Annotated in this window: 45 protein-coding genes; 15 read left to right on the forward strand and 30 right to left on the reverse strand. The window is 46.1% G+C overall.

Translation table 11 applies throughout. The features are described from left to right. The first annotated feature begins 191 nt into the window (after window positions 1-191). Window positions 192-3,464, forward strand: coding sequence for a S8 family serine peptidase (locus Q0372_RS01140; protein ID WP_298101549.1), 3,273 nt, complete (start codon window positions 192-194; stop codon window positions 3,462-3,464). A gap of 369 nt (window positions 3,465-3,833) precedes the next feature. Continuing rightward, window positions 3,834-4,049 (forward strand): hypothetical protein, encoded by a 216-nt coding sequence (locus tag Q0372_RS01145; RefSeq protein ID WP_298101551.1) that lies wholly within the window; start codon window positions 3,834-3,836, stop codon window positions 4,047-4,049. Between the two features lie 84 nt (window positions 4,050-4,133). Here Q0372_RS01145 and Q0372_RS01150 read toward each other — a convergent pair whose 3' ends face one another. From Q0372_RS01150 to Q0372_RS01205, 12 genes are read right to left on the reverse strand one after another with little or no spacing between them, the layout of a single operon-like run. Then, a complete protein-coding gene (locus tag Q0372_RS01150) occupies window positions 4,134-4,643 on the reverse strand; it encodes a hypothetical protein (protein WP_005870878.1) in 510 nt (169 codons plus the stop codon). Then, window positions 4,640-5,593, reverse strand: a complete 954-nt coding sequence (locus tag Q0372_RS01155; RefSeq protein WP_298101554.1) for a hypothetical protein — start codon at window positions 5,591-5,593, stop codon at window positions 4,640-4,642. The genes Q0372_RS01150 and Q0372_RS01155 overlap by 4 nt, the downstream gene beginning before the upstream one ends. Then, complete coding sequence (locus Q0372_RS01160) at window positions 5,590-6,267, reverse strand: ABC transporter ATP-binding protein (RefSeq protein ID WP_298101556.1); 678 nt, start codon at window positions 6,265-6,267, stop codon at window positions 5,590-5,592. Before Q0372_RS01160 ends, Q0372_RS01155 begins: the two co-directional genes overlap by 4 nt. Next, a complete protein-coding gene (locus tag Q0372_RS01165; RefSeq protein ID WP_298101558.1) occupies window positions 6,264-7,373 on the reverse strand; it encodes an FtsX-like permease family protein in 1,110 nt (369 codons plus the stop codon). Before Q0372_RS01165 ends, Q0372_RS01160 begins: the two co-directional genes overlap by 4 nt. Further along, complete coding sequence (locus Q0372_RS01170; protein ID WP_298101560.1) at window positions 7,363-7,530, reverse strand: hypothetical protein; 168 nt, start codon at window positions 7,528-7,530, stop codon at window positions 7,363-7,365. Before Q0372_RS01170 ends, Q0372_RS01165 begins: the two co-directional genes overlap by 11 nt. Before the next feature lie 17 nt (window positions 7,531-7,547). Beyond that, entirely contained in the window at window positions 7,548-8,669 is a 1,122-nt protein-coding gene (locus Q0372_RS01175) for a nitrous oxide reductase accessory protein NosL (protein WP_298101561.1), read from the reverse strand. 31 nt (window positions 8,670-8,700) lie between these two features. Further along, window positions 8,701-9,534: a tetratricopeptide repeat protein gene (locus Q0372_RS01180; protein WP_298101562.1), complete on the reverse strand. Its 834-nt coding sequence runs from the start codon at window positions 9,532-9,534 to the stop codon at window positions 8,701-8,703. 10 nt (window positions 9,535-9,544) lie between these two features. Then, window positions 9,545-12,235, reverse strand: a complete 2,691-nt coding sequence (ccsA, locus tag Q0372_RS01185; protein WP_298101563.1) for a cytochrome c biogenesis protein CcsA — start codon at window positions 12,233-12,235, stop codon at window positions 9,545-9,547. 15 nt (window positions 12,236-12,250) lie between these two features. Further along, window positions 12,251-13,222: an NrfD/PsrC family molybdoenzyme membrane anchor subunit gene (nrfD, locus tag Q0372_RS01190; protein WP_297881596.1), complete on the reverse strand. Its 972-nt coding sequence runs from the start codon at window positions 13,220-13,222 to the stop codon at window positions 12,251-12,253. A gap of 1 nt (window position 13,223) precedes the next feature. Beyond that, window positions 13,224-13,931 carry a 4Fe-4S dicluster domain-containing protein gene (locus tag Q0372_RS01195; protein ID WP_297881598.1) on the reverse strand — a complete coding sequence of 236 codons (708 nt, stop codon included), beginning with the start codon at window positions 13,929-13,931 and terminating at the stop codon, window positions 13,224-13,226. 28 nt (window positions 13,932-13,959) lie between these two features. Next, window positions 13,960-14,733 carry an FKBP-type peptidyl-prolyl cis-trans isomerase N-terminal domain-containing protein gene (locus Q0372_RS01200; RefSeq protein ID WP_298101564.1) on the reverse strand — a complete coding sequence of 258 codons (774 nt, stop codon included), beginning with the start codon at window positions 14,731-14,733 and terminating at the stop codon, window positions 13,960-13,962. 51 nt (window positions 14,734-14,784) lie between these two features. Continuing rightward, window positions 14,785-16,860: a cytochrome C gene (locus Q0372_RS01205; protein WP_291940175.1), complete on the reverse strand. Its 2,076-nt coding sequence runs from the start codon at window positions 16,858-16,860 to the stop codon at window positions 14,785-14,787. Between the two features lie 281 nt (window positions 16,861-17,141). Here Q0372_RS01205 and Q0372_RS01210 point away from each other — a divergent pair, with 281 nt between their 5' ends. Genes Q0372_RS01210 through Q0372_RS01220 form a run of 3 tightly spaced genes read left to right on the forward strand, consistent with a single transcriptional unit; the run spans window position 17,142 to window position 19,953 of the window. Beyond that, window positions 17,142-18,224: an ABC transporter substrate-binding protein gene (locus tag Q0372_RS01210; RefSeq protein ID WP_298101565.1), complete on the forward strand. Its 1,083-nt coding sequence runs from the start codon at window positions 17,142-17,144 to the stop codon at window positions 18,222-18,224. After that, complete coding sequence (locus Q0372_RS01215; RefSeq protein WP_297945284.1) at window positions 18,224-19,234, forward strand: iron ABC transporter permease; 1,011 nt, start codon at window positions 18,224-18,226, stop codon at window positions 19,232-19,234. Before Q0372_RS01210 ends, Q0372_RS01215 begins: the two co-directional genes overlap by 1 nt. Continuing rightward, window positions 19,231-19,953: an ABC transporter ATP-binding protein gene (locus tag Q0372_RS01220; protein ID WP_298101567.1), complete on the forward strand. Its 723-nt coding sequence runs from the start codon at window positions 19,231-19,233 to the stop codon at window positions 19,951-19,953. Before Q0372_RS01215 ends, Q0372_RS01220 begins: the two co-directional genes overlap by 4 nt. Window positions 19,954-19,978: 25 nt before the next feature. On the opposite strand, the gene Q0372_RS01225 is transcribed toward Q0372_RS01220, so the two are convergent. The 3 genes from Q0372_RS01225 to Q0372_RS01235 all read right to left on the reverse strand — a co-directional run bounded on the left by Q0372_RS01225 (window position 19,979) and on the right by Q0372_RS01235 (window position 23,072). Beyond that, the gene (locus Q0372_RS01225) at window positions 19,979-21,397 is read right to left on the reverse strand and encodes a DUF3365 domain-containing protein (RefSeq protein WP_298101569.1); all 1,419 of its coding nucleotides are present in this window, start codon (window positions 21,395-21,397) and stop codon (window positions 19,979-19,981) included. Next, window positions 21,387-22,076: a response regulator transcription factor gene (locus tag Q0372_RS01230; RefSeq protein ID WP_298101571.1), complete on the reverse strand. Its 690-nt coding sequence runs from the start codon at window positions 22,074-22,076 to the stop codon at window positions 21,387-21,389. Before Q0372_RS01230 ends, Q0372_RS01225 begins: the two co-directional genes overlap by 11 nt. 390 nt (window positions 22,077-22,466) lie before the next feature. Next, window positions 22,467-23,072 (reverse strand): DUF6803 family protein, encoded by a 606-nt coding sequence (locus tag Q0372_RS01235; RefSeq protein ID WP_298101573.1) that lies wholly within the window; start codon window positions 23,070-23,072, stop codon window positions 22,467-22,469. Window positions 23,073-23,382: 310 nt separating this feature from the next. Here Q0372_RS01235 and Q0372_RS01240 point away from each other — a divergent pair, with 310 nt between their 5' ends. Continuing rightward, entirely contained in the window at window positions 23,383-23,601 is a 219-nt protein-coding gene (locus Q0372_RS01240) for a hypothetical protein (protein WP_298101574.1), read from the forward strand. A 1,252-nt stretch (window positions 23,602-24,853) separates the two neighbouring features. Here Q0372_RS01240 and Q0372_RS01245 read toward each other — a convergent pair. The 3 genes from Q0372_RS01245 to Q0372_RS01255 form a co-directional block, all read right to left on the reverse strand. Further along, the gene (locus tag Q0372_RS01245) at window positions 24,854-25,270 is read right to left on the reverse strand and encodes a hypothetical protein (protein ID WP_005870906.1); all 417 of its coding nucleotides are present in this window, start codon (window positions 25,268-25,270) and stop codon (window positions 24,854-24,856) included. Between the two features lie 278 nt (window positions 25,271-25,548). Continuing rightward, entirely contained in the window at window positions 25,549-26,949 is a 1,401-nt protein-coding gene (locus Q0372_RS01250; protein WP_298101575.1) for a multiheme c-type cytochrome, read from the reverse strand. Between the two features lie 10 nt (window positions 26,950-26,959). Beyond that, window positions 26,960-27,517, reverse strand: a complete 558-nt coding sequence (locus Q0372_RS01255; RefSeq protein ID WP_291940163.1) for a NapC/NirT family cytochrome c — start codon at window positions 27,515-27,517, stop codon at window positions 26,960-26,962. 199 nt (window positions 27,518-27,716) lie between these two features. Between Q0372_RS01255 and Q0372_RS01260 the strand changes: the two genes are divergently transcribed. The 3 genes from Q0372_RS01260 (at window position 27,717) to Q0372_RS01270 (ending at window position 30,542) form a co-directional block, all read left to right on the forward strand. Next, window positions 27,717-28,562 carry a fumarate hydratase gene (locus Q0372_RS01260; RefSeq protein WP_297902263.1) on the forward strand — a complete coding sequence of 282 codons (846 nt, stop codon included), beginning with the start codon at window positions 27,717-27,719 and terminating at the stop codon, window positions 28,560-28,562. Window positions 28,563-28,572: 10 nt separating this feature from the next. Continuing rightward, complete coding sequence (locus Q0372_RS01265) at window positions 28,573-29,133, forward strand: Fe-S-containing hydro-lyase (RefSeq protein ID WP_298101576.1); 561 nt, start codon at window positions 28,573-28,575, stop codon at window positions 29,131-29,133. A 380-nt stretch (window positions 29,134-29,513) separates the two neighbouring features. Next, window positions 29,514-30,542, forward strand: a complete 1,029-nt coding sequence (locus Q0372_RS01270) for a DUF3137 domain-containing protein (RefSeq protein WP_298101578.1) — start codon at window positions 29,514-29,516, stop codon at window positions 30,540-30,542. A 340-nt stretch (window positions 30,543-30,882) separates the two neighbouring features. On the opposite strand, the gene Q0372_RS01275 is transcribed toward Q0372_RS01270, so the two are convergent. From Q0372_RS01275 to Q0372_RS01290, 4 genes are all read right to left on the reverse strand, one after another. Next, on the reverse strand, window positions 30,883-31,884 hold the full coding sequence (locus tag Q0372_RS01275) for a hypothetical protein (protein WP_298101579.1): 1,002 nt from the start codon (window positions 31,882-31,884) through the stop codon (window positions 30,883-30,885). Between the two features lie 195 nt (window positions 31,885-32,079). Then, window positions 32,080-32,211: a hypothetical protein gene (locus Q0372_RS01280; protein WP_298101581.1), complete on the reverse strand. Its 132-nt coding sequence runs from the start codon at window positions 32,209-32,211 to the stop codon at window positions 32,080-32,082. Next, window positions 32,196-33,392, reverse strand: coding sequence for a hypothetical protein (locus Q0372_RS01285; protein ID WP_298101583.1), 1,197 nt, complete (start codon window positions 33,390-33,392; stop codon window positions 32,196-32,198). Before Q0372_RS01285 ends, Q0372_RS01280 begins: the two co-directional genes overlap by 16 nt. Window positions 33,393-33,564: 172 nt before the next feature. Beyond that, window positions 33,565-34,284: a TerC family protein gene (locus tag Q0372_RS01290; RefSeq protein ID WP_297960997.1), complete on the reverse strand. Its 720-nt coding sequence runs from the start codon at window positions 34,282-34,284 to the stop codon at window positions 33,565-33,567. 322 nt (window positions 34,285-34,606) lie between these two features. Here Q0372_RS01290 and Q0372_RS01295 point away from each other — a divergent pair, with 322 nt between their 5' ends. Continuing rightward, window positions 34,607-35,359, forward strand: a complete 753-nt coding sequence (locus Q0372_RS01295) for a hypothetical protein (RefSeq protein ID WP_298101587.1) — start codon at window positions 34,607-34,609, stop codon at window positions 35,357-35,359. Between the two features lie 531 nt (window positions 35,360-35,890). Here the strand turns inward: Q0372_RS01295 and Q0372_RS01300 are convergent. The 6 genes from Q0372_RS01300 to Q0372_RS01325 all read right to left on the reverse strand — a co-directional run bounded on the left by Q0372_RS01300 (window position 35,891) and on the right by Q0372_RS01325 (window position 39,566). Beyond that, complete coding sequence (locus Q0372_RS01300) at window positions 35,891-36,454, reverse strand: ribonuclease HII (RefSeq protein ID WP_298101589.1); 564 nt, start codon at window positions 36,452-36,454, stop codon at window positions 35,891-35,893. Further along, window positions 36,451-36,876: an RDD family protein gene (locus tag Q0372_RS01305; RefSeq protein WP_298101591.1), complete on the reverse strand. Its 426-nt coding sequence runs from the start codon at window positions 36,874-36,876 to the stop codon at window positions 36,451-36,453. Before Q0372_RS01305 ends, Q0372_RS01300 begins: the two co-directional genes overlap by 4 nt. Before the next feature lie 103 nt (window positions 36,877-36,979). Then, a complete protein-coding gene (gene pyrE, locus Q0372_RS01310; protein WP_298101593.1) occupies window positions 36,980-37,591 on the reverse strand; it encodes an orotate phosphoribosyltransferase in 612 nt (203 codons plus the stop codon). Between the two features lie 3 nt (window positions 37,592-37,594). Next, window positions 37,595-38,152 carry a ribosome recycling factor gene (gene frr, locus Q0372_RS01315; protein ID WP_297945615.1) on the reverse strand — a complete coding sequence of 186 codons (558 nt, stop codon included), beginning with the start codon at window positions 38,150-38,152 and terminating at the stop codon, window positions 37,595-37,597. Window positions 38,153-38,253: 101 nt separating this feature from the next. After that, a complete protein-coding gene (secG, locus tag Q0372_RS01320) occupies window positions 38,254-38,775 on the reverse strand; it encodes a preprotein translocase subunit SecG (protein WP_298101596.1) in 522 nt (173 codons plus the stop codon). A 95-nt stretch (window positions 38,776-38,870) separates the two neighbouring features. Then, window positions 38,871-39,566: a Bax inhibitor-1/YccA family protein gene (locus tag Q0372_RS01325; protein WP_298101601.1), complete on the reverse strand. Its 696-nt coding sequence runs from the start codon at window positions 39,564-39,566 to the stop codon at window positions 38,871-38,873. A gap of 130 nt (window positions 39,567-39,696) precedes the next feature. On the opposite strand from Q0372_RS01325, the gene Q0372_RS01330 reads away from it, so the two are divergent. From Q0372_RS01330 to Q0372_RS01345, 4 genes are read left to right on the forward strand one after another with little or no spacing between them, the layout of a single operon-like run. Next, window positions 39,697-40,365, forward strand: a complete 669-nt coding sequence (locus tag Q0372_RS01330) for a carbonic anhydrase (protein ID WP_297882777.1) — start codon at window positions 39,697-39,699, stop codon at window positions 40,363-40,365. Further along, window positions 40,331-42,445, forward strand: a complete 2,115-nt coding sequence (locus Q0372_RS01335; protein ID WP_298053864.1) for a mechanosensitive ion channel family protein — start codon at window positions 40,331-40,333, stop codon at window positions 42,443-42,445. The genes Q0372_RS01330 and Q0372_RS01335 overlap by 35 nt, the downstream gene beginning before the upstream one ends. Then, window positions 42,438-42,611: a hypothetical protein gene (locus Q0372_RS01340; protein ID WP_005870938.1), complete on the forward strand. Its 174-nt coding sequence runs from the start codon at window positions 42,438-42,440 to the stop codon at window positions 42,609-42,611. Before Q0372_RS01335 ends, Q0372_RS01340 begins: the two co-directional genes overlap by 8 nt. Then, window positions 42,611-43,342, forward strand: a complete 732-nt coding sequence (locus Q0372_RS01345; RefSeq protein WP_297883355.1) for a superoxide dismutase — start codon at window positions 42,611-42,613, stop codon at window positions 43,340-43,342. The genes Q0372_RS01340 and Q0372_RS01345 overlap by 1 nt, the downstream gene beginning before the upstream one ends. Window positions 43,343-44,779: 1,437 nt before the next feature. On the opposite strand, the gene Q0372_RS01350 is transcribed toward Q0372_RS01345, so the two are convergent. Continuing rightward, on the reverse strand, window positions 44,780-45,991 hold the full coding sequence (locus Q0372_RS01350; RefSeq protein ID WP_298101606.1) for a toxin-antitoxin system YwqK family antitoxin: 1,212 nt from the start codon (window positions 45,989-45,991) through the stop codon (window positions 44,780-44,782). Window positions 45,992-46,154: 163 nt separating this feature from the next. Further along, window positions 46,155-46,673, reverse strand: a complete 519-nt coding sequence (locus tag Q0372_RS01355; RefSeq protein ID WP_297883357.1) for a DNA-deoxyinosine glycosylase — start codon at window positions 46,671-46,673, stop codon at window positions 46,155-46,157. A 335-nt stretch (window positions 46,674-47,008) separates the two neighbouring features. Here Q0372_RS01355 and glmU point away from each other — a divergent pair, with 335 nt between their 5' ends. Beyond that, window positions 47,009-48,328 carry a bifunctional UDP-N-acetylglucosamine diphosphorylase/glucosamine-1-phosphate N-acetyltransferase GlmU gene (glmU, locus tag Q0372_RS01360; RefSeq protein WP_298101610.1) on the forward strand — a complete coding sequence of 440 codons (1,320 nt, stop codon included), beginning with the start codon at window positions 47,009-47,011 and terminating at the stop codon, window positions 48,326-48,328. Window positions 48,329-48,479 lie beyond the last annotated feature (151 nt).

The raw sequence follows: 48,479 nt of genomic DNA on the forward strand, positions 1-48,479 counted from the left end.
ACAATTAGTCCAGTATTTGCACTGATAATGTATTTTACAACATTTAGAGCCATATATAAAAAGTTTAACTTACGCAAGCTCATTCCTTCTGGTATTATCTAAAATTTGTAATTGAAATTTCTTATTTATAATAATTAATATTTAATTTTAAGCAATGTATAATTAAATAAATTTTTTACGAAAGGATATCTATGAATTACGATCTAACATCGAAATTTACAAATTTGCACTGCAAAGAGCGCTTAAACCTACCTACGCTATCCATAGCGGCATGTTTGCTGCTGTCGGGTACTTGTCTAGGCGCCTATACCGAAACGGGAATGCTCGGTAATACGAGTAGTTGGGAGAGTGACGAATATAAAAAAGATTGGGGTTTAACCTCAATGAATGCTTCTACGGCTTATGCGCTAGGCTTTGACGGTAGCGGCGTAAAAATCGGCGTTATGGACTCGGGCGTACTGCTTAGCCACCCAGAATTTGGAGGCGGAAGGATAAATATTGTAAAAAGCAGTGGCGTATACGATAAAGACGGAATGAGGTATCCCGATACTAAATATGGCAATTCACCCTTTAAGGCAGGTTCAAGCAGTGAATACGACGAGACAAATAAAGGTGAGTTTAAAAAGGGCGAAAAATTCGACATCGATGGCTCGTGGCAAGCAGGCGTAAATGATAGCCACGGTACGCATGTGAGCGGTACTATGGCTGCAAGCAGGGATGGTAACGGAATGCACGGCGTAGCGTATAAGTCAAATTTATACTCCGCAAATACAGGTGGCAACGATGGTATGACTTACGGACCGAATCAGGATTACAATTTTTTTCTAAAAGGTTACAACGCGCTTGCCGATGCAGGCGTCAGGGTAATCAACAATAGTTGGGGGTCAAATAGAAAGGTAAATTCCGCCTACTCGGGCGCTACGGGCTATAAACCATCCTCCGGCTTAAGGCATATAAACGAATACAATACGAACATCAGAGATACTATCAGTGTTACTGAAACTAACAACGCTAAAGATCATATGTATCTAAAAGACTTAAACGCAGCTAAAAAAGCTTACTATCAGTTTGTTACTAAAGGCGAGAAAAGCTTCATAGATGCCGCATACGAAGTAGCGGTCAAAAGACAGGTCATTCAGGTTTTTACGGCAGGAAATAGAAGCCTTATGGCGGAGTCTTTTACTCGTGCAGCCCTGCCGTATTTTAGGCCTGATGCAGAAAAATACTGGGTAAATGTCACGGGACAAAATGGTACTTGGGGCTATCCTAACGGCAGTAACGCAAACGGCGAAGTAAGTGATGCACAGAGATTTAATCTCGCAGGAAATTCCAAATGGTGGACGATCGCCGCACCCGCTGCAGATATTTACTCCTCCACCGTAAATCTAAAAACTAAAAAGGCTTCATACGCTAGCTGGGGTGGTACCTCTATGGCGGCTCCACACGTAAGCGGTGCGTTAGGTGTCATATTCCAGCGCTATCCATATATGAATGCGGCACAGGTCCGCGATACGATGCTTACTACCGCAAGACAAACTACGCTTAGAGCAGGTCACGAAGGGCAACCCTTGGAGCGCTGGGGCAGTGATGGGCTCGGCGTACCAAGCAAAGTCTGGGGCTGGGGTATCTTAGACCTTGGCAAAGCAATGTTTGGTCCTGGGCAATTTTTAGGAAATTTCGACATTACTATGGATCAAGACGATATATGGAGCAACGATATATCTGATAAAGCTATCAAATTTAGAAAAATCGAGGATCAAAACGAAGCAGCCGTTTGGGCAGCAAGAAAAGCCATCCTTGCTTCAAAACAAAATTTAAGCCCAGAGGAAAAAGCTGAGCTTACTTTTGAGACCGCAAGAGAGAAGGCGAGAGCCGAGCGGGCCGCACAGGGCTATGAGGGTGCGCTCATCAAAAGAGGCAACGGTACCTTAACACTTACGGGCAACAACACTTTCACCGGGGTTACCACTATCTATGGTGGTAAAATTTCGGCACTCAATCAATCAATCGGTAAAAGCAAACATATCGATGTACAAAATGGCGGCGAACTTGAAATCTTGCACTCTGCAGTATATAGGATACCTGAAAGGAACGGCTGGCGAAGCGTGAGCAAGGCAAGCGATGCAACCACCGTAAAAGCAACAATCAATAGCGGTGGCGCATTCGTAGTAAATGATGGCGTGAATAATTTAAATTTGAGCTTTAAGCAAGGCTCATTACTAAGAGCAGGGCAAGTTAATACTAGCGATCTTCAAAACCTCGTCGACAACCCCGGCTCTAAGAAAATTTTAACCGCCACGGGCACATTTAGCGGTGCAAATTTAGCAAGCACTCAGGATAGCTATGCGTTTTTCAAAACGAGCAAAGAGGAGGCGAGTGGCTCAAATTTACGCCTTTCGATCCAAAGTGGAACGAGTATGCAAGATTTTGCACTAAGCTCTTCGCAAAGAGCGTTCGCAGATCTACTCGTCGCCAATCGCAGCAGCGGAATTTATACGCAAATTTTAGGCTCAAACCATGCTCAAGCGCGAGAGTATTATAGCGCGTTCGCAAATGATGCTGAATTCGCTGCGGTAAATAATTCCGCGATAAATTCCATAATGATGGCAAGCATCGTTAAAAACCGAGGTGGCGCGAATGCTGTAAATATTGATAAAGACACTAGATTTTGGATCTTTTCGGGCACAAATCGAATTAAATCCGATAAAGATACCGGTATTGGTAAATTGCATTCCGATTCGTTCGTAAATTTAATCGGTATTGACTCTTTAATCGGCGATAGTTCAAGCGTCGGTGTATTTGTAGGCGCAGGGCGTACGGACGATAAAATAAGCGGCACCAAGGAAGTCAAAAGCAAGGATTTTCATAGCGGAATTTATTCCGACATCGGTTTTGAACCTGTTAAATTTAGCTTCGGTGCGATATATTCGAAATATGATCGAGATAGAAAGCTAATCTCATCGGTTTCGCCTATAGTTTACGAATATGTAGGTTCAAATGCCTCTAGTTTAAGTGCATTCGCACAGGTTTCTTATATGGGTTTTAGCAACGCGGACAGCTTTAGTGTAGAACCCTATGCTGGTGTTTCGCATACTCGCACGAAAATAGACGATGTCAGCAACTCTTTGATTCGCATTGAAAACAAAACGCGAAATTTACAAGCCGTAAGCGTTGGTATAAAACCTAGCGTTCCGTTTAGAATCGGCGGAGTAGGTTTAAGAGCAAGTGCAGACGTGGCATATAATCGCTTCTTTTCGGATAAGCAGCCGCAGGCTTATTTATACGTAAACGGGCTAGGTGGTACGCAGCTAAAAGGTGAGAAGTTACAAAACCTAACGACCGCCGAAGCAGGAATCGAGGCGTCTCTTTCAAGCCGCGCTACGCTTAAGCTCTCCTACGTCGGAGCATATGGAAGCGATGTTAAATCTAACGGCATAGGACTAAGATTTAGACTGGAATTTTAGTAGAAAGGTAATGATATCGGTGGCACCGAATTTTGAGCCAAGCGTTTTAATTTGGATCGAATTAGACATTTTTTAATTCTACGGCAAGACGGCGTATGAGGTGTAAATTTCGCATTTTAAAGGCGATATTTTCGCGCCTCATGCCGAAAGCCGTATAAAATTAACGAGCGAGTGCGGCCTGGAATTTTAACGCGGACGAAGCGGCCGATACAAGCAAGCGGTGCTGGCGAGTCAAATTTAAACGAGCAAGACGATGCGAGCAGGCAAATACGAGCTAAATTCCATAAGAGCGGACGAGCAAGAGTTTGGATATAGACGGGTAAATTTAACAATGGTAAGCCGATACAGGCTGAATTTTAGGCTAGCTTAATGAGCGAATGCGGGATAAATTTTAATGAATACGAATGGGCGCGAGCTCGGGCAAATACGAGCAAATTTAATAATTGCGAGCAAACGCAAACTCGGACGCGAGCTAAATTTAACGAAAGCGGCAGCGGCGGGCAAAATTTAATAAAAGGTGCGGGCGCGGATAAAATTCAAACGACGAGCCGCATCTACGACAAGCCGCGCCCGCTGCGGAGTTAAATTTTATTTCCTACCTGACGCACGGCTAAATTTTATTTCCGATCCATCGCAGGACTAAATTTCATTTCCCGATCCGCTGCGAGGCTAAATTTTATTTTCAGATAGCAGGATGTTGATGAGCGGATTTAGCAGCGTCTCGCCGCGCGCGGCGCACAGCACGATCTCGTCGTAGTAGTAGTCGCTCCTGCCGTAGTTGTGAAACTCATACGCGCCAAAGCCATATCCCATCGGCGTGATCTCGACGCGCGAGTACCAGGCGTCCTTGGCGATGATGTATTTTTCGGTGTCTTGCGAATAAACCCACACTACGATCTCGTCCTTATTTTTTTGCCGCATCAGCCACATGAAGACGTTTGCGATGTCGTTGAAAAAATATGTATCTCCGTTTGGCATAACGGCCTGAGCGGTGTTGTACAGATCGTTTATCACCGTGCCGCTCTCGTGACATAGATATTTGCCAAATTCTATCTGCAGCGGCTGCTTATCCGTGTTGCCGTGGCGCACGGAAATTTTGGATTCCGCTATATCCATGGACGATATAAGCAGCCCCATCACGCAGGCGAGTAAAACCGCGGCAAAAATTTTCTTAATCATAGCAGCGCGCCCCGCACGAAGTAGTATTTGACGACGTAGGCGCTGCAGATGAGCGCGTTTAGAATGAGCCAGAACGAGGAGTATTTAAGCAGATGGGTGTAGGCGCGCTTAGTGATGAGCTCCGTTAAAAAGGGCACGATGCCGAAAAATATACCCAAAAACAGCGAGCCCCAAATCGCATAGCCGACGAAGTAATAATCCTTCAAAAGCATGCAATACGGGCATTTGTGATTGGGCTGCTCGTAAACGTAAAGCCCGAAAAAATAGGTGATCGCATAGTATGCGACGAACAAAAAGAGCAAATTCAGAGCAAAGCTCGCCATCGACTGCTTTAAGAAATTTAAGATCAATATGGCGCCCAATATCGCGTAGAAAAAGGTCGCCAAAAGCGCCTGCGTGTATCCAAACGGAAGCTTCGGCGCGCGAAATACGACCGAGCAGCAAAACACCGGCACGCGCAGCGGGATATTGGTAAAAAATAGAATTTCTAAAATAAACTCCGCCAAAACGCCCATAAAAAGGATGGTAAAGATCAGGTATTTGCGCTTTAGATAGGGAAATTTGCCCGCTTTAAGATCGAGGCTGTTTAAAATGAGCCAGAGCCCAAAGCCGAAGATCAGTAAAATTTTTAAAAGCAGCAAAATGTTGCCGTAGCGGTTCGAGCCCACGACGCCCGCGGAGCACATCGCGCCGGGCACGACCGAAGAGAGCTCGTTCAGGCAGAGCGCGAAAAATATAAACAAAATGATCTTACACGCTATCGTGAAGAACAAAATGGTGTTGATGAGATAGTTTCTTTTCTCCAGGGCGTATTGTAAATTTGAGGTGGCGTTAAAGTCCCAGTAGCGCATGATCCGCACGATGTGAAACTGCGAGATCGCCATCAGCGCTATTACGATCAGTTCTACGGCCAAAAACGCGATCACGCTACCCGATAAAAATACGCTCATGCTGAAATTTCTCCGTCTTTTAAAAAGACGTATCGATCCACGAAGCTTAGCTCGTCGAAGAGTATGTCGTGCGTCGCGATCAAAACGGTTTTTTTAAGCTCTTTGAGCTTTGAAAGCATTTCGATAAAGCCGAGCGAGTTTTGTTTGTCCAAATTTGCCGTCGGCTCGTCGGCCAAGATGATCTGCGGATTCATCACGAGCGCCCTAGCGATAGCGCAGCGCTGCTTCTCGCCGCCGCTAAGGCTGGAGACGATCTGATCTTTTTTATGCGCGATATTAGCGATCTGCATCGATTCGTCTATGCGCGCACTAAGCTCATCTCTGTTCAGCCGCTCAAGGCTAAGCGGCGCAAGGACGTTTTTATAGACGCTAAGCGCCTCAAGCAGATTGAATGACTGAAAGATAAAGCCGATTTTTTTATGGCGATACGCGGAGCTTTCGATATCGGCGAGCTTAGAGACGTTTGCGCCGTCCACTAAAACCTCGCCGCTGCTAGGCTTAGCAAGCGCGCCTATGATGGATAGAAGCGTGCTTTTGCCGCTGCCGCTGACCCCTTTTAAGATTACGATCTGCCCTTCCTCGACGCTTAAGCTTATGTTTTTTAAAGCGCGAAATTCATTCGCCCTGCCCTCGTTGTAAATTTTGCAAAGCTGCTTAATCTCTATCTTACTCATTTGACCGCCTCGCTCATATCGCCTATAGCGATGCGCCAGGATGGGATGATGACGAACGCTAAAAACGGGATCACGCTAAAGACGAAGATCAAAAAGAGCATATTGAAATTTACCACTGGCGTGAAGGTGATGAAATTTCGCAGCTCGCCGCCTAAGAATATATCGCGCAAAAGCGGCGCATCCAGGATAAAAACATAAGCATAAGCGCCCGCGACGCCGAGTAGATACGCGCTTAGCGAGACGATGAAATTTTGAATAAATTTCATCGCGATGATGTCTTTTATACAAAAGCCGATGCTACGCAAGATCGCGATCTCCTTTTTCTTCTCGCCGTATGCGAGCGAAATTTGATTTTTCAGTAAGATGAAAAATGAGATCATCGCCACGGCGTAAAGCACCATAAAAATTCCGCCCTTGTAATAATACAGATGCCTCACTTCAGCTACCGCGTCCTCGGCGCTGAGAGCTTGCGTGTTGGGGTATAAATTTACGATCTTAAGCGCCACTTCGCTTACTTCGTTGGGGTTGGGCACGCTTACGTAGAGCTTGGTGTATTCGCCCTCCTTCAGGCTTAGCACTTCGCGCGCGGTAACGGGGTTTAGATAGATCACGTCGTTTGAGACGATGCTGCTTTCATGCGGCGAAATTTTATTTATCTTAATCGCAATTAGGCGCTGTTCGGTTAAGAAGTGAAACTCGTCCTCGTAGTACCACTCGCCCATCGCCGCCTTTACCCCCTCGCCTACGATCATTTCATTTTCATTCAAATTTTCGTCGCCCACGATATGAAACCAAACGCGCTTTTGAGCGAAGTAATACATCCCGTCCACGGCGCCCTGCACTTCGCTGACGCCCGCGATTTTGGAGATGTCGTAGATATAGCCGTCGTGCATCAGATCGCGTTTGCCCGCGCGTAGAGCCTCTACTACGATGTCGGGTCTGAGCTTGATGACCTTTTCAAGATCGTTTTGAATGGAGCCCGAGATGAAAAGCACCGAGCTTAAAATAAAAACGATAAATGCAAAGATCGCGAAGCTAAAGGCGTGATCGGCCCTGTCTTTTCGCAGCAGAGTTACGGAGTAGTCGATAAAATTTTTACTTATCATAGACGAACTCCGCGTATGCTTTGCTCTTAAAGCTGCTTGAGAGCCGCACGTCCTTTATCTCGCGCGCTAGCTTTTGCAGACACTGCTCGCTCTTTGCGCGATCAAAGCTTACATAATGCACCGCAATGAGCGCGTAAAGGGCGGCAAAAAAGATCATTAAAGCGCAAATGAGCCTCATAGCCCTTCTATTACGCTCTCTTGAATTTCGTCAAATTTAAGCATCTTGCCTCCGTGATCTTTGGCGAAGGTCTTAGCCGCGCTCTCGCTCTCAAACGGAATAAGCTCGTCGCCCATCGGCCCTAAGACATTGGAGCCGAGCACGAAAAAGGCGCTTTTAGCGTCGATCTTATGTAGCCTGTAGTAATCGGTTACGAAAATTTTATCAAAGCCCTTGCCCTTTTGGAAGTAGTACTTCATCAGGTCTTTTACGCCGTCAAAATACAGGTTCTCGCCGCCCTGAACCTCTATCATCGCCGCCCAGTTAGGGTTTTTACCCACTAGCATACCGCAGACCGGGCATTTAGCGCCTTGCGGCACGACGATCTTTTCAGGCTTTTTCGCTTTTGTATCTTTACCGCTGCTGCCTAAATTTGCCGGCGCGTCCCATAGATACAGCGCCGCGGCTTGCAGGTGTTTGTCGTACTCAGGCTCCTTGCTCGCGCCTTTTGCGTCGCAAACATTTTTGAGATGAGCTTTAAGCTCGGAGATGGCTTTAAAGCTTTTCGCTTCAGTTTTAGCGCAGTTTGCTTCGTAAAATTCTTTACCGTGCGCGTAAACGCCGCCCTCACGCTTGGCTTTAATCATCTTATTATCGCCCGCGAAGTCCTGCCCCGCAATCTCGTAGGCCTTGGCAAAGTTCACTATCTCGCCGCCGTTTTCGGCTTGAAATTCCTTCGCATCGGCTTCGGTTGAGAAGGCGTATTTGCTATTGCGGCTCATCGTGCCTTTGACCTTGCTGCCCACGACGTAAAAGGCTTTATTTACGTCGATCAAATTTAGATTTTTCGTATCGACGACCTGCGCATCGCTTGGAATTTTTCCCTCCGTTAGCTCGTACAGGCAGTGTAGAGAAGCTACTTGCTTGCCGTTTACAACATGGTTAGTTTTATAAAATTTAACCAGGCTCATTCCGCAAACGGCGCAGTATTCTTTGCCCTCTCCGCTTCCTACAAGCGTAGCCTTGCTGGGATCCACGCTTTGAAACATAGGATTTGCCGACTTATTAGCCCCATCCATGGAGGCGCCGCAAACGAGCGCAACAAGCGTAGCCGAAGCCAAAAACGAACGTAAAATCATACTATCTCCTTAAAAATTTGATGTTTTAAATCTACTTACTAATCGAATTTAAAAATTCCAAATTCTCGCATCCCATCTTGATGCCGCCGTCGCAGCTTTTTTTGAAAAACTCTTTTGCTTTGGCATTATCGGACTTCACGCCCTTACCCTCGGCATACATTATGGCTAAATTATTGCAACCGTCGAAGTGGCCGAGATTGCACGCCTTTTCATACTGCTGCTTTGCTTGCTTATAATCCTGGCCCACCCCCTGCCCGAAGGCGTATAGATAGCCAAGGTTGTTGCAGCCGATGCCGATGTCGCCGCCGCAAGCCTTTTCGTAAAAAATTTTAGCCTTTGCGAAGCTTTGCTGCACGCCTTCGCCCTTTAGATACAGATAGCCCAGGTTGTTGCAGCCCATCATATCGCCGTAGGTGCAGGCCTTCTCATAAAGGCTCGCCGCCTTGGCGACGTCCTTTGCAAGCCCCGCGCCGTTTGCGTATAAAAGCCCGAGCGAGGTGCAGCCTTCGTTATCTTTGCAGGCTTTTTCGTAATAAGCCGCGGCTTTGGTAAAATTTTGATCCACGCCGTTGCCGCTTTCGTAGATATAGCCTAGATTGTTGCACGCAAGCGCAAATTTAGCGCTGCACGCTTTTTCATAGAGGCTGATCGCTTTTTCGAAATTTTTCTCTACGTTGCCGGTACCCTCAAAATACAAAACGGCTAGATTATAGCATCCCGAAGCTTTATTTTCCAAACCGCACGCTCGCTCGTAAATTTCTGCGAGTTTTTTATGATCGCCGCTTTGCTGAGCTTGAATGCCCTCGCTGATAAAGCCCGCATTTGCCGCGGCAGCCAAGGCTAACGCTATTAGAAATTTTTTCAAATTTACTCCTTTATATCGTTTTTACGTCCCTACCTCTGAAAGCAAGAGCGATTATTAAAAAGACCGCCGCTATTATACAATAAAACGGCGCGGGTATCTGCGGCGCATCGCCTGCGGCGTAAGAGTGCATGCCGGTAAGGTAGAAATTTACGCCGAAATAGGTCATTATGATCGAGCTATACGCAAGCGTCGAGCTCACGCAATAAACATAGATCGAGCCGAGCTTCGGGATAAGCTTTAGATGCAGCACGATCGCATAGACGATGATCGAGACATACGACCAAGTCTCTTTGCTATCCCAGCCCCAGTATCGCCCCCAGCTCTCATTCGCCCACACACCGCCGAAGAAATTTCCTAGCGTCAGCATCGAAAGCCCCACGATGAGGCTGATCTCGTTGATCGCCGTTATATATCTGATCTGCGCGTTGAGCCGCTCGCGATTGGCGCCGTTTTTAAGCGCCATCAAAACAAGAGCCAAAAGCCCAAGCAGGCAGCTAAGCCCTAAAAATCCGTAGCTAGCCGTGATAACAGATACGTGGATGCTAAGCCAATACGACTTTAGTACTGGCATGAGGTTGGTAATCTGCGGATTTACGAAGCTCATATGCGCTACGAGCATCACGATGCTAGCTAGCAAGCAGCTCGCGCTTAGCGTAAGTAGGGACTTTCTAAAAAATATGATCCCCGCAAGCGCCGCCGACCAACCGATGTAGATCATCGACTCATAGCTATCGCTCCACGGCGCGTGAGCCGCGACGTACCAGCGCAGCGCAAGCGCGAGGGTATGTGCCGCAAAGCTTGCGGCAAAGGCAGCGAATAAAATTTTTTGTGCGAGCGTGAAGCGCTTGCCGCAAAGCGCGCCGATAAGCGCCAATATTAGAGCTACGCTGCCTAGGATCATATAGCAATAAACGAGCTTTTTGAAAACCGAAGCTTTGTTGTAAAACACCTCGGCTTTGACGCGACTAACGCTTGGAAGAATAGCCGCCGAGGTGGCTCTTTGGTAGTTTTTCAGCTCCGCAAGTGCTGCATCCGCTTTAGCCCAATCATTATCCGAAATTCCATCCTGCAAGCCGTTTAGATAGTCGTTTAGCACGCCTTTGATCTGCGGCGCGATCCTATAATCCGCAAAGGCGTCGTTCGGCGAGAGCCACGCGTTTTGCGGGTCGTTCGGCACGGGGATAAATTTAAAAAACACCCCTCTAAAGGTCAGATACGCGATATTTAGCCGCTCGTCGAATTTAATCAGCTCGTTATCGAGCACGCCGCGGCGCGAGGCGCTTTTTTCATTAGCCTCATCCACGACGCGCGCGAGCTTGTAGTTGCCGTTTTCATCAAAGACCGAATTAAAGCTCACATATCGCTCCTGCGGCGCTAAGCCTAGCATCTTTTTAATCTCGTCGTTTTTGATCTTGATGATCTTTTGATCGCGCCAAAACGCGGGATTTAGGCTCATTCCTAGGATCATCTGCTCGGCGCTTAAGCCGTAGAGCGAGTCCGTGCCTGAAATTTTATTTACGATCTCGCTTGCTTCGGTGCTAAGCGGCTTGATCCTGCCCATGTAATCTTGCACTAAAAGCTCCGCGAACGCGCCGTTTGCATGAACGCGCGAGTTGGCTTTAAGGTTTGCTAGATAGTTTTCATCCGCGGCGCGAAGCTCAATGCTGAAAAAAAGCGGCGCGATTAGAAGTAGCGCGGCGGGTGCGTTGTTTTTAATAAATTTAGCGAGCTTTTTAAACCTGCTGCCCGCGGTAAAAAGATTGCCGATAAATCCGACGCAAAGCAAGAAATAACCGAAGTAAGTGGGGATTTTACCCGGATCGCGGTTAAGCTCCAGCACCGTGCCCTGCTCGTCGGTGTCGTAGGAGGATTGAAAGAGCTTAAAGCCGCCAAAGTTTAGCGGATGGTTCATATAAATTTCATGCTCCCCCGCGCTCTTGCCCTCTTTTAAAATTTCAACGTCGCTAGCGTAGGATGATGGGCTTTGCGAGCCCGGGTAGCGTTCGAGCTTAAATTTTAAAAGCTTTACCGCAAACGGAAGCTCTATGAGTTTCGAGCCCCAGCTTAGCATTATCTCCTCGCCGTCAAAGTTTAAAATTTTGGGTTCACCCAGCCAGCCCGCACCGCCGCGCAGCTCCGCCTCTTGCTCGCTTTCGCCCTCAAAGCCCGCCTTTACCGCAAGCGTGCCCTGCTCGCCTTTGGGCGCGGGTTTGTAGGAGCTAAATTTGACGGTGAAGCTTTTAGAATTTATACTTTGCGTGAAGCTAAAATCGTTATCGCCGATCTGAGATAGATTTAGCGGGTGCTCAAACAGTGCGTCTTGCGTGCGGATTTGCAAGTATGGTTTGACGCTTACCATCTCGTTTTCGCTCTCGCCCTCTCTTACGTGCAGCACGCCCTCGGTGCCGAAATAGCGCGTCAGCGCCGCGCCGATAAAGATGACGATAAATGCCGCATGAAGCACGAAAGAGCCGAAGCGGCGCCACATTTTGGTTTTAATTATAATGCCGAGCAGGCTAAGCGTCGCCCCGCCCATGACGCACTCATACCAGCGCGCCTCATAGACTAAAATTTTAGCCGTTTGCGTGTCATAGATGCTCTCTAAAAAGGTCGCGACGCCGGCACCTGCGGCTAGAATAAAAAGGAGGCAGAGCGCGAACTTGTAAGAGATGAAAAATTTTAATATTTTTAGCGCGCTCATTAACCCTCCGCAGTTTTACATTATTATATCGTAAGTTTGTCCCGCGTATAGTATAAACATCCTAAGAAGCAGCACGCCCATGACGCTGGCAAGCGCGCTCGCGTAGAACGCAAACGCGGTGTGGGCGATCTTTTTGCCCAGTGCGAAATTTAAAGCGAGCGGTACGCAAAAGCCTACGCCCACGACGCCTAGCCAAAACATCTTCGCATAAAATCCCTCGCTAAATGCGACGCTGGCGGCTTTTTGCACGTCGCTGCCCGTTACTAGCGAGACGAAAATCATGCCGATTAGTAAAATTTCCATCGCTAAAACCGGCCACTCGACTGCGTGTAAAGCTTTAAGATCGCCTCCGTGCAGCTCCGCTTTAAAGAAAAGCGCGGCTATTAGGCTAGATCCCGCGATGCCCGCCGATAAGCCAGACGCCACGAAAAGCGCAGGCAAAACGGCTGTATTAAGGATAGGAAATCTAACTAAAACCGAGATCAAAAAGCCGGTATAGGCGCAGATCGCGACCGCAAAAACTAGCGTAAGCGCAAGAAGCAGTGGGCGAAGCGCGTTTAAAATTTTCATTACGAGCGTGAAAAGCCCTTTTAAAAAAGTAAGTCTACGCGATAAAAATCCGCTAAGATCAGCTTCAAACGCATAAAGGCAGGCTACGAAGCTAAGCGGGATATAGACGCAAAGCGCCGCCACGCCCACGGACATAACCGAAGTAAAGTTGTAATTGATCAAAATTTTCCAAAAAAGAAGCGGCCTCTCAAGGTCGGCTACCAGGCAGACCATACCCAGAAGGATCGCTACGAAAGATAGTAGCGACGCAGCCTTAAATAGCGGCGTGCTTTCGGTTTGCTTTTTATAAAATTTGACGAGGATCGCGACTATCAAAGCGCCGCCGCTCATGCCCGCTAGCAAAAGATAAACCGCGATCGGCCAGCCCCACTCCACGCCGTGCGAGAAGGTCGCAGTGAAATTTATAGCTCCGTTCATATCACACCCCCAATCTAACCGCAGGAATATAGCGCAGGCTCGGCTTCGTGCCGCACTCAGGATGCATTCGCAGGCTGTCTTTTACGCGAAGTAGCTTGCTGATGTGCGAGCTTTCGTCGTTTAGATCGCCGAATACGATCGCCTCGTATCTGCACGCCTCGATGCAGGCAGGCTCGTGACCGTCCTTTAAATTCGTATCTAAGCAGAAGTTGCAGCTCTCCGCGGCTCTTGTTTCGTGATTTATAAAGCGCACGTCGTAAGGACAGGCGACGATGCAGTATTTACAGGCGATGCAATCGTCGGTGTTCATCGTCGTGATGCCGGTTTTTTCATCCTTGTGGCAGGCTTTTGTCGGGCAGACGTTCACGCACGGCGCGTCCTCGCACTGCTGACAAGATACTCTAACATAGCGCTTTTCTTTCAAATTTAGCGGATCGGTTTTATCCTGGATAAAAAGCCTCATCTGGCCTTTCGGGACTAAATTTACCTTCCTGCAAGCGATCTCGCAATCGGTGCAGCCCACGCATTTGTTCTGATCGAATATCATGCCGTAGTGCGGCTTTTTCGGCTCTTGCTTTTGAACGCTTACGTTTGCGTCTTGCGCGCTTTTATCCGCGCTATTTTGTGCGAGTAAGCTTGAGGCGATTGCGCCAAGCCCCAAAGAGCCGAGTGCGGCGGATTTTATAAAATTTCTTCTTTGCTTTTGCATATTCTCCTCCGACTAAATTTAAGCAAAACTACTTTGTTTTATTCGCTTCGTGAAAGCTTTTAGCTTCGCTCTCGCTAAGCTTTTTGGCTGCATCGGCAAGCTCGCCGGGCTTTAAAACTTTTAGTAGTTCGGCTTCAAAAATCACCACAGAACCCGCAGGAATTCTATCTACGTCCACATTGCCGTAGGCTAAATTACTAGGGATTGTAAATTTATATTTCGAGCCCGTATTCATCAAAAGCAATCCCTCGCGTAATCCGTCAATTAAGCCTATCATAGAAAGATGCGCCGGAATTTTAGACGCGAAAGTATCGTCAAATACGCTACCGTTCGTCAAATACGCCTTGTAGTTCATCACCACTACGCTCTCAGGTTTTGGCTTTTCGCCCATACCTAGCTTTAAAATTTCATATTGAAGACCGGATTTTGTGGTTTTAACGTCCGGATTTTTGGCATTTTTCGCCATAAATTCCTTGCCTGCTTTTAAATTTTTATCAAGCTCCGCTTTGGAATTTGTTTCTACGATCTTATTTAGTTTATCGGCTCTTTGATTCAAAAGCGCAATAATTTCCTCATCTTTTAGCTTCTGCTGCTTTTTAAGAGCGTCCAAAAACCCCTCTATTACCGCATCTAAGTCGTATTTGACACCTAACGCGGCTTGTGAATACAGCTGGTTTGAAACATAGCTTCCGGTAGAAGCTCCGATGCTATAAGATTCTTTTTGTTCTTGCGTAGTTAAATTCGCGCCCAACGCGCAGCTTGCCAAAACGATAGGCAAGAAAATTTTTAGTCTTTTTTGCATACATCTGCCTTTTAAATTTCGGGGCCGCGAGCTTACGCGACCCCGAAAGAATTATAAATTATTATTTAGAATTCTTTGAGCCTCTTTAATATACTCTTTAGCGGCTTCTAGCCTTTGCTTAGTATATTTAAAGCCATGCATTCCCCATGAGCCGTCTTTTTCGATAAGATCGACGGTGTCTTGAGCTTTTTCGATCAGCTCGTAAACGCGAGTTTTGTCGCTGGAGTTAAGCTTTTTAGTCTCGAGGATAGAGTAAATTCCTTGAATACCGATCTTAACTTGCGAGAAATCGCTCTTAATCGGAGTTTGCCAGCCCATAACCTCATCGTAAACCTGCTTTTGATTCTTGAAGTGAAGCGTCTCTTTTAGCTCGGAAACGACAGGGCTGTGGCAGCCTTTGGTATCTTGCATATCTTTATCCGCCCAAGACGTTCGTGCGCACGACCACATAAGATCGACGAAATTTCGTCCATCTTTATTTCTTTGGAAGTGCCAATCTTTCGCATCTCTCGGACCCTTAGCGGCATCGCCTGCGACTAGAGATTTTCTAGCAGGATCGATGTCGATCTTCCAGATGTGCGATCTTCTTTGAGTATCGAATCCCGCGTTGTCTTGGAACTGAATAGCATAGAAGTTCTCGCAGCTCATCATAAACGGCATGTGGCAAGATGCGCAAGTGTTGTCTTTATGCGTATCGGCTCTTGCGGCGATATAGGCTTGCTCTTGGTGGCAATCCTTACACTCTTTTGTGATCTTAGGCTTTGTATAAAACGCGCTCAAATAGCCCTGCTCGGAGTTGTAATTTACGCCCTTGACGGTTTTATCACCAACTACCGGTCCGGTGTTATCGTGCGGATCGTGGCAGGTTACGCAGCGCATACCCTTCTCGTAGTGAGCGGTAAAGTAGGACTGAGAGCCTTCAGAGCCACAGCCTGGACCCATAGATTTAAATTTAGAGCTAAGAGATAGATCGGGATTTCCGTTGTTTAGCGGATTAGCACGAGCTAAATCAGGGCTATAGTTAAATCTTTGGTGGCAGCGTTCGCAGTTTGAGGTTCTAAAATTTGTAGCGCCGTCAAGGTGACCGCCCGCTCCATGACACTCTTCGCAGGTGATACCCTTGGAGATAGTGTGCTTTTGAAGCTCTTTTGCGTTACCCAAAGCAGCATAGAATTCTTTTTTAGTTTTAAAGTCGAATTTGAATGGGTGGCAGACTTCGCAATACGAGCTGTTTGCTTGGAAAAACATCGATTTTTTGTATTTCGCAGCATACGACGCAAGACCTCTTACGTAACCGCCGTTATCGCCGTATTCCTCAAGCGTGCCCGGGAATTCCGGAACGATCTTTTTGATCTTTTTGACCGTCTCATCGTCTAAATTTAACGCCCAAGTCCTTTGGAATTGGTTGCCACCGGCTACGATTTGACCGGTACCATCTCTTAGCAAGCCGCCCTCTACGTGATAGGTTCCGCGTAGAAGCCACGCATCTACGTAGCCAAATTTTGTCCTTAGATGCCCCACGGTCGCATAAATTACGTCAGGGGTGATACCTTTTGGAAGGATCGACGCCGTATCTGGGCTAAATACAGGATCGGTTAGGTTGTTATTAACCTCCGGGTGCTCGCCCGGGAAGCGGATAGTAGTGGCGTGGCGCGATCTGCTCCATGTCTCATACTGCGCGGGGTGGCACTCGCCGCATTTTTCAGGACCTATGAATTTATTCGGAAATTGCAAAGAAGAGCCCGCAGGGATTCTATACATCATAGAGCTATAGCCCTTGCCGTCGTCTCTTTTGCTAGCCTTTGAAAAGTCAAATCCATGCCCTTCCGCAAGCCACTCCAAACCTCGGTCGTGTACATCCATCTTACCGACCGTCTTACCGCCGTATTTGGTAAAAATCGGGTGATTTTTAAATAGCCAGTCATACATCTCTCGCTCTTCTACGACGTAGTCCTGCAAGGATATGACGCCTCTGCTTTGCAACGTGCCCTTAGGATTTGCGATGACGTCGCGCGATTTTTGCGACATTTCCATCTCATGCCCCATGCCTTCATCAGCACAGGCTCCTGCGGCAAAAATGCTAATACAGGCTAGCGCGCCTAGTAGCATCTTATTCCATTTTTTCATGGCTCCTCCTTTGAAAATCAAATTTTTAAATTAGCAAAGTTCTACGATTGGAATAATATCAACAAAAAAGGGTGAAAAAGGGAGAAAATTTAATAAAGTATAAATTTAACAAAAAGATATTGTAAATATTGATACTTTTTATTATTTTATTGAAATTTATTCAAAATCGCGCGCCGTAAAATTTAACCCCTGGGCAAAGATATTTTATAATACTATTTTATAAAAAATATTATTTATGGTATAATAGCAGTGAAATTTAACCGTTTTAAGGAGGCTTCATTATGGTTAGGAAAATTTTATTTATATCGCTGCTGCTTGTTTTTTCAAATGCCGCTACGCTCACCGACGTTCTAGACAGGAAGGTCGAGGTAAAGGACAGGGTAGAAAAGGTCGTTTTGACGTTTTATTTTGAAGAGTACTTCGTAACCACGGGCGAAGAGGGCGTTTCTAAAATCGCCGGATGGTCCAAAGGGTACTGGAAGGGTCGCAGAGAAGCGACATGGCAGGCTTTTTTGAAAAAATTTCCGAGCATAGATCAGATCCCCGATGTCGGATACGTCGGCAAAAACACTCTGTCGTTCGAGCGCATCGTCTCGCTAAAGCCCGATGTGGTTTTGTTTGCAAAAAACGACTACGAAAAAGTTAAGCAAAATTTGAAAAATTTAGATAGCTCGGGCATTGCTGCGGTGTTCGTAGATTTTCATGATGAAAATTTACAAAACCACATGAAAAGCATGGAAATTTTAGGCGAAATTTTCGGTAAGCAAGACAGAATAGCCGAAGTAAATAAATTTTATAAATCAAAATTCGAGCTCGTAGAACAAAGGCTCGCCAAAGCCAAAAATACGACCAAGCCCAAAGTTTACGTAGAATTTAGCGAAAAGGCGGGCGCTAGCGTCTTTGGCGTATCGTATGACGATAAGATGTGGGGAGCCTTCGTCAGCGCCGCCGGCGGAGAAAACATCGCAAAAGGGCTGATAAAAGGCGCCTCCTCGCCGCTCAATCCGGAATTTATAGTCAATAAAAATCCAGATATTATCATATTTGCGGGGAATTATTTTCCAAACGGCGGCAAGAACATCCCGCTAGGCTACGGCGTGAGCAAGCAGGAGGCTGCGGCAAATTTTAATGATTACGCCCAAAGAAGCGGCTGGCAAAACATAAACGCCGTCAAAAATCATAAAATTTACGCGATCTATCACGATCTAAGCAGGCATATTTTCGATTTTGCGGGGATCTTGTTTTTCGCGAAAAAAATACATCCCGAGCTCTTTGCAGATATAGATCCTGCCGCGGAGCTGAAGGAATTTTTCGATAAATTTTATCCGGTCGAATTTAGCGGAACGTGGATGATCGATTTTTAATGTCCGCAGAATTTTATAAAAGCCTCGTCTTTAGAAAAATTTTATTAATATGCTGCGGCACGGGGCTTTTATTAGTTTTATTCGTACTTGATATAGCAAACGGGCCCGCAAACTACGGTTTTTTTGAAATTTTACAATCCTTCTTTTCGCGCAGCGCAGATAAAAACCTAAGCGTTATAGTCTTTGATATGAGGCTGCCTGCGGCTATAGCGGCTGTTTTAGCGGGAGCGAGCCTAGGACTTAGCGGCGCCGTCATGCAGACCCTACTAGCAAATCCGCTCGCTAGCCCCTACACCCTAGGAGTGGGCTCTGCGGCGGGCTTTGGAGCCGCCGTCGGCATAGTATTTTTTGCGGGGAATTTTTTAAGCATAGGATTTTTTGCATTTTTCTTCGCTATTTTAAGCATCGTTTTCATATACCGCTTATCAAATCGCATAAATCTAGGCTCTTCGGGCATCATTTTAATAGGGATCATTTTGGTTTTTATCTATCAGAGCCTGCAGGCCTTCGTGATATACGTCGCGGATGAAGCAGAGGTTTCAAGTATTGTTTTTTGGACCTTCGGCTCGCTTTCAAAGGCGAATTACGCGAGCTTATCGATCATGTTCGCGGTATTTGCGGCGGCATTTTTCATATCGCTTTACAATGCTTGGAGCTTTAACGCGGTCTTACTAGGCAACGAAATAGCTCAGAGCATGGGCGTTTGCGTGCACTCTTTTAAAATAAAAATGCTGATCTTAGCCTCGGTCCTAACCGCTACTTGCGTCTGTTTCGTGGGCACGATCGGCTTTGTTGGACTACTGGGAGCGCACATATCTAGAATTTTAATAGGCGCGGAGCAGAGATTTTTCCTTCCGTTTTCGGCCCTGATAGGAGCCCTGCTTCTTTCATTTTCATCGATTTTGAGTAAAAATTTAATAAGCGGCGTAATCTTTCCTATCGGCATAATCACCTCCTTCATCGGGGCGCTGTTTTTCCTAGCGATCGTGCTAAATAAGGGGCGCGGATGAGGGTTGAAGGCTTAAGCTTTTCATACAAAAATAAAGAAATTTTAAAAAATATAAGCTTTGCCGTAAACGAAGGAGAAATTTTAACGATCCTAGGCGTAAACGGCGCGGGCAAAAGCACGACGATGAAATGCTTAGCGGGCATCTTAAAGACGGATGCTAAAATTGATCTGTGCGGTGCGAGCGTCAAGGAGATCGGCTATCTGACGCAAAATATTATGCAAGAGGGCGGACTTAGCGTATTTGAGCTGGTGCTTTTGGGTCGCATTTCGAAGCTAAATTTTAAAGTAAGCCGCAGCGATCTGCAGAGGGTAGAGCATGTGCTAAAGCACGTGGGCATCGAGCATCTCGCAAAAAGAAGCTTTAGCGAGCTCTCCGGGGGCCAGCAGAGGCTGGTGCTCATAGCTATGGTTTTTGCAAAAAAGCCTAAAATCATGCTTTTGGACGAGCCTACCGCAAATTTAGACCTGCTTCATCAAAAAGATATATTAAATTTAATAAGAGACTACACGAAATTTTATAAAATTTCGACCGTCATAAATATCCACGACATCAATCACGCTCTACATTACGGCGATAAAATAATGGTGCTGCATGACGGCGATATAGCGTTTCTAGGCGCGCCGAAAGATCTGAATACGGCTCTACTGAGCGAGGTTTTCGGCGTGGAATTTGAACTGCTTCAAAACAGAAGCGGCAAAAAATTTATCGCAAATTTTTAGCGCTTCTGCGCGGATTTGATCAAATTTAACGAAAAGAGATCGTAAATATCGCGCCTTCGTCAGAATTTGCAGCGCTTATGCTCCCTCCATTTTTTTCGATTATCATCTTGCTCATATATAGCCCTAGCCCGCTGCCCTGCTGTTTTGTCGTAAAGTGCGGCTCAAAAATTTTATCTAACTGCGCTTCGTCGATGCGGCTTGCGTTATTTTCGATCGTGATTACTCGCTCGCCCTGCTTTAAAAATGAGTGAATTTTAATCTCGCGCCGTTTAAGCGGCACGTCCAAAAACGCCTCCTTTGCGTTATTTATGATATTTATGATCACCTGGATTAGCTCGTTTACGTTGCCGTAAAGGGTGAAATTTTCCTCTATCCGCACGCTTATATCGATGACGTGTTTTTTAAGCGAGGCGTTTAAAATTTTACGCGCCTGCTCGATCGCTTCGCTGGCGCTAAATTCTTTCTTTGGCATGTTCGGATTGAAGAAATTTTTAAAATCCTCGATCGTATCGCTCATAAATTTCACCTGCTCGCCCGCGTCTTTTATGCCGCCTTCGAGCCTCTCTTTTGAGAGCTTGCCGCGATCGTTGTAAAGCTCTAAATTTATGAGCGTGGAGCTGATCTGCGATAGCGGCTGGCGCCACTGATGCGAGATATTGCCGATCATCTCGCCCATTAGCGCTAGGCGGCTTTGATTTATCAGTAAAAGCTGCGTTTGCATCTTCAGCGTCTCGTTTTTTTTGTGAATTTTATAGATACAAAATATACAGATCAAAAATACCACAAGCAAGCTTAGTCCGCTAACGACAAACTCTTTGGTGTGATAGAGCAGAATGCTTTTTATCGGAATTTTAAAGCTTATCATCGCGATCGTATCGCCCAGGCCGCCTTTGAAATTTCCCACATCGCCGTAGAGCTCTTGCATCTTTTTAGGCGCTGCGTTGATGCTGTGGCACTCGGTGCACGAAGGCTGAGAGTTTGTTATCGGCAGACTCAAAAGATACGAGGCGCCACCTTTATCATAGACGATCCTGGAGTATTCTTTATATTTGTTTTCTTTAAAGCCCTCTAAAATTTCATTCTCAAACTCGCTTCCCTCGTGCTCGGGATTGAGCGGATCGGTAGCGACGAGCTTGTAGTCGTAGTTGATGTGATTTTTGGCGAGCTGAATTTTATAAATTTCGCGCGTTATGTAGGTCGAGGACATCAGCCTCGGATCGAAAAAGTCCTCGCTTAGAAGCTTTTTTTCTTTAAGCTCGTTTATTAGCGGGCGCTGCACGGTCGAGACATAATCGCGCACCGCATTCATCGTATCTAGGATATAAAACGCTTCGCGCCTCGTATCTTTTAGCGCAAGCTCGCGGTAGAAGTTAAAAACCAAAGCCGTAATTACAATATATAGCAGCACGAAAAGCGCTACGATAAATTTAAATTTATACTTCAAAGAGATACCCCACCGCATATAAATTTTTGATCACGTCCCTGCCAATCTTGCGGCGTAGCTCTTTGACGATCGCCTTGATCGCCTCCTTGCTGGGCTGCTCGAACTCCCACATATAGCTAAATAGCTGCTCGTAGGTTACGGTTTGGTTTTTGCGCGCTAAGAAGTACTCCAAAAGCTTGCTCTCGCTTTTGGAAAGATGACAGGCGCTGTCTTTTACGTAGATGATCTTTTTGGCAAAATCATACTTCAACTCGCCGCTTATGCTAAATATCGGCGCATGGTTTATCAGCTCCGCAGCGACGTCTTGTAGCGCCCTTATAAACGAGCTTTTGTCGTACGGCTTAGGCAGATACCTAGTGATCTTAAGCTCCACCGCCCGCCACAGATACTCCTGCTCGGTGTGGCTCGAAAGTATCACGATCGGCACCGAGATACCAGCAGCACGGATCTTTTTAACGACCTCTAGCCCGTCCATATGCGGCACGCCGATATCAAAAACCAGCGCGTCGTATGAGCCGCTCATCGCCTCATCAAGCGCCTCCAGCCCGTCCTTAACCCCCACCACTTCGCCGAAAAACAGCTGTAGCGATTCGGTTATATTTTTTAAAATCCCGGGCTCATCCTCTAGGCAAAGAACCCTTTTATTGGACAAAACATCCAATAATTCGTAATCTTGCATACTCTATCCGCCTCCAAGCTTAGCACATTTCATTCTTAATCGTCTCTTAAAATATAACTAGACTTAGATTATATAAATTTAGCATTAAACTAACGTTAAAAAATATACCAAAGCGGTTTGCACGCAAATTTAAACCTCAAACCACCTATGTGTGAGCTTTGCGCCTGCATAAGTCGGCTTAAAAGATCGCAAGAACGTAAAAAGGTGGGGCGATAAGCTTGATATTAAATTTTACCGCCTCGCAGGCGACAGATGAAAGGCGGTAAAATTTTATTTAGAGGGGCTTGCATATGCATTTCGCAGACAAAGGCAATTAAAACATAAAATCTATCAGCTCCATAGCTCGGCGGAATAGAATTTAAAATTTAGCCCAAGCCGGGCATGCTAAAGTTAATGTGAATGCTCCATCTTTGAGTGATCCATGCCGCCATGATCCATGTTCTCCATCGAGCCATGATTCATATGCGAATGATCCATCCCCTCCATCGAACCCATATCGTGGCTCATCCCACTCATCGAGCCATGATCCATCATAGAATGTTCCATGCCGCTCATACCTGGATCGGTCATTCCAAAAATCATCGCGATGTGTCCTAGCACCAAAAATACAATCAGCGCCAAGAAATGAAATTTAAGCCTAGCTCTAAATTCCGCTCCTTTTGCGATAACTCCGAGCTCCAAAAGTAGCAGCACCAGCGCAGGCAGCGCCGCCGCTACGTATGCCGCCAAAGCTAAGGTGTCCGCAGCGCCACGTAAATGAATGACGGGCAAAATTTTAACCGCTACGTAAATAATTAATATCGTAAAATAAGCGCCGAGAATGATGCTAAGGCATCTATTGATTTTTAGTGCCAAAGAGCCCTCCTTCGCGCGGTACAAGCTAAAAAATTCGCTCGCTACTATCGCTTCTGCTAAGCCCATCGGCACCGCCATAAATAAAATCAAATTCCACGGCTGATTTGCCATCAGAATTTCCATGTAATTCGTCATTGCCATGTTTTCTCCTTATTTTGGTTTAAAAGGCGCAATTCTAGCGGCTTTCGGTAAAAAATTTTAAAACGATAGATAAGATTAAGTGCGCCTTTAATCTTATCTTTCTGCAAAATGATTTGAGCTGCGTCTTAAAACTCGCTCACAAATATTAAATTTATCTCGCTTTACACGCCGCCTCTTCGTATCTAACGTGAAATTTAGAAAATTTATATTTGCAGATGCAGCTACATTAAATTTAGCCAAAACGCTTTAAATTCCGTAAAATTTCAGTTTTGTAAAGATAAAATTACGAAATTTTTTAAAAGGATTTAAAATGAAAAATGCTCTTTTATTCGCCTGCGCAGCGCTATTTATATGCGCTTGCTCCAATCCTGAGCATCCAAAGCCAGGCGTTTCGCATTGCAGCGAGCCTAAAATGGACGAGGCGTCGCATCAGATGATCCAAATTTGCGGCGAAAGCGAGGATCCGCAAATCGAAAATATGCAGTGCAACGAAAACGGACTTTGCTTCGGCAGCGTAAAAGCCAGGTAGCCGAAGCGTCTTGCGAGCACCAGCGCTAAATTTAACTATTTTAAAGCCAAGATCGAGTGCCCGTAAGCAGTCTAGGCCGCGCTTTAAAATTTCGCCCGCAAATTAAATTTAGCTCCGCTTCACGCGCGCCGATGCATTTTATCTATACTTAATTTTTAACTGCGTCCGCCGATTGATCGAGCTGCTCTTGGCGTGATAAAATTTTAAAATTTCATCACCAAGCACGGCGCGTAATTAGGATTTAAAAGTAAGCGCGGCTCAAATTTTATAAGTTTAAAATTTTAAAGCGACATGCAATTTAAAATTTCAGCTCTCTCAAATGCTAGCCGGTGCAAAATTTTGCGCAAGCTCAAAATCCGCGCTAGGAGATTTCATGCCGCTGCAAAATTTCTAGATCACAACTCCGCTCGGTAGAATTTTTTGGCGGTGCAGATGGAGGCGCAAAATCTGTGCCACGCAACCTTGCACGGATCACACCCGCCCAAATTCCTATGCCGCACGCCGAGACTCATAATCTAATCTCGCTACAAGATCGCTTGCGAAATAGTACAACATCCTTAGTCGCATAGCGCAGCCTTGCTCACTGCGTGGTCGAGGTCCGTAGCTGTAGTGCGAAATGGCGTAGAATTCTTTGCCGTGCGGTAGGAGTTCTCAGAGCAAAAAAGACGCGGTATCCTCTATCGGCGGTGCGAGTTTATAGTCTCTAACTCGCACCTTAAAATTCCGCTTCAAACTCATTGCTTAAAATTTCGTCTCAAAAAAATCGCGTATGAGAAATTCCGCTTTATCTTTACGGCTTAAAATTTCGTACGGATCGCACTGAGCGAAATCCAGTCACTGCGCGACGCAAGCTTAAAATTTCGGCGTCATGCTTGCCGCATATTAAATTCTGCTTCATTATTACGACTTAAATTCTATCACAAGCCTGTAGATTTAAAATTTTACTTCAAACGACGCCGTGAAATTTCTACCCTCCTAGATACATATCTCGCGGTGCCCGTGCCGCTTGCCGCTTAACGGCGACGCTATATCTTTGCCGATAGAAATTCCGCGCACAGGGCGCCTGCCACAGCACATAGAAAAGAAAGCGCGCCTCTTGCATAATCGCCGCGCCTCTAGAAATTTTAAGCGACCACAAAATTTTAAAAATTTAAAAGCAGCCTTCGATTAAGCCGATTTTTATAAATTTAGATTTGCTTTGTAACGGCACAATCTAGTGAGCAAGGCGCAACTATAAGTTACGCAGCTAGTTTTACGTCAGCTGTTTAAACATTTCGATCTGTTCCTTCGTAAGCTCAATCAAATCATCGTTTGCGTATTTAAGCGATGTCTCCAGGCTTGCGATGAGCTCCTTACGAACGAAGCTCACGCTAAAAAGCGTCGCCCAAAATCGCGCTCCGCTGCCCGTGCTCGGATCTTCCAAGACCGCTCTAATCGCAGCTACCGCAGCAGCATCGTCCGCTGCACCTAGCACCTCGTCCACGAGCGGATATTCACCTGCGCCGTCGCCCTCGTTTAGCGAGCGCAAAAGCGGCTCAAGCGCCTCGTCACAGGGATTATCACGCAAAAACTCCCGCACCGCGCGAAACTCTGCCGCGAGCTGATCCGAAAGCTGCGCAGGCATCGGCTGATGAAGTCTCAAAAAGTCTAATGCCGTTTGCTTGTCCATAAAATTCCTTTTAAATGATATGCGCGATTGTAGCTAATTTTGGATTGCAAAGAGATAAATTTACTCTAATTTATCAGCTACTTCCGTCATAAATTCTCAATGATCTTAAATAATTAGACAGTGATTTTGTAGTGGCTTTTAGGGGCGATTTTCGATGGGCTTTGCGGATTACGAAATAAAATTCTAAAATTTTATCCAAATAAAAAAGCCCCCGCGAAGTGCAGGGGCTTACAAGCTCGATCTGTTTAGTCTGGCAAAATTTAGCAGACTAAGAAGGATTATTCCTCGATCTTGCCGGTTTTGATGCGGCGCTCATAGATTTCGCGCATCTCTCTAATGTCGTTTTTGACCTCGAATACGCCGTGCCAATGCGAATAATCAGGTCCGCCCATTAGCGCGCCTTGGCGCATTCTGCGACCCTCGTGATGCCACGAAGTGTAATAAATACGCTGGAACGCATCCGCCCAAGGATCATCTTTTAGAAGTTTCTTTTCCTTAAGCTCTTTTAGCATCTTAGTCGCTTCGTCGTTGTAAACGTTATATAGAAGTACCTGCTTATCGCCTACCTCAAAGAAATTATTCGTGTGGGTGCTTGCGTGGCACTCTTTGCATACTTGCTTCATCTCGGCACGCGCTGCCTCAGGACCGTTTAGGTTGCCCGCCAAAGGATTGCCAACGTTTAGTTTGCCAGTATTTAAAAACTCGCTTACCGCAGTCTCATTACCGCCGGTACGTAGATTGCTCTTAGGCTGCCACAAATTCCACTTCAAGCGTTGAGATACGTTGTGAGTGGAGTTTAAATCGCCCACACCGCCGCTCATATGGCAGGTCGCGCATGTAGGAGCGCGGTAATCAGGAACCGCCCAAGTACCAGGAGCACTGTCGAATTTCCATTCATTGCCTTCAGCGTTAAATACGTGTCCGTGCATTGAGTTATTGTAAATTTCGATATCCGGATGATCAGGTCCTAAGTGGCAAGATGCGCAAGCAGCGGGCTTACGAGCTTCGGCAATCGAAAATTTATGACCCGAGTGGCATGATTTGCATCCGCCTACGCTACCGTCCGGATAAACCGTACCGATGCCGTAAACGGGCCAGGTCTCTTTGGTAGGCTTGTTATGCTCATCCATTTTAATGACGCTACCGTGGCATTGAGAGCAGCCGGTAATATCAGGCGCGTGTTTAAGATCAGGGATATCACGTCCTTCGTAGTGATACATTAGATCAACCATTCCTTTGTTGGCTTGCATCTGCATAGCACCTCTTGCGTGACCGCTGTTTTCAAACTCTTTAACCTCGTTACTATGACATTTAGCACAGGTTTTTGGGCTAACTAGCACCGAAATATGATTATCTGTGTCTTTCGGATGCGGCTCTTTAGCTGCCATAGGACTATCTGCTGGCTGCGAGTGGCAGTCGGTACAGCTAACGCCTACGTGAGCGTGGCGACTCATCTTCCAATCCGCAACGACGCCCGGAGTTTTTTCGGCATGGCACTCAACACAGCGTCTAGCTAGCGGCGTAAGTTGCCTATTTACCTTTAAATTCTTCGTAAGACTAACGTTTACAGAATTGCTTACGTTCGCGTCCGACGCGGACATATTCGCATGCTGCGCGGGCATTTCTGCGAATGCAAACGATGCGATACAGGCTATTAAAATAGCGACTTTTTTTAGCATTGCTTCTCCTTTACTTGGTTTTGTTATTTTCTCGGTTGTATTTATCCCAATATTTGGTAATCTCTATACCCATATTTTTGTGGCCGACATTTTCGTGGCACTGCACGCAGGTTTTGCCGGTAGTGCCCGCGAAATAATCCCTATGCGCGAGCCAGGCTTTATTTACTTGGTTATTCTGCTCTTTTAAATTTCGATGGCAGCTTAGACAGCCGCTTTCATAAACGAAATGATTTCGCTCCTTGCGTTTTTCTTGCCAGTCGATCTTATCGGCATCGGTAAAGACCGTTTTGTAGACATCATTTGCGGAGGTTAGAGCTTTAGTCCAAAGATACATAAAGGTATTTTCATGAGAAACGTGACAGGCGACGCAATCGGCCTTGAAGCCTTGCGGGTTATTGCCGCCGTGAACATCGTTGTGAAATGCGTTTGCCATCGGCTGCATCGTATGACAGGATACGCAGAATTTATCGGTGCCCGTAAGGTGAACCATCTCCGCAATCCCAAGAGAAAGTATCATTCCTATAAGCACACAAGCGCCCACGAGCAGCACAAGAGTTTTCTTTTTCATAGGTTTCCTTGATTTTAAAATTTCTTCGCAAAATTTTTAGTATTTGATAATTCGAAAAGTGGTATTTTATTATAAAAAGATTAAAAGCCGCTTATTTTCTAGCCTTTTGTTAAAATTTATTAAATGAAGATAAAATTTTAAACTAAGTTTTTAGTTTAACGGAATATAATCCATTAAAATTTCAATACAAGGAGAGATCATGAAAACGATCCAAGCGGATGAAATTACCAAAGTAGTCAGCGAGCTTTGCAAAAAAGCCTGTTATCACGTCACGCCAGATATGCGCGCGGCATTTGAGAAAGCGCGCGAGAACGAGACTTCGCCTATCGGCAAAGATATCTTAGGCAAGCTCTTACAAAATGCCGATTTGGCGGCAAAAGAGGTCGCGCCGATCTGCCAAGATACCGGTATGACGGTGGTTTTTGTCGAACTCGGTCAGGATGTGCATATCGAGGGCGGATATCTGGAGGACGCTATCAATGCAGGCGTTGCAGACGGCTACGTAGGCGGCTACCTGCGCAAATCCGTGGTCGCAGAGCCACTTTTTGAGCGCAAAAACACCACGAACAATACCCCCGCTGTCATCAATACCCGCATCGTCCCCGGAGATAAGCTTAAGATCAAAGTAGCTCCTAAGGGCTTTGGCAGCGAAAACAAATCGGTACTAAAAATGCTCGTTCCTGCAGACGGCATCGAGGGGGTAAAAAAGGTATTTTTAGAGGCGGTCAAATACGCAGGCCCTAACGCTTGCCCTCCTATGGTCGTAGGCGTCGGTATCGGCGGCACGATGGATAAGGCGGCGCTTTTAGCCAAACAAGCCGCGGTTCGCTCGATCGACAGCAGAAATCCCGACGAGCGCTACGCCAAGCTAGAGGATGAGCTACTGGAGATGGCGCGCGCTACGGGCGTCGGTCCGCAGGGCTTGGGCGGCATAAATACCGCCGTTAAGGTAAATGTAGAGTGGTATCCGACCCACATAGCGGGGCTTCCGGTCGCCGTTAATATCAACTGCCACGCGGCTCGCCATGCCGACGCCGAACTATAAGGAGGAAATTATGTCAGAAGTTAAAAGAATTACCGCACCTTTCGATAAAAGCGTAGTAAAAAGCCTAAAGGCGGGCGATAACGTCCTAATCAGCGGCACCATCATCGCAGCTCGCGATGCCGCGCACAAGGCGCTAACCGAAACCCTCGCTCGCGGCGAGAAGCTACCCGTAAGCTTAGTCGGCGAGACTATATATTATCTGGGGCCGACTCCTGCTAAACCCGGTCAGGCAATCGGTGCTGCAGGGCCTACGACTAGCGGACGCATGGATAAATACACTCCTACGATGATAAACGAAGTAGGCATCAACGGCATGATCGGCAAGGGCTACCGCAGCGACGCCGTCGTCGAAGCGATGAAAAAATCTGGCTGCGTCTATATGGTCGCTATCGGCGGAGCGGGCGCGCTAATCAGCCAAAGCATCAAAAAATATGAAGTGCTAGCCTACCCCGAGCTCGGCCCCGAGGCGGTCGCGCGACTTACCGTCGAGGATTTCCCCGCTATCGTAGCGATCGACAGCGAGGGCAATAACTTCTACGAAGTAGGTCAGGCGCCTTATAGAAAAATCTAAATTTTGCTAGCGGCGTCCGCGCGGTGCTTTTTGCGGCGCGGACGTTCGTAAATTTCGCGACATTCGCTCAGGCGCTCGTAAATTTTGCGGCATAAACTACGGCGTCTATTTTGCGAAATTTTACGCTGTCACGCAGTGAAATTTTATAGCGAAATTTAAATCGCGCCCGTAAAATTTTATCTCTCTTGCGGCGCGGAATTTTTAAAATTTCGCGCCGCTTAAATTTCTACAGAAATTCCGCCTTCGCTCCATTTAAACAATCAGCCGCTAAAATTTAATCGCAAATTTATCCAAGTCTAAATTTTAAAATTCCGGCGCCGTTCCTAAGCAAATTTAAGGCTCGCTAGCGCCATAATCGGATTTAAATTTTAGGAGGGCGATTGAACGCAAGCGAGCTGGAGCAGATCAGACTGGAGCTTTTGTATAAGGCGAAAAGAAATACGATCTTCGCGGCGGCGTGCATGCTCGGCTACGACGTGTTTTTGTTATACAAGCTACGCGACGGAGGAGAGATGGCAGATTTGTTGTCTCTTATCGGATTATTCGCGGTTGTTCTTATAGTAGCCCTTTTGTGCGATGAAAGCTCCATAAAAGCTAAGATAATCTACGCTGCCTGCCTTTTTGCTATGAGCCTATTTCTAAATGATTTACAAAATCGCCCCACGATTTCCAAATATATCTTACTCGCGATTATAATTTTAATCTTGGCTGCTTATAGCTTATTCGTATTGTTTAGAGGCTTTAAACAAGATTATTCGGTAAAATTTCAGTGCGCTTTTAAAGAGCACTATCTAATGCCTTATTTTAAGGCGTTCGGTTATCGATATGAAATTTCAGGTGATATCGATCCTGCCAAACTCAAGCTCTCCGGGCTCTTTTTTCGACTAGACAGATACCTAGGCGGCAACGACAGGGTCTCGGGCGTTTATGACGGCGTGAGGTTTGCATTTTGCGATGTGAAATTGTTTAATAGAATTTTGGAAAGTGAAATCCTCGGCACCTTTTTCTACGCGGAATTTCACAAACGCATAAGCGCCAAAACCCTGATCTTTCCCGCTTGCGCCGGCGCGCCGAACACCCTCGGGCTAAAAAAGATCGATATGGACGATGCGGAGTTTAACGCCGCCTTCGCCGTGTATTGCGAGGACGCGGCGGGCGCGATGTATATTTTAACGCCCGCCTTTATGCGGAGGCTCTTGCGCTTCGCAGGTGCCGTAGCCGCGCCCGTTAGCCTTAGCTTCGCAGATAGCAAAATTTACATTTTCGTAAATACGGGGCGCGATAATTTCGAGCCCGACATCGACGAAAGCGTACTGCGCCACGATCCTGCCGCGCAGCTCAAGCGCGAGCTTTCGCACTTTTTGGCGATCGTAAAAAACCTAAAACTAAACGAAAGAATTTGGAGCTAGCGGGCGGCTCGCCGCAGTTTGGCATGCTACGGTCTCACGCTCCGTGCCGCGGTCTCGCACGCCGTAAAATTTGAAATTTTAAAATTCCGCTTTTTGACTTCGTGCTTTGGAATTTCACGCACCTTGAAATTCTGCGCGTTTTGAAATTTAAAATTTTAATCCACGCCGAGGAATTCTGCACTGCAAAATTTAAAATTCTGAAATTAAAATCCGCATCTTGAAATTCTACGCTTTAAAATTTAGAATTTTAAAATTCCGCGGCCGAAATCTTACGCACCTAAAATTTGAAATTTTGTCGCGCCTTAAAATTTAGCGCACCCGCCAAGCATCACGGTACCCATCAAAGCCCCTGCGCGCTAGAGGGCGCGACTAACTCCTCTATAATTTTACCGGGCTCGCAATGAATTATTTTACTCTCTATCGTAAATTTTTCGCCGTCAAATTTAAAGTATTGATATTCATCGACAAGCTCGCCGTCCAGGTATTTATCGCTATATTTTACCTTAAGAGCGCCCAACGTGCCGTTTTCAAAGGTCAAAAACGTCCTTTTAGCGTATTTATTCTTTATCTCGTCACTGCCGTCTAAATATGAGAAAAAATCATATTCTATGCCGAATCGAGCGGAGTCGTGCGGCGGCGGCACCAAAGAGCTCCTTTTAGAGCAGTCGCAATCTCCGCCGCATGAACGGACGTAGTGGAATATATTCGCTAGGTTTATACCCGCTTCGCTTGCTTCTAGCGCCCAAAATTCGTCGTTTGTGAGCTTAGTAGAGCCCTTTGATGCTCCGTAAATAAGATATAGATTTTCTTTAACTTTAAAAACTTTTATCACTCGATCGCCGCCCCATGCGGTACCGACTGCCCAATCGCCGCAGGCGCAATCCCGCCTGCCGCCAAGAACGCATTCTTGCATCTGCTGCGCACCTTTGTCTGCAAAATCCATAATGAAATTTTGCCCGCCGCTTGCGTATTGATACGCTACGTAGCTCGCGCCCATCGTGCCGCCGGTGCTGATATCTACCGAATATGCCCGAAACTTGCCGTCCTGCGAGATCGCCATATTCGGGGCGAACCTCAAGGATTTTAAAATTTGCGGAGCGCTCTCGCCCGCGCTTTGCAAAAACTCCATAAACGCAGCCCTTAGCCTAACGATGCTCTCGCAGGGCGTCCCATCGGGGCGATGCCTGGCTTCGTCGATTTCTTTCAGCGCCGCGTCTAAATTTGCCGTTAAAATTTCTAGGTTTTGATCCTTTTGAGCGCTGTTTGCACCTCCCGCCAAAGCGGGCGTCACCTCAGCGAATACGAAGTTTAATAAGCATAAAAACGAAATTAAAATTTTCAAAACGGCTTCCTTTAAATTTTAAATTTTCGCTGGATTATAGCGCAAATTTATCCCCGCGCGCGAGATTTGGATTTAGAATTTACGCCTCTAAATTTAAAATCCAAATACGCTCGATGCGGAATTCTGCGAAACTGCGGAATTTGAAATTTCGTGAAGTTATAGAATTTTGCGAGGCTACCGTTTGAAATTCGCCTTTCAAAGCATAAGGCTAAGCAGCAGCAAAAATCCGATGAAGCTTAGGGCGTTGCCGAAGGAGCCGCCGATATGATCGCCGAGCCACGTCAGCACGAGCGCGCCACCTAGACGCAGACCTATTTGTAGCGCCACGCTCGCGCCGAAATCCACTGCGCGCCGAAATCCACTGCGCGGAGAATATCGCTGTTTTGCAGCTCGAAGCTCTGCGAGGCGTCCTTCGCCTTGGCGGGTGCCGTGGCTTCGGCGGAGCGGACGGAATTTATAGAATTTGCTGCGTTAGTAGAATTTGCAGAGCTTGTGGAATTCGCTGATTTCGCAAAATTCTTGATGCTCGCAGAATTTGTGGAATTTTCTGCGTTTAAATTCTTAAATTCCGCAGAATTTTCGTCGCCTGCGAGCTCCGCTAAATTTTGATCCGCGCGTAGCGCGCTGGAAACGATCTGCAGCTTGCTACCTCCCGATAAATACACTCCGTCCAGCGCGAAGCCAAAATAATAAACGTCGCCGCTTTGCAGCACGCGCACGCCGCTAGCATAGCCCCCCGCTTCGCCGCTTCGCTTGGGCTCTTTGGAGTGCGGAAGCGCTGCGAATATGCGTCCGAACTTTGCGGCGCGCCAGTCTTTTCGCATAAACTTAAAGCTGCAATACGCAAAAGGCGCGAGGACGGGTAGGGCTATCGCCACCGCAGGGTCGCTCTTTTCAAAAATAAAGATTATGCAGTAGATGCTCATCACGGTCAGCGCTACGCCGAAGGCTGCAAATATCGCGGCGAGTGCCGTGCTGCCGGCGTCCTTCCAGCGCTGCGCGCCTAGGCTTAGATTAACGAAATCTAGCGGAAGGGCGGAAGCGGCGGGGTTTACCGAAGCACCGTCACGGCTCTCGAGAGTAGAATTTAAAGAGAGGGGACCGCTTAAATCTTTGCAATTCAAACTCGAAGTATAAAGTTCCGTATTAGCGTTCGCCTGCTCGTTAAAGCCTTCGTGGATCAGGCTCAAAGCGGCGGAATTTATACCGCTACGATCTTTGTCCGATAAATCAGATGCTGTAGAATTTTGGCGCGCACTTGTCGCGGTATCGCTATATGCGTCGCGGTTTAAATTTGCGGCGGTGGAATTTCCGTTACTTGAAACTTCGCAGTTAGGGCGCTCTGCGGAATTTTCACCGCTTAAATCGGCGCCGCTTAAAGCGCTGCGGCTGGAATTTAAGCCTCTCAAAGCTTCGCGGCTGGAATTTGAGCTTGAAGCCTCGTATATCACCGCCAGCTCGTCGCCCTCGCGTATCAGAAGATAAAGTCCGTCGCGCTTTAAGTCCAAATTCCCCGCAAAGCGCAAGCGCTCCAGCGTAAAGCTAAATTTCGCCGTGTCTGCAGCCGCGAGCTCTAGCTTTAAATCCCTGGCCGTGCCGCGAGCAAGCTTGATACGTCGCGGCGAAAAAATTTAGCAAAGCCCATGCGCGCCTTTGAGATCTCGCAAAATTCCGTTCCTCCTATTTCGCGGCGGATTTTTTGCGGACCTGGATATTGATGAGCTCAACAAGCAGTGAAAACGCCATCGAGAAGTAGATGTAGCCCTTAGGTATGTGAAAGCCCAGGCCGTCTGCGATCAGCGAGACGCCCACTAGGATCAAAAACGCAAGTGCTAAAATTTTGATCGTCGGGTTTGTGTCCACGAAGCGCGCGATCGCGCCGCTAGCGAGCATCATCACGCCCACGGCGATGATGACTGCGAGGATCATCACGGGCAGGTGCTGCGCCATGCCCACGGCGGTGATGACGCTGTCGAGCGAAAAGATGATGTCCAAAACGGCGATCTGCACGAGCGTGCCGCCGAAGCTTGCCTTGCCGCTGCTAGCGCTGCGCTCGTGTGCCTCGCCCGTGGCGCTGGAGTGGATCTCGAGCGTGGATTTGACGAGCAGAAACAATCCACCGCCGATCAGCACGAGATCGCGTCCGCTAAAATCGCGCGCAAGCACGCTAAATAGCGGCTTGGTAAGCCCCATGATCCAGCTTAGGCTAAGCAGTAGCAAAATGCGCGTGAACATCGCAAGTGCGAGCCCCATTATACGGGCGCGTCCGCGCTGTGCCTCGGGCAGGCGGCCGCATAAAATCGCGATAAAGATGATATTGTCGATGCCAAGCACGATCTCAAGCCCCGTGAGCGTCGCCAGGCTGATCCATGCCTCGGGTGAGGCGATCCATTCAAACATCGGTTTCCTTTGGGTGAAATTTAAGCCGTGATGATAGCGAAAGTTTGGTTAAAATTTCTAAATTTTACCGCCTTCGTGCGCGAAACTGCGCGGGGAATTTCTGCGATGCGATGCGGACGGGCTATCTTGGAATTTTACCGCAAGACTATTTCGCTAAAAGGTGCAAAGCACCGCATGCGCGGCAAAATTGCGGCGCACGGAATTTCGTGGATTAAGAGAGCGAAATTTTTGCGGCGAAATTTTAAAATTTAGGCTATAAATTTACCCGTTTTTAAGCAGGGGGGGTAGCATTATTTTCAGAATTTATCTCAAAGGAGCGAAGATGAAATATGCACTAGGTGTCGCGCTTGCGACGTTGATTTTAACAGGATGCGGCGCAGACGAAGTAGAGCTCGTGAAAAACTACACTTTGCCCGATTTTAAATCTATGAGTATCGGCACGGCAATCGAGGGCTCGAAAATGTGTAAAAATATCACGTGGAGCAGAGAGGAAAACGGCGGATTAAAGACAGTCAAAATGGTTTGCGACTTGGATATGGAGAAAGTACTGGCAAATATTATAGAATCAAATAAAAAGCGCGAGCAAGATATGTTGAGCCGTATTTTAGATAGCGCTATGATCTTTTATGGAGGAAAGACTTATGATAAGCAAGATCTGCTTAAGATAGCGAACGAGCATTGCAAAATAAACGATGCGAAATTTCAAGAAACGATCAAGACTAAAGGGAAAATAGCTTATGACGATCAAAAAATGCTAGTTGATTGTGACGATAAGCTAAAAGATGAAATATTAAAGCCCGGCGATTCTAGAATTAACGAAACAAATTCTATGGGTGAGATTATGATGTTTTTGAAAGAAGCCGTTTATTTATCTCAGCTAACACCCGAACAAGAAAAAGCGCAGCTAGGAAAAGCGGCAAAGCTATCATCCTCCACGATTGAACTAAATTTTGTGGTAAATGCCGACAAGAGCGTAAGTCTGTCCGATAAATTTAAATTTACCCAAGACGGCAAAGAAGATTCTAATAATAGAATAAGCTCAAAAAAGATTCTTACGGGCTTCTACGAAAGATAAAAACACTTTTTACTCGCAGCTAAATTTTATGAAATTTTAAAATTTAGCCGCCATTCTTATAGCAAAATTTCATTCAAAATTTTACGTGGATTTTAAATTTAAAGCGCGATGCCTTCTCGTCGCCAAGGCTAAATTTAAATTTTAGCTTCATTGCGGCGCGGGGGCTGAATTTTCGCTGCGCGAAATTTTAAATTTTATTCAACATACCGCGCGGCGCGGATAAGCTAGCGAGCCGAGCTTGAGGTTTTAGATAAATTCGACCTTATACGGGCCCTTACAAGATACGAAAGTACGGGTTAAAATTCCTGCAAGCAGCGCAAGAGTAGACTATAGCCGAGAGCGCAGGCTGTGGGCTATTAAATTTCTTGCTAGCTAGGCAAAAAGCGTATTCGCCTGCCAAAACTAGCGATTGTCGTATCGGCTAAAATCGGCGTGCTTTGCATTCAAATATGAGTTTCGGCGTGGTCTGCCGACGGAGTATCAACCGAAATCGGCGGTTTTCCTCGCCAATAAAGCAGGCTTATTGCCGCGTTAATCAAACAGCGAGGGTTGCAGCGATTTGATCTTGTAGCTTGTGCGGTGAAACGGCGTGAGCCCGTAGCGTTCGATCGCCGCGATGTGCGTGCGCGAGCCGTAGCCTTTGTTTTGCACGAAGCCGTATTGCGGGTAGCGCTGCGCGAGCTCATACATCGTGCGGTCGCGCGTGACTTTGGCGAGGATGCTCGCCGCGCTTACTTCGGCGATTTGCGCGTCGGCCTTTACGAGCGTTTGAAGCCCGCGTACGCCGAAGGTTGCGTTGCCGTCGTAGATGATCTGTCCGCTAAAATCCCCAAAATACGCGAGAATCTGCTCAAGCGCCGATCTTAGACATGCGCTGAGTCCGATCTCATCGACCTGTGCGCTTGAAATTTCGACGATTTTGTAGCGCGAGTTTTTGGTGATTACGGCGTAGAGCTCCTCGCGCCGCTTTTCGCTTAGCTTTTTGCTATCGGCAAGGCCTGCGATCTCGCGTTGCAGCACACATCCCGCGACGCAAAGCGGTCCTGCAAGGCAGCCGCGCCCCGCCTCGTCGATGCCGCAAATTTGCCCGCTCACTGCGCGTCCTTTCGCACGACTGGCGCGGCCCCGCTTAGCAGGTCGTGTAAATTCAGCCTATCTTTGCGAAAAAAGCAGATCAAAAGCCCGATGACGCTAAAGCCTGCAAAAACGAAGCACGCAAAGCGAGCCAGCGCCCTAAAGAAGCTTACTTTGCGCCCGCTGCGAACATCGATGAGGTAAAGCCCCGCCAGCTTGTAGCCTGGCGTCTGGGCGCTGCGGGCGTAAAATGCCGCGCAAATAGCGCCGTATGCGAGCCATATAAGCGCGATTGCAGCTTGGTTGCGCCACAGAGCCTCTTTCGAGCCCAAGACGAGATAGGTAACGCCGTAGAACAGGGGCATCGCGATGATGAAAAGATCGACGATGAAGGCCTTTATGCGCAGAAAAATCGGTGAAATTTTAGCTTTTTGTTTTGCCATTTTGATCCATTTTGGATTAAATTTTAAAATTCCGGCGCGCTAAATTTAGAGCCTAGAGGATAAGATTTAATCTCGTTGCGGTTTGTTAGCAGCAAATCGGCGCCTAGTTTCCGCGACTACCGGGCTTGATTGCCTTGCTTCCGGCGGCACAAAGCGGGCAAGTCGCGGGCTCGTAAATTTCAAACTCGAAATTGCCTAGCGCAAAAAACGGCTTATCCGCGGGCAGCTTGGCGCCAGCCTTTGCACTGCTGCCCGCTAAATTTGCAACCTTGCAAAATCCGCGATTGGCAAGCGCGGCAAAGCCCACGACCTCGCCGCCGAGGTTTTCGATGAGCCTGGCGCTCTCAAGAGCCGAGCCGCCCGTCGTGATGATGTCCTCACAGATGATAAATCTCTCGCCCTTATGCACTTCAAAGCCGCGGCGCAGGCTCATTACGCGATCTACGCGCTCAGTAAAGATGAAGCGTTTTTTTGCCACGCGAGCTAGCTCGTAGCCCGCTAAAATTCCGCCCAGCGCGGGCGAGCAGACGCTATCAAACTCCACGCCCGCTTTTTCGATGATCGCGGCAAGTTCGTCTGCGAGCCGTCCTGCGAGCTGCGGATTTTCTAGTACTTTTGCGCTTTGGAGGTAAAACTGCGAGTGGTTGCCGCTTGAAAGCAGAAAATGCCCCTGCAGATACGCGCCGCAGTCGCGATAGATTTTTTCTATATTCACAGCTCAGACCTTCAAAAGCTCGGCTTCTTTGGCCTTGACTGCGTCGTCGATCTTGCTTGAGTAGGAGTCGGTGATCTTTTGCACCTCGTCGTAGCCCTTTTTAGCGTCGTCTTCAGAGATCGCTTTGTCTTTTTCGAGCTTTTTGATCTCGTCGTTGGCGTCTTTGCGGACGTTGCGAATGCCGATTTTGGCCTTCTCGCCCATCGCTTTAGCCTTTTTGGCGTTTTCTTGGCGCTGATCGAGCGTCATCGGCGGGAAAAAGAGCTTCACGCTCTCGCCGTCGTTAGTCGGATTAACGCCGATATTTGCCGCTGCGATCGCGCTTTCGATCGCCTTTAGCATCGGCTTTTCCCACGGCGTGATCGAGATCGTGACCGCATCGGTCGAAAGGACGGTCGCGACCTGATTTAGCGGAGTTTGCGAGCCGTAATAATCCACGAAAATATGATCCAGGATCGCCACGCTCACTTTGCCGGTGCGTAGCGTCGTAAAGTCCTTTTTCAAAGCCTCGATAGCTCGATCGCCGTTTGCTCTTTGCTCTTTATAGATAGCTTCTAGCATTCAAATCCTTTAAATAAAATTTGCGGAATTATAGCGTTAAAAAAATAAGAATAGCATTTAAAAGCGCGGATTTTGCGCTTTTAAATTTTAAAATTTAGAGTTTATTTGGTTGTGTTTTGATCTGCGGAAGCGGCGCTGGCATTGGTATCACTTGATGCTTGCGACCGAGCAGGCGCGCTAGCTGCGGCGGTATCGGTAGCAGGAGCTGCGGGCGCTTCGATTTTCGTATCCGTCGCATTGGTCTCGCCGCTAATTATAGAATTTGACTCAGTGCTTGCAGGAGCGAAATTAGGCTTTATGCCAGAAGTAGGGATAGACGGCACGCCAGGGACAGCGTTTGGTACGGATTTAGTAGCATTTGCTTCGATCTTTACGCGATCGACTACGGAAGATTTAGCGTCTTGCTGATAGAAATATGCAAGCACGAGCGTATTTATCACAAATAAAATTCCCATCGCGGCGGTAAATTTAGCTAAAAATCCCGCCGGACCCTTTGCTCCGAATAAGCTTTCGTTGCTTCCGCTGTATGCACCGAGACCTATGGATGAGCTTTTTTGTAATAATACCGAAACGGTGATGATGACGGCAAAAACGACCTGCAAAACCAAAAATAACGTAGTCACTATAAAAACCTTTTGAAAAAATTGAATTCGCGATTATAATAAAAGATTTATAAATTTTAAGTTAAGAGTGCACCGCACGAAGCGGTGCATAGAATTTAGTCTCTGCTTGCGCCGAAAATTCTTAGTAGCGCAAGGAAGAGGTTGTAGATGTTTAGATACATACTCACGGCGGCCATTATAGGTGAGGCATAGGTGCCGTTTATGATATTTTTAGTATCGTAGATGATATACATCGAAAAGACTAAAGCCGAAAACGCCGCAATCGCTAGATCAAGCATAGAGCTTCTGAAAAAGAAATAGTTCAAAAGGCTTAGGCCGATAATGGCTATAAGCGATATGAATAGCGGCTTGCCCCACGAATCGAAGCGGGTTTTGGTATTCATTGCATAAACGGTAAGCGCACCGAAAGTCACCGCAGTAGCTACGAAAGCCTGCGTCACTACGCTACCTGCGCCCGCTGCGATATATATAGCGATCAGTTTGCCTATAGTAAGACCGGTAATAAAGGTAAATGCAAAAAGCAAAACCAGCGCGATCGTGTTGGCGCCGCGATTTACGGCTGCTTGCATACCGAAGATCAGCCCCATTAAAACTACCAGATATAAAATCGGATGAAGAGCCAAGCTCACGCCGAAACTCATCGCCACAAAAGCCCCTGCCGCCGCAGCTATCATAGAAGCGGTTAAAAGCGCATAGGTTTGTTTGATAGTCTGAGAGATTCGTCCTTGTTCCAGTGATGCGTCCGATAGCTCATAGCCGTCCGCGTAATTTCGTCTGTCGTATAGACTCATATTTTCTCCTTCTTTTGATTTATGAGCGGGGAGTTTAGCGAAAATTTGGTAAATATATAATTAAAAATTTCCGGAATTCTATCTATTTATGAAAGTAATATATAATTCCCGACTTTTTTAAGGAGAAAGTATGCCCAGCCAGTTAATAAATGGAGCTATTAAATTTATGGAAGAAAATTTTGCCGAGCATGCCGAGCTTTTCGGAAGTCTGGCAAATCATCAAAAACCTCACACGCTTTTTATCGGCTGCTCTGACTCGCGCGTGGTGCCGAGCCTAATTACTTCGACGCTTCCGGGCGAGCTTTTCGTCGTGCGAAATATCGCAAACGTCGTTCCTCCATACCGCATTAGCGAGGAATTTTTAGCAACTACTTCGGCGATTGAATACGCACTATATTCGCTAAATATCAAGAATATCATCGTTTGTGGGCACAGCAACTGCGGTGGCTGCGCGGCGCTGTTTTATGACGCAAAAAAGCTCGAAAAAATTCCAAACGTAAGGCGCTGGCTAAATTTAATGCAGCCTGTAAAAGACGAGGTCGAAAAGCTAAAAGACCTCGGCACCGACAAGCGTGAGTGGATAACCGAGCGACTAAATATTATAAATTCCATGCAAAATTTACTTAGCTTTCCTGGCATCAAATATGCCTACAAAAACGGCGAGATTAAAATTTACGGCTGGCACTACGTCATCGAAACGGGCGAACTATTCAACTACGACGACGAAGGCGCACATTTTACGCTATTAAATAAGGGAATGGATTATGAAAAAATCTATAATCAGCTTTTTAACGATTAGTCTTTTTAGCGCTGCTTTAGCGTTTGCAGACCTCAACACGACCGGTGAGGGAAGCTTTGTAGAGACGAATTCTTCTACTCCAGAGGCAAATCTTACTTTAGAAAACAACAAAACCGAGATCAAAAAAGAAGTCGCTAAAATTCTATCCAAATCCCTCGGTGCGGAGGATGGCAATAAAACCGAAGTAATAAATATGATCGCAGAAAAGGTCGCTAAAACGGAGACTTCGCAGAAAAAAGCTCCTAATGGAGAGACGCTTATCTCTGTAATCAAAGAGATTAAAAAGCTAAATTTGCAGCGTAGCTCCCTGCTTAACGGCGGCGACGCCAACGCGAGCAAAAACGAACTGGACGCCATCGACCGCAATAAAGCTAAGCTCTTTGATCGCCTGCCTTTCGCGATTACGCAGCAGGATATGGATATCGAAAGCATAATGTCGTATGCGCAAAATAAAAAGAACATCCAAACTACGCTCAAAAAATACGCCAAAAAGCAGAGCTCTCCCGAATACGTAAATGCAAGCGCGGATTTGGAAAAAATGGAGATGGCAGAGATCTTTTATACCTCGCTTATGAAAATTGAGGATATGTTTGTAAACGGCGCAAGCAGAAGTGCGCTTGAAAGCGAGCTAAGTAGCACGCTACTAAATATCCAAACTAGGGATTTTAGCAAACTTAATGATTTGAAAAATAATCTAAGCAGTCAAGAGCAGATAGACGCCTTAGAGTCTAAAATCAACGATTTGAAAAACGACAAGCAGACCTACGACGAGGTGCTTACGTATCTGTCGCGAAATAGCGATCTGCTCGCAAGCAGCGTGGTTTTTACGAGCTTAAATTTTAAATCTGTGATTGATTATATCAACGATAAAATTCCGTTTAAGCTCAGCCACGTAAATTTCGGCAAACTCATTCTAATCACGCTGATTACACTATTTTTCTACTCGCTTCGTAGGCTGCTTGCCAACATCATCTATTTCGTATTTAAATTCTTTAATAAAAGCTTTTCGCTGGATAGCGAAACTCTAAAAACGCAAGTAGTAGGCATCATCAAGCGTCCGATGGGTATTTTACTGATCGCTTATTCAGTTGATATCTGTCTTAGTATATTTTATTATCCGGCGCCTGTGCCGATAAAATTTGCAAATTTATTCTCGATCGTTTACGTGGTACTTTGGGCATGGCTCATCATCGAAATCATCGATGGTTACGGTATTGTTGTGCTTGGAAACATCACGAAAAAAGGCGTCAGAAAAGATATCATAAATCTGGTTGTTAAAATTCTATACGTCATCGTAATCATCATCGCCGCACTTTTAGTGCTAAAGCGTCTGGGCTTTGACATCTCGGCGCTTATGGCATCTCTTGGAATCGGCGGACTTGCGATCGCGTTTGCGACCAAGGACATCATCGCGAATTTCTTCTCATCCGTGATGCTATTGTTTGATAACTCGTTCTCGCAAGGTGATTGGGTCGTATTAGGAGACATAGAAGGAAACGTCGTAGAAACAGGCTTCAGAAAGACGACGATCAGAACCTTTGACAACGCTCTTGTTTTTGTGCCGAATTCCAACATAATGGCGCAAAATATCAAAAACTGGAGCCGCAGGAAGGTAGGGCGGAATTTAAAGCTTACCGTGGGCGTCGAATATGGTGCGAGCACGGCTCAACTGCGAAAGTGCGTAAACGACATAAAAGAGATGTTAAAATCTCACCCAGGCATCGCTCAATCTGCCGATACAGCGCTAAATTCTAAAGATTTTCGTATGCGCTATAGACAGAACATGGTTTCTATCGACGATTTAGCGGGCTATAAAAGCACCATGTTCGTGGCGCTAGATAGCTTTGGCGATTCGTCCATTAATATTTTAGTTTACTGCTTCACAAAAACCGTAATATGGGCAAATTTCATCCAAACGAAAGAGGATGTTTTATTTAAAATAATGGAGATCGTGGAGCAAAACGGACTATCGTTTGCCTTCCCATCGCAGAGCGTTTATATCGAAAATATCCCGGAAATAGCAAGCGAATGCGTAAAATCAAAAGTAAATTCCAACGACAAAGGAGAGCAAAATGGCTGATTTCGATGACTTCGAAGACGAAGAGTTCGATGAGGACGAATACGAGGACGATGATCTAATCGGAGGCGACGAGAGTTACAACTACAACTACGACGAGGACGATTACAGCTACGAAGACGACGATGGTTTCAACGATTATAGCGATTTGGACAGCGAGGATTATTAGTGTTTAGATCCAGGGCATTGCCTTTTGATCCGCGCGCGAATAAAATCGCTAGCCTGCAAAGCTTAAAATTTCACCACGGCGGGCTTTGCGAGGACTACGTCTCCACCCTAAATCGAGATATAGCGGACACGCCGATACAAAACGCGGATCTTTTTACGATCATTACGCAGTCTTTCAGGGAGGCGCACGGCGAGGAGTGCGAGTTTTCGCAAATTTCAAAGCTTTATAAAATTTGCCTAGGTTTTAGCCGTATTTTTAACAACGCCTCTGAAATTTACAACCACGATTTTTACTTCGACTGTATCGCGCAGCCAAGCGAGCCTAGCGGCGAGCTCGCGGACGCTTTAGCTCAGGCTTTCGGCGGGATGGAAAATTTTAAAAGCGAGTTTTTAAAGCGCGCACTGGGGCTTTTCGGTAGCGGCTGGTGCTGGCTCACGTGCGACGAGCGCGGCGCAAATTTAGAAATCATCACGACGCAAAATGCGGACACGCCGATCGTGCATGGTAAAATTCCGCTTTTAGCCTGCGATCTTTGGGAGCACGCCTATTATGCCGATCATCAAAATGCGCGCAAGTTCTACGTGGAGAGCTTCTTGCATTTTGCCGACTTCGGCTTCGCAAGCGACGCCTACTTCCAGGCGAAAAAGCAAGGACTTGACTCCGTAAAGCTCTACATCAGCGAGCTTCACCCCGCCGCATCTTCGCGCTGCGATTGCGGCTGTTGCGGGTAGATTTGGGTTTTTGCTGCGCAAACTTTAGCGCTGCGGATTTTCGGTTCTCTATGCCCGCCGCGCGCTAAATTTCAAGCGCCTTCCGCTTCTTGGCGTCTATATTTTGCCTCGCGAATACTGCATCGTATCGCCCGTGGCGTCGCGAGACCTTAGGCTTGCTATCTCGCCGTATAAAATTTACGTGGATTTTGATCTTGAGCTCATTTGGCGTCCACGGATTAAAATTTAAGATTTTTAATTTGAAGTTTGCTTGACTATAGTTCACCGCTCGTTACGCGCCAAATTCCGAGTGCTTCTCCTTTTCAGCGCTTATATCTTGTGCGTAAATACCACGTTGCACGGACTCCTATACGAAATTTAGCTCTATCTGACTCTGCTTTCTTAAAATTTTTGCCACCCGCGCATTGAAATTTAACGCTACGAGCGAACACCACGCAAAATTTTAAAGTTGCAAATAAGCCCATGAAATTTTCATACCGAAATAAGCAGCGCATTCTTTGCTTCCGTAATTATATAGAGAGGCACTCTCTGCCTCCCTGCTTTGTTCACCCATGCCCTATTCGTAAAATTTTGTTTAGTAAAGCGGTCGGCAAATTTTAAAATATCAGCTAGATTAAATTTGCCGCGCCAAAGACAAGGTCGCGGTAAATTTGAAATTTGGACCTGAATAGTACGGATTGCGGCTTGCGAACCGCGGGCTAAATTTAACAAAATTTGATCGTCAAATTTTACTTTTTGGCAGTTAAAATTTTTAGCGTCGTTTCGGCTTAAAATTTCGCTTTAAATTTTAAAAATTTGCACCGCGCCAAAGTTGCTCGTTACGCGAAAAAGACAAGCCGCATCGAAACCAAGCTATGCTACGTCGGGCGTACCTGCGCGTTATGTGTGCCAAAATACAGCGTGAAATTTTAACCGCATCGGCTCAAATCACGCGGCAAGTTGCGCTGCACGAGACCTCATCAAATGCAGCAGCCGTATTCGCGTGCCGTGTAAAGCCGCTCGGCGTAGAATTTTACTCGTTTAAACGTAGCACGTCGCTATACAAATACAAAGCCGCATCATTTAAAGACGGCACTTGACGGCGCGGTATGTATAGCCGAAAACAGATGCTCAAGGTCACGCTCGCTTAAAATTTAAAGCTGCACTTCAAAAATAAAGCCATGCTCACTCGAAGCGCAAAGCCTCGTCTCTTTAAAGTGCGGAGCCGCGTCTTAATCAAATGTTAGAGACGTGAAGCAGAAATCAATCGAAACGCGAAGTCATGTCTATTTAAAGTGTAGAGCTGCGCCTAATCAAATTTACAATTGCGCTCGCTCAAGGCACGAAACCGTTCCGCTCAAAAATATTGCGCCTACAAAATGCAAAACCGCGTCTACTCAAAATTTTAAACCTTTTTAAAATTTCAAATTCACTTAAAATTTTAAAATTTAGACCGCTTTACTCCCTCGCTAGTCCGTTTTTATCGGATTTATCGCTGATTAGTTTGCCCGCTTCGTCGTATTTTTTGACGCGCACGAGCCTGCCGCGCTCAAACTCGCCCTCGGCTTCGAGCTTGCCGTCTGCGTAGTAGTGCTTCGCCGTGCCCGTCTCGAGCCCATCCTTGAACGTCACTCTAGCCTTGAGCGCGCCGTTTTCGTGATATGTTTCGTATAGCCCGTGTTTGCGTCCGTCTCTAAACATTACCTTCGCCGCAAGCGCACCGCTTGCGTAGTATTGCCGCGCCTCGCCCGTTTGGCTGTCGCGCTTGAACTCGTATTCGCCCTGTAGTGTGCCGCCCCTGTAGTATTCGTGCACGGTGCCGTCGCGCTCGCCGTCTTTGAAATTTTCGATTACACGCGTCTTACCGTCCTCGTAAAACCACTTCCAAACGCCCTGTTTGCGGTCATCCTTGTATGCGCCCGTCTGCTTTAGCGCGCCGCTTTCGTAGTACCATTTTTCCGTGCCTTGCCTCTTGCCCCCTTTATAGCTGCGCTCCCCGCGCACTTTGCCGCTTTTATAATAATCCACGTCCTTGCCGTTTCGCAGCCCGTCCTTATACGGATGGCGCGCGCTTACTTCGCCGCTTTCGTAGTAGTCGGTGAAAACGCCCTCGCGCCTATCATTTTTATACGCGCCCTGCTGATTTAGCTTGCCGCTTCCCTGATAATACAGCTTGTAAAAACCCTCGCGCTTGCCGGCTTTGTATTCGCTCTGCGATCTCAGCTCGCCGCCGTCCGCGTAGTAGCTCTTCGCGACGCCGTCGTATAGGCCGTTTTTTAGCGGATATTCGTTTGAGGGCTTATCTCTGCCGTCAAAGTAATTGCGCTCGCGCACCGCTGTGCCGTTCTTTACGTCGATCTCTCTGATAAGCGTCGGCGGCAGCGGCTTTGCTCTGGGGTAGACAACGCCCATAAAATTTACGTCGTAGAGATCCTCGGCGCTATAATGCAGCACCTTGAGCGTCCCGCTATAGGGCTTGTCCGCTACGAAATACAGGCCGTTTTTCAGGACCGGCTCGGGTTGCATTACGATTTTTGGCTCCAGAGCTTGCGCGCCTAGCGCCAAAAACGGAAGCAGAAGCAGGAACTTTAATGCGCTTGAAAAGCTAAAATTTCGCATTAAATTTAAGCCCAAATTGAGCGAATTTTGCGCGGCTTTGCAGGTTTTCATATTTTGCTTCCTTTGGCTCGGTTAAATTTGAAGAATTTTAAAATTTGAAGCTAAATTTTAGATAAATCCTCACGGAATTTGGGCTGCGGGCTTGGTTTATGATGCGGGCGGAGCGTAAGCCGTGCCCGTAAACCTGTCGCGCGCTGTTTAACGGAGCCGAGCGCTAAATTTCGGCGCGATTTAATATTTCCGCGACGATTGCCCACTCGCGCACGAGCCTTTCAAAGCTAAAATTTGCGTTTGCCGGGCTAGTCGAGGGTAGCTTGACGGGCTCTTTGCCGGTTGCGTTTAAAATTTGAGTTTTTAGGTATTTTTCGCAGATTTCATGCGCTTTGCCGCCGTTTGCGAACACCTGCACGATGCGTGCGCCGCTAAAGATCGGCTCTAAATTTGCAGGCACGACGGCGGTCATTTTGGCGTCGCTCGAGCCCTTGATTTCGCAGCAGATCGCCGCGTCGTAGACGGCGATGCCGCGGGCGAGCAGGAATTTTATCTTTTCGTCCATGCTCGCAGGCGGCGGCGCGTTTAAAATTTGCGCCAGCACCCGCCAGAAGCGATTTTGCGGATTTGCGTAGTAAAAGCCCAGCTCGCGAGAAACTACGGAGGGAAAGGAGCCGAGGATTAAAATTTTAGAATTTTGATCGAAAATCGGCTTAAAAGGATGGGTTTGGGTTTTATTCATTTTTATGCATTTAAATATCTATAATATTTTAATTCTTAAAAATATTAGATAAAAATTTACAGTTTGTTGAAATTTTGAATATAAATTATTCAGATATTCATATTTTGTATATAACAAATTACTGCTACAAAAAGTTGAACCAAACTTTTTAAGTTAAATATTCTAAAATAAAAAATTTTCATATCATTTGAATAAATTACAAAAAATTGATATAATTATGATGTAAAGTAATTCTAAGTTTAATCTTAAAAATTTGGACAGATTTGTTCATAATTTATTGAATTATTAAAGATAAAAAATATTTATTGTTAATTTATTATTTTGAAGGAGGAATAATGATTTCGTTAATTTTGGCAGCTGGAAAAGGAACTCGAATGAAATCTGAACAATCTAAAGTTCTACACAAAGTAAATGGTGTTACAATGATTAAAAGGGTAGTTAATGTGCTAGAAAATATCGGGAATGATAAAAATATTTTTATTCTTGGACATAAAAAGGAAGATGTTCTAGCGGAAATGGGGAATGTTGACTATGTTACACAGGAAGAACAGCTTGGTACAGGGCATGCAGTTTTAATTGCAAAGGATAAAATTCAGGAATATGGTGAGGATGTGCTTATCACTTATGGTGATACACCTTTATTAAAGGAAGAAACATTGGAAGAATTAAAAAAAGTGTTTGAGGAAAAAAATCTTGACTGTATTGTGCTTTCGTGTAAAGTGAAAAATCCGTTTGGATATGGAAGAATTGTTAAGGAAAATGGTAAAATTTCAAATATTGTGGAAGAAAAAGAAGCAAATGAAAAAGAGAAAAAAATAGATGAAATTAATACAGGTGTGTATATTTTCAAAAATGAAAGTTTGCTTTACGCAATAGAAAAAATTGATAATAACAATTCAAAAGGTGAATATTATTTAACAGATGCCATAAAAATCTTGACAAATGAAAATTATAATGTGGATAGTTTTCAAATTGAAGATGAAGATGAAATTTTGGGAGTAAATTCAAAAGTTCAATTAGCACAGGCGGATAAAATTTTACGAAACAGAAAAAATATTGAGCTTATGGATAGCGGAGTTATTCTAATTGACCCTGATAATGTTGAAATTGGGCAGGATACAGTTATTTATCCAAATGTTACAATTCAAGGAAATACAAAAATTGGAAAAAATTGTGAAATTTTAGGAAATACTAGAATTGAAAATTCCGTAATTGCTGATAATGTAAAAATAGAGGCTTCTGTTGTGGAACAGTCTACTCTTGAAGAAGGTGTAACTGTCGGACCATTTGCACATTTACGTCCAAAAGCATATTTGAAAGAAACTGTACATGTAGGAAACTTTGTAGAAATAAAGAATGCTACGCTTGAAAAAGGTGTGAAAACAGGACATTTAACTTATATTGGAGATGCTGAAATTGGTGAAGATACAAATGTTGGTGCAGGAACGATTACTTGTAACTATGATGGAAAAAATAAACATAAGACAAAAATTGGTAAAAATGCCTTTATTGGAAGCAATTCAATAATTGTAGCACCTGTAGAAATCGGAGACAAAGTGCTAACTGCCGCAGGTTCTGTTATTACAAAGAATATTCCTAATGAAGCACTTGCATTTGGAAGGGCAAAACAGGTAAATAAAGAAAAAAATAAGTAAAACATTTTGAAAAATGTCAAAAAATCAGAAAATGTTATAAAACATTTATTATGTAAATTTAATACCTTATAACTTAATGGAAAATAAAAATATTTTAATAAAAATTCAAAATATAGAGAGAAAGGGAAATGAAATGATAACATTAACCAAG

Source organism: uncultured Campylobacter sp. (assembly GCF_937997405.1).
In the GTDB taxonomy this organism is placed as follows: Bacteria; Campylobacterota; Campylobacteria; order Campylobacterales; family Campylobacteraceae; genus Campylobacter_B.

Bases quoted from the DNA above. Each gene is read 5' to 3' on its own strand.
- Q0372_RS01355 (WP_297883357.1), bottom strand. From the start codon at position 46,673: ATGAATAAAACCCAAACCCATCCTTTTAAGCCGATTTTCGATCAAAAT.
- Q0372_RS01210 (WP_298101565.1), top strand. From the start codon at position 17,142: ATGGTTAGGAAAATTTTATTTATATCGCTGCTGCTTGTTTTTTCAAAT.
- Q0372_RS01330 (WP_297882777.1), top strand. From the start codon at position 39,697: ATGCCCAGCCAGTTAATAAATGGAGCTATTAAATTTATGGAAGAAAAT.
- Q0372_RS01305 (WP_298101591.1), bottom strand. From the start codon at position 36,876: ATGGCAAAACAAAAAGCTAAAATTTCACCGATTTTTCTGCGCATAAAG.
- Q0372_RS01290 (WP_297960997.1), bottom strand. From the start codon at position 34,284: ATGTTTGAATGGATCGCCTCACCCGAGGCATGGATCAGCCTGGCGACG.
- Q0372_RS01245 (WP_005870906.1), bottom strand. From the start codon at position 25,270: ATGGACAAGCAAACGGCATTAGACTTTTTGAGACTTCATCAGCCGATG.
- Q0372_RS01230 (WP_298101571.1), bottom strand. From the start codon at position 22,076: ATGCAAGATTACGAATTATTGGATGTTTTGTCCAATAAAAGGGTTCTT.
- Q0372_RS01145 (WP_298101551.1), top strand. From the start codon at position 3,834: ATGAGCGAATGCGGGATAAATTTTAATGAATACGAATGGGCGCGAGCT.
- Q0372_RS01215 (WP_297945284.1), top strand. From the start codon at position 18,224: ATGTCCGCAGAATTTTATAAAAGCCTCGTCTTTAGAAAAATTTTATTA.
- Q0372_RS01170 (WP_298101560.1), bottom strand. From the start codon at position 7,530: ATGATCTTTTTTGCCGCCCTTTACGCGCTCATTGCGGTGCATTATGTA.
- Q0372_RS01220 (WP_298101567.1), top strand. From the start codon at position 19,231: ATGAGGGTTGAAGGCTTAAGCTTTTCATACAAAAATAAAGAAATTTTA.
- Q0372_RS01250 (WP_298101575.1), bottom strand. From the start codon at position 26,949: ATGCTAAAAAAAGTCGCTATTTTAATAGCCTGTATCGCATCGTTTGCA.
- Q0372_RS01295 (WP_298101587.1), top strand. From the start codon at position 34,607: ATGAAATATGCACTAGGTGTCGCGCTTGCGACGTTGATTTTAACAGGA.
- Q0372_RS01255 (WP_291940163.1), bottom strand. From the start codon at position 27,517: ATGAAAAAGAAAACTCTTGTGCTGCTCGTGGGCGCTTGTGTGCTTATA.
- Q0372_RS01265 (WP_298101576.1), top strand. From the start codon at position 28,573: ATGTCAGAAGTTAAAAGAATTACCGCACCTTTCGATAAAAGCGTAGTA.
- Q0372_RS01205 (WP_291940175.1), bottom strand. From the start codon at position 16,860: ATGAAAAAATGGAATAAGATGCTACTAGGCGCGCTAGCCTGTATTAGC.
- Q0372_RS01160 (WP_298101556.1), bottom strand. From the start codon at position 6,267: ATGAGTAAGATAGAGATTAAGCAGCTTTGCAAAATTTACAACGAGGGC.
- nrfD (WP_297881596.1), bottom strand. From the start codon at position 13,222: ATGAACGGAGCTATAAATTTCACTGCGACCTTCTCGCACGGCGTGGAG.
- ccsA (WP_298101563.1), bottom strand. From the start codon at position 12,235: ATGAGCGCGCTAAAAATATTAAAATTTTTCATCTCTTACAAGTTCGCG.
- Q0372_RS01325 (WP_298101601.1), bottom strand. From the start codon at position 39,566: ATGAGTCTATACGACAGACGAAATTACGCGGACGGCTATGAGCTATCG.
- Q0372_RS01140 (WP_298101549.1), top strand. From the start codon at position 192: ATGAATTACGATCTAACATCGAAATTTACAAATTTGCACTGCAAAGAG.
- glmU (WP_298101610.1), top strand. From the start codon at position 47,009: ATGATTTCGTTAATTTTGGCAGCTGGAAAAGGAACTCGAATGAAATCT.
- Q0372_RS01150 (WP_005870878.1), bottom strand. From the start codon at position 4,643: ATGATTAAGAAAATTTTTGCCGCGGTTTTACTCGCCTGCGTGATGGGG.
- Q0372_RS01155 (WP_298101554.1), bottom strand. From the start codon at position 5,593: ATGAGCGTATTTTTATCGGGTAGCGTGATCGCGTTTTTGGCCGTAGAA.
- Q0372_RS01335 (WP_298053864.1), top strand. From the start codon at position 40,331: ATGAAAAAATCTATAATCAGCTTTTTAACGATTAGTCTTTTTAGCGCT.
- Q0372_RS01175 (WP_298101561.1), bottom strand. From the start codon at position 8,669: ATGATTTTACGTTCGTTTTTGGCTTCGGCTACGCTTGTTGCGCTCGTT.
- frr (WP_297945615.1), bottom strand. From the start codon at position 38,152: ATGCTAGAAGCTATCTATAAAGAGCAAAGAGCAAACGGCGATCGAGCT.
- Q0372_RS01350 (WP_298101606.1), bottom strand. From the start codon at position 45,991: ATGAAAACCTGCAAAGCCGCGCAAAATTCGCTCAATTTGGGCTTAAAT.
- Q0372_RS01165 (WP_298101558.1), bottom strand. From the start codon at position 7,373: ATGATAAGTAAAAATTTTATCGACTACTCCGTAACTCTGCTGCGAAAA.
- Q0372_RS01200 (WP_298101564.1), bottom strand. From the start codon at position 14,733: ATGCAAAAAAGACTAAAAATTTTCTTGCCTATCGTTTTGGCAAGCTGC.
- Q0372_RS01195 (WP_297881598.1), bottom strand. From the start codon at position 13,931: ATGCAAAAGCAAAGAAGAAATTTTATAAAATCCGCCGCACTCGGCTCT.
- Q0372_RS01240 (WP_298101574.1), top strand. From the start codon at position 23,383: ATGAAAAATGCTCTTTTATTCGCCTGCGCAGCGCTATTTATATGCGCT.
- Q0372_RS01260 (WP_297902263.1), top strand. From the start codon at position 27,717: ATGAAAACGATCCAAGCGGATGAAATTACCAAAGTAGTCAGCGAGCTT.
- Q0372_RS01235 (WP_298101573.1), bottom strand. From the start codon at position 23,072: ATGGCAATGACGAATTACATGGAAATTCTGATGGCAAATCAGCCGTGG.
- Q0372_RS01340 (WP_005870938.1), top strand. From the start codon at position 42,438: ATGGCTGATTTCGATGACTTCGAAGACGAAGAGTTCGATGAGGACGAA.